At 71.8% G+C, this 56,992-nt stretch carries 50 protein-coding genes, 2 pseudogenes and 1 riboswitch (1 of these 53 only partly in view); of the genes and pseudogenes, 12 read left to right on the forward strand and 40 right to left on the reverse strand.

Annotated elements, in window-relative coordinates:
• Window positions 1-809 carry the 3' portion of a glycosyl hydrolase family 18 protein gene (locus tag ACFZDA_RS36400; protein ID WP_391089929.1) on the forward strand. 457 nt of this gene lie to the left of the window's left edge, so only the last 809 of its 1,266 coding nucleotides appear in the window; the start codon falls outside the window, past its left edge; its stop codon occupies window positions 807-809.
• A 48-nt stretch (window positions 810-857) separates the two neighbouring features.
• On the opposite strand, the gene ACFZDA_RS36405 is transcribed toward ACFZDA_RS36400, so the two are convergent.
• From ACFZDA_RS36405 to ACFZDA_RS36415, 3 genes are all read right to left on the reverse strand, one after another.
• Complete coding sequence (locus ACFZDA_RS36405) at window positions 858-1,514, reverse strand: TetR family transcriptional regulator (protein ID WP_391089931.1); 657 nt, start codon at window positions 1,512-1,514, stop codon at window positions 858-860.
• A 116-nt stretch (window positions 1,515-1,630) separates the two neighbouring features.
• Window positions 1,631-1,771 (reverse strand): SCO1431 family membrane protein, encoded by a 141-nt coding sequence (locus ACFZDA_RS36410; protein ID WP_391089933.1) that lies wholly within the window; start codon window positions 1,769-1,771, stop codon window positions 1,631-1,633.
• Between the two features lie 106 nt (window positions 1,772-1,877).
• Window positions 1,878-3,257: a C39 family peptidase gene (locus ACFZDA_RS36415; RefSeq protein WP_391089935.1), complete on the reverse strand. Its 1,380-nt coding sequence runs from the start codon at window positions 3,255-3,257 to the stop codon at window positions 1,878-1,880.
• 224 nt (window positions 3,258-3,481) lie between these two features.
• Between ACFZDA_RS36415 and ACFZDA_RS36420 the strand changes: the two genes are divergently transcribed.
• Entirely contained in the window at window positions 3,482-4,138 is a 657-nt protein-coding gene (locus ACFZDA_RS36420) for a uridine kinase (protein ID WP_391090059.1), read from the forward strand.
• Window positions 4,139-4,570: 432 nt separating this feature from the next.
• Window positions 4,571-6,433, forward strand: coding sequence for an AAA family ATPase (locus tag ACFZDA_RS36425; RefSeq protein ID WP_391090061.1), 1,863 nt, complete (start codon window positions 4,571-4,573; stop codon window positions 6,431-6,433).
• A gap of 141 nt (window positions 6,434-6,574) precedes the next feature.
• Here ACFZDA_RS36425 and ACFZDA_RS36430 read toward each other — a convergent pair whose 3' ends face one another.
• The 9 genes from ACFZDA_RS36430 to ACFZDA_RS36470 all read right to left on the reverse strand — a co-directional run bounded on the left by ACFZDA_RS36430 (window position 6,575) and on the right by ACFZDA_RS36470 (window position 13,930).
• Window positions 6,575-7,651, reverse strand: a complete 1,077-nt coding sequence (locus ACFZDA_RS36430) for a CNNM domain-containing protein (protein ID WP_391089938.1) — start codon at window positions 7,649-7,651, stop codon at window positions 6,575-6,577.
• The gene (locus tag ACFZDA_RS36435; RefSeq protein ID WP_391089939.1) at window positions 7,648-8,979 is read right to left on the reverse strand and encodes a CNNM domain-containing protein; all 1,332 of its coding nucleotides are present in this window, start codon (window positions 8,977-8,979) and stop codon (window positions 7,648-7,650) included. The genes ACFZDA_RS36430 and ACFZDA_RS36435 overlap by 4 nt, the downstream gene beginning before the upstream one ends.
• Before the next feature lie 238 nt (window positions 8,980-9,217).
• Window positions 9,218-9,673, reverse strand: a complete 456-nt coding sequence (locus ACFZDA_RS36440) for a PH domain-containing protein (RefSeq protein WP_391089941.1) — start codon at window positions 9,671-9,673, stop codon at window positions 9,218-9,220.
• Window positions 9,674-9,686: 13 nt separating this feature from the next.
• Window positions 9,687-10,535: an ATP phosphoribosyltransferase gene (gene hisG, locus ACFZDA_RS36445; RefSeq protein WP_391089943.1), complete on the reverse strand. Its 849-nt coding sequence runs from the start codon at window positions 10,533-10,535 to the stop codon at window positions 9,687-9,689.
• A 46-nt stretch (window positions 10,536-10,581) separates the two neighbouring features.
• On the reverse strand, window positions 10,582-10,854 hold the full coding sequence (locus ACFZDA_RS36450) for a phosphoribosyl-ATP diphosphatase (RefSeq protein WP_010046365.1): 273 nt from the start codon (window positions 10,852-10,854) through the stop codon (window positions 10,582-10,584).
• 34 nt (window positions 10,855-10,888) lie between these two features.
• A complete protein-coding gene (gene ribH / locus ACFZDA_RS36455; protein WP_391089946.1) occupies window positions 10,889-11,374 on the reverse strand; it encodes a 6,7-dimethyl-8-ribityllumazine synthase in 486 nt (161 codons plus the stop codon).
• Between the two features lie 20 nt (window positions 11,375-11,394).
• Window positions 11,395-12,684: a bifunctional 3,4-dihydroxy-2-butanone-4-phosphate synthase/GTP cyclohydrolase II gene (locus ACFZDA_RS36460; protein WP_391089948.1), complete on the reverse strand. Its 1,290-nt coding sequence runs from the start codon at window positions 12,682-12,684 to the stop codon at window positions 11,395-11,397.
• The gene (locus tag ACFZDA_RS36465) at window positions 12,681-13,325 is read right to left on the reverse strand and encodes a nicotinamide mononucleotide transporter (protein WP_391089950.1); all 645 of its coding nucleotides are present in this window, start codon (window positions 13,323-13,325) and stop codon (window positions 12,681-12,683) included. The genes ACFZDA_RS36460 and ACFZDA_RS36465 overlap by 4 nt, the downstream gene beginning before the upstream one ends.
• Complete coding sequence (locus tag ACFZDA_RS36470) at window positions 13,322-13,930, reverse strand: riboflavin synthase (protein ID WP_391089952.1); 609 nt, start codon at window positions 13,928-13,930, stop codon at window positions 13,322-13,324. Before ACFZDA_RS36470 ends, ACFZDA_RS36465 begins: the two co-directional genes overlap by 4 nt.
• 144 nt (window positions 13,931-14,074) lie before the next feature.
• Window positions 14,075-14,205: riboswitch (FMN riboswitch) on the reverse strand.
• 367 nt (window positions 14,206-14,572) lie between these two features.
• On the opposite strand from ACFZDA_RS36470, the gene ACFZDA_RS36475 reads away from it, so the two are divergent.
• A complete protein-coding gene (locus ACFZDA_RS36475) occupies window positions 14,573-15,349 on the forward strand; it encodes an NAD(P)H-binding protein (RefSeq protein ID WP_391089953.1) in 777 nt (258 codons plus the stop codon).
• A 13-nt stretch (window positions 15,350-15,362) separates the two neighbouring features.
• Here ACFZDA_RS36475 and ACFZDA_RS36480 read toward each other — a convergent pair whose 3' ends face one another.
• On the reverse strand, window positions 15,363-16,682 hold the full coding sequence (locus ACFZDA_RS36480) for an ROK family protein (protein WP_391089956.1): 1,320 nt from the start codon (window positions 16,680-16,682) through the stop codon (window positions 15,363-15,365).
• A 170-nt stretch (window positions 16,683-16,852) separates the two neighbouring features.
• Between ACFZDA_RS36480 and ACFZDA_RS36485 the strand changes: the two genes are divergently transcribed.
• Both ACFZDA_RS36485 and ACFZDA_RS36490 read left to right on the forward strand, forming a co-directional pair.
• A complete protein-coding gene (locus tag ACFZDA_RS36485) occupies window positions 16,853-18,058 on the forward strand; it encodes an MFS transporter (RefSeq protein WP_391089957.1) in 1,206 nt (401 codons plus the stop codon).
• 92 nt (window positions 18,059-18,150) lie between these two features.
• Entirely contained in the window at window positions 18,151-19,533 is a 1,383-nt protein-coding gene (locus ACFZDA_RS36490) for a solute carrier family 23 protein (protein ID WP_391089959.1), read from the forward strand.
• Here ACFZDA_RS36490 and ACFZDA_RS36495 read toward each other — a convergent pair.
• Window positions 19,512-20,645, reverse strand: coding sequence for a glycoside hydrolase family 6 protein (locus ACFZDA_RS36495; RefSeq protein ID WP_391090063.1), 1,134 nt, complete (start codon window positions 20,643-20,645; stop codon window positions 19,512-19,514). The two genes, ACFZDA_RS36490 and ACFZDA_RS36495, sit on opposite strands and share 22 nt — an antisense overlap.
• 175 nt (window positions 20,646-20,820) lie before the next feature.
• On the opposite strand from ACFZDA_RS36495, the gene ACFZDA_RS36500 reads away from it, so the two are divergent.
• Entirely contained in the window at window positions 20,821-21,537 is a 717-nt protein-coding gene (locus ACFZDA_RS36500) for a DUF5995 family protein (protein WP_391089961.1), read from the forward strand.
• On the opposite strand, the gene ACFZDA_RS36505 is transcribed toward ACFZDA_RS36500, so the two are convergent.
• Window positions 21,534-23,231 carry an FAD-dependent oxidoreductase gene (locus tag ACFZDA_RS36505; protein ID WP_391089963.1) on the reverse strand — a complete coding sequence of 566 codons (1,698 nt, stop codon included), beginning with the start codon at window positions 23,229-23,231 and terminating at the stop codon, window positions 21,534-21,536. The genes ACFZDA_RS36500 and ACFZDA_RS36505 overlap by 4 nt on opposite strands.
• A 57-nt stretch (window positions 23,232-23,288) precedes the next feature.
• The gene (locus tag ACFZDA_RS36510) at window positions 23,289-24,077 is read right to left on the reverse strand and encodes a nitrilase-related carbon-nitrogen hydrolase (RefSeq protein WP_391089965.1); all 789 of its coding nucleotides are present in this window, start codon (window positions 24,075-24,077) and stop codon (window positions 23,289-23,291) included.
• Window positions 24,078-24,376: 299 nt separating this feature from the next.
• Here ACFZDA_RS36510 and ACFZDA_RS36515 point away from each other — a divergent pair.
• A pseudogene (locus ACFZDA_RS36515) lies at window positions 24,377-24,917 on the forward strand (Repetin).
• On the opposite strand, the gene ACFZDA_RS36520 reads toward ACFZDA_RS36515, so the two are convergent.
• Window positions 24,886-26,082: an MFS transporter gene (locus ACFZDA_RS36520; RefSeq protein WP_391089967.1), complete on the reverse strand. Its 1,197-nt coding sequence runs from the start codon at window positions 26,080-26,082 to the stop codon at window positions 24,886-24,888. The pseudogene ACFZDA_RS36515 and the gene ACFZDA_RS36520 sit on opposite strands and share 32 nt — an antisense overlap.
• A 306-nt stretch (window positions 26,083-26,388) precedes the next feature.
• Between ACFZDA_RS36520 and ACFZDA_RS36525 the strand changes: the two genes are divergently transcribed.
• A complete protein-coding gene (locus ACFZDA_RS36525) occupies window positions 26,389-26,850 on the forward strand; it encodes a hypothetical protein (RefSeq protein ID WP_391089969.1) in 462 nt (153 codons plus the stop codon).
• A gap of 42 nt (window positions 26,851-26,892) precedes the next feature.
• Window positions 26,893-27,736, forward strand: a pseudogene (locus ACFZDA_RS36530) (helix-turn-helix domain-containing protein).
• A gap of 461 nt (window positions 27,737-28,197) precedes the next feature.
• On the opposite strand, the gene ACFZDA_RS36535 reads toward ACFZDA_RS36530, so the two are convergent.
• The 7 genes from ACFZDA_RS36535 to rpe form a co-directional block, all read right to left on the reverse strand.
• Window positions 28,198-28,650 carry an Lrp/AsnC family transcriptional regulator gene (locus tag ACFZDA_RS36535; protein ID WP_010046396.1) on the reverse strand — a complete coding sequence of 151 codons (453 nt, stop codon included), beginning with the start codon at window positions 28,648-28,650 and terminating at the stop codon, window positions 28,198-28,200.
• 10 nt (window positions 28,651-28,660) lie between these two features.
• Window positions 28,661-30,127: an amino acid transporter gene (locus ACFZDA_RS36540; protein WP_391089971.1), complete on the reverse strand. Its 1,467-nt coding sequence runs from the start codon at window positions 30,125-30,127 to the stop codon at window positions 28,661-28,663.
• Window positions 30,128-30,295: 168 nt separating this feature from the next.
• Entirely contained in the window at window positions 30,296-30,862 is a 567-nt protein-coding gene (locus tag ACFZDA_RS36545; RefSeq protein WP_391089972.1) for a GNAT family N-acetyltransferase, read from the reverse strand.
• 79 nt (window positions 30,863-30,941) lie between these two features.
• Entirely contained in the window at window positions 30,942-32,384 is a 1,443-nt protein-coding gene (locus ACFZDA_RS36550; RefSeq protein WP_391089974.1) for a GuaB1 family IMP dehydrogenase-related protein, read from the reverse strand.
• Window positions 32,385-32,493: 109 nt separating this feature from the next.
• On the reverse strand, window positions 32,494-32,847 hold the full coding sequence (locus ACFZDA_RS36555; RefSeq protein WP_391090065.1) for a barstar family protein: 354 nt from the start codon (window positions 32,845-32,847) through the stop codon (window positions 32,494-32,496).
• Window positions 32,848-32,871: 24 nt separating this feature from the next.
• Window positions 32,872-33,915 (reverse strand): sugar-binding domain-containing protein, encoded by a 1,044-nt coding sequence (locus tag ACFZDA_RS36560; protein ID WP_391089976.1) that lies wholly within the window; start codon window positions 33,913-33,915, stop codon window positions 32,872-32,874.
• Window positions 33,916-33,993: 78 nt separating this feature from the next.
• Window positions 33,994-34,680, reverse strand: a complete 687-nt coding sequence (gene rpe / locus ACFZDA_RS36565) for a ribulose-phosphate 3-epimerase (RefSeq protein ID WP_031138926.1) — start codon at window positions 34,678-34,680, stop codon at window positions 33,994-33,996.
• A 14-nt stretch (window positions 34,681-34,694) separates the two neighbouring features.
• Here rpe and ACFZDA_RS36570 point away from each other — a divergent pair, with 14 nt between their 5' ends.
• The gene (locus ACFZDA_RS36570; RefSeq protein WP_391089979.1) at window positions 34,695-36,887 is read left to right on the forward strand and encodes an MMPL family transporter; all 2,193 of its coding nucleotides are present in this window, start codon (window positions 34,695-34,697) and stop codon (window positions 36,885-36,887) included.
• Here ACFZDA_RS36570 and ACFZDA_RS36575 read toward each other — a convergent pair.
• Both ACFZDA_RS36575 and fmt read right to left on the reverse strand, forming a co-directional pair.
• Window positions 36,868-38,295: a transcription antitermination factor NusB gene (locus ACFZDA_RS36575; protein WP_391089981.1), complete on the reverse strand. Its 1,428-nt coding sequence runs from the start codon at window positions 38,293-38,295 to the stop codon at window positions 36,868-36,870. The two genes, ACFZDA_RS36570 and ACFZDA_RS36575, sit on opposite strands and share 20 nt — an antisense overlap.
• A gap of 69 nt (window positions 38,296-38,364) precedes the next feature.
• Window positions 38,365-39,297, reverse strand: a complete 933-nt coding sequence (gene fmt, locus ACFZDA_RS36580) for a methionyl-tRNA formyltransferase (protein WP_391089984.1) — start codon at window positions 39,295-39,297, stop codon at window positions 38,365-38,367.
• Between the two features lie 316 nt (window positions 39,298-39,613).
• On the opposite strand from fmt, the gene ACFZDA_RS36585 reads away from it, so the two are divergent.
• Window positions 39,614-40,159: a hypothetical protein gene (locus ACFZDA_RS36585; RefSeq protein WP_391089986.1), complete on the forward strand. Its 546-nt coding sequence runs from the start codon at window positions 39,614-39,616 to the stop codon at window positions 40,157-40,159.
• 125 nt (window positions 40,160-40,284) lie between these two features.
• On the opposite strand, the gene ACFZDA_RS36590 is transcribed toward ACFZDA_RS36585, so the two are convergent.
• From ACFZDA_RS36590 to pyrR, 14 genes are all read right to left on the reverse strand, one after another.
• Entirely contained in the window at window positions 40,285-42,432 is a 2,148-nt protein-coding gene (locus ACFZDA_RS36590) for a primosomal protein N' (RefSeq protein WP_391089988.1), read from the reverse strand.
• A gap of 172 nt (window positions 42,433-42,604) precedes the next feature.
• Window positions 42,605-43,813, reverse strand: a complete 1,209-nt coding sequence (gene metK / locus ACFZDA_RS36595) for a methionine adenosyltransferase (protein WP_391089990.1) — start codon at window positions 43,811-43,813, stop codon at window positions 42,605-42,607.
• A gap of 237 nt (window positions 43,814-44,050) precedes the next feature.
• Entirely contained in the window at window positions 44,051-45,253 is a 1,203-nt protein-coding gene (coaBC, locus tag ACFZDA_RS36600) for a bifunctional phosphopantothenoylcysteine decarboxylase/phosphopantothenate--cysteine ligase CoaBC (protein ID WP_391090067.1), read from the reverse strand.
• Between the two features lie 124 nt (window positions 45,254-45,377).
• Entirely contained in the window at window positions 45,378-45,650 is a 273-nt protein-coding gene (gene rpoZ, locus ACFZDA_RS36605; protein WP_003988945.1) for a DNA-directed RNA polymerase subunit omega, read from the reverse strand.
• Window positions 45,651-45,721: 71 nt separating this feature from the next.
• Window positions 45,722-46,315, reverse strand: coding sequence for a guanylate kinase (gene gmk, locus ACFZDA_RS36610; RefSeq protein ID WP_391089992.1), 594 nt, complete (start codon window positions 46,313-46,315; stop codon window positions 45,722-45,724).
• Window positions 46,316-46,373: 58 nt separating this feature from the next.
• Window positions 46,374-46,697 carry an integration host factor gene (locus tag ACFZDA_RS36615; protein WP_003977346.1) on the reverse strand — a complete coding sequence of 108 codons (324 nt, stop codon included), beginning with the start codon at window positions 46,695-46,697 and terminating at the stop codon, window positions 46,374-46,376.
• Between the two features lie 288 nt (window positions 46,698-46,985).
• Window positions 46,986-47,831 carry an orotidine-5'-phosphate decarboxylase gene (gene pyrF, locus ACFZDA_RS36620; protein WP_391089994.1) on the reverse strand — a complete coding sequence of 282 codons (846 nt, stop codon included), beginning with the start codon at window positions 47,829-47,831 and terminating at the stop codon, window positions 46,986-46,988.
• Window positions 47,828-48,934 carry a quinone-dependent dihydroorotate dehydrogenase gene (locus ACFZDA_RS36625; protein WP_391089996.1) on the reverse strand — a complete coding sequence of 369 codons (1,107 nt, stop codon included), beginning with the start codon at window positions 48,932-48,934 and terminating at the stop codon, window positions 47,828-47,830. The genes pyrF and ACFZDA_RS36625 overlap by 4 nt, the downstream gene beginning before the upstream one ends.
• 72 nt (window positions 48,935-49,006) lie before the next feature.
• The gene (carB, locus tag ACFZDA_RS36630; RefSeq protein ID WP_391089999.1) at window positions 49,007-52,315 is read right to left on the reverse strand and encodes a carbamoyl-phosphate synthase large subunit; all 3,309 of its coding nucleotides are present in this window, start codon (window positions 52,313-52,315) and stop codon (window positions 49,007-49,009) included.
• Entirely contained in the window at window positions 52,308-53,450 is a 1,143-nt protein-coding gene (carA, locus tag ACFZDA_RS36635; protein WP_391090000.1) for a glutamine-hydrolyzing carbamoyl-phosphate synthase small subunit, read from the reverse strand. Before carA ends, carB begins: the two co-directional genes overlap by 8 nt.
• On the reverse strand, window positions 53,447-54,016 hold the full coding sequence (locus tag ACFZDA_RS36640) for a hypothetical protein (protein WP_391090002.1): 570 nt from the start codon (window positions 54,014-54,016) through the stop codon (window positions 53,447-53,449). Before ACFZDA_RS36640 ends, carA begins: the two co-directional genes overlap by 4 nt.
• Window positions 54,013-55,299 (reverse strand): dihydroorotase, encoded by a 1,287-nt coding sequence (locus tag ACFZDA_RS36645; protein WP_391090004.1) that lies wholly within the window; start codon window positions 55,297-55,299, stop codon window positions 54,013-54,015. Before ACFZDA_RS36645 ends, ACFZDA_RS36640 begins: the two co-directional genes overlap by 4 nt.
• 5 nt (window positions 55,300-55,304) lie before the next feature.
• On the reverse strand, window positions 55,305-56,282 hold the full coding sequence (locus tag ACFZDA_RS36650) for an aspartate carbamoyltransferase catalytic subunit (protein ID WP_391090006.1): 978 nt from the start codon (window positions 56,280-56,282) through the stop codon (window positions 55,305-55,307).
• Between the two features lie 100 nt (window positions 56,283-56,382).
• Window positions 56,383-56,949 carry a bifunctional pyr operon transcriptional regulator/uracil phosphoribosyltransferase PyrR gene (gene pyrR / locus ACFZDA_RS36655; protein ID WP_059420843.1) on the reverse strand — a complete coding sequence of 189 codons (567 nt, stop codon included), beginning with the start codon at window positions 56,947-56,949 and terminating at the stop codon, window positions 56,383-56,385.
• Between the last annotated feature and the right edge of the window lie 43 nt (window positions 56,950-56,992).

A 56,992-nucleotide genomic window follows, 5' to 3' on the forward strand; every position in this document is an offset into this window, starting at 1 on the left:
GGTCCTTCGGCGGCTGGACCTGGTCGGGCGGCTTCGGCGAGGCCGCGAAGAACCCGGCCGCCTTCGCCCGGTCCTGCTACGACCTGGTCGAGAACTCCCGGTGGGCCGACGTCTTCGACGGCATCGACATCGACTGGGAGTACCCGAACTCCTGCGGCGCCACCTGCGACACCAGCGGCCAGGCGGCCTTCAGGAACCTGATGCGGGCGCTGCGCACCACGTTCGGCCCGAAGAACCTGGTCACCGCGGCGATCACCGCCGACGCCACCCCGGGCGGCAAGATCGACGCGGCGGACTACGCGGGCGCCGCCCCGTACGTCGACTGGTACAACCCGATGACGTACGACTACTTCGGCGCCTGGGACGCCGCCGGACCGACGGCCCCGCACTCCCCGCTGACCTCGTACTCCGGCATACCGAAGGCGGACAACCACAGCTCGGCGACCATCGCGAAGCTCAAGGGCCTCGGCATCCCCGCCTCGAAGCTGCTGCTCGGCATCGGCTTCTACGGCCGCGGCTGGACCGGCGTCACCCAGGCCGCCCCCGGCGGCGCCGCGACCGGCCCGGCGGCGGGCACGTACGAGCAGGGCATCGACGACTACAAGGTGCTCAAGACCAAGTGCCCGGCGACGGGGACGGTGGCCGGCACGGCGTACGCCAAGTGCGGGAGCGACTGGTGGAGTTACGACACCCCGGCGACCATCGCGACCAAGATGACCTACAAGAACCAGCAGGGACTGGGCGGCACGTTCTTCTGGGAGCTGAGCGGCGACACGGCGAACGGCGAGCTGATCAAGGCCATCAAGTAGGCCTGGCGGCGGGGGCGGAGGGACCGTGACGGATCCCTCCGCCCCCGCTCATGCGCCCTGGCGGACGGCCTGCGGAACCGGGTAGGCGGGGTCGAGGTCCTCGATCGCGCGCAGGGCGCCGCCGAGCCCCCTCACCAGCAGCTCGCACATGGTCTCGCGGGGCAGTTCGGGGCGGTCGATCCATTCGAGGGTGGTGCCCTCGACACCGCACACCCAGGCGAGCAGGCCCATACGCGCCAGCGGAGTGATGTCGGCGCGGCCGTACGCCCCCTCGGCGATGGTGGCGACGATGGCCTCGCGCACGCCGTCACGGATGGCGTGCACCTCGGTGTCGAAGCCGACGCCGCCGCTGACGATGGTGCGGTACGCGGCCTGATTGTGCTCGGCGTATCGCAGATAGCGGTCGATGGTGCGCTGAACGCGGTCGACCGGGGGCAGTTCGTGTCCGCTCGCCGCAAGGGTGACCAGGTCGGCGACCGAGTCCTGGATGATGGCCAGGTAGTAGCCGCGCTTGGACTGGAAGTAGTAGTAGATCAGCCCCTTGGCGACGTGCGCCTGCCGGGCGATGTCGTCCATCGACAGGGCGTCGTAGGACGTGTCGGCGAACAACCTCCGCCCGATCGCGATGAGTTCGGCACGGCGCGCCAGCGAGCGCTCGGTACCGCGGGCTCTGGGACGCGTGGCAGGCTGTTGACTGATATTCAATTTCGACCCTGGTTCCAACGGGCGGCGGCGGGACATCCGCAGTATGGCAGGCCGGAGAGCAGGGGCGTGGGTCAGGTCACAGCACGCCGCGCCGGGTCACAGCGGCCCGCGTCGGCTCACAGCAATCCGAGCTGGGTCACGAGCATCGCGACGACCACGACGAGGGTCCAGCCCGCCACCTGCTCGATGATCTTCGGGCCGTCGTCCTGGGGACCACCGGTGCGGACGCCGGCTGCGGTGACTGAGTGCGCGGTCATGGGTTCTCGCTGATTCGTGATGCGGACGGACTTCCCCCACGGGTCAGTCCACTTTGAGGGACATCCACTTTGCCATCGGGAGCGGCTTTCGCGGCCGAGAGCTTGGTCACAGGCGCACGCCCACGGCGGTCAGCGCCTTGCGCTGGGCCTCGGTCGGGCGGGCCGGGAAGTACAGGTAGCAGACGCCGCCGGTGCCGGAGACGACCTTGCCGGAGGCGTTGTACCGCTTGGTCCGCAGCCAGATGTTCTCCCATTCGCGCCGCCGGTAGACGCGTCGCACGGCCTCGTTGGTCTCCGAGAAGGGATCGTTGGCGATCACGTCGCCCCCGGCGGTGAAGCCGATGACGGTCATCAGGTGCCCGGCGGTGCCGTACCCGGCGCCCGTCAGCTCCTCCTTCAGGAAGGACTGGGAGGTGATGACCGGGATGCCCGCCGCGATGAGCCTCTCCAGGTCGGTGAGCGAGCCGAGCCGGGTGACCACGGCCTGGAGGTCCTTGAACGTGGCCGCGTAGGCGGCGTTGAAGGGCCAGTTGCCGCAGCCGGCGTACTGGTGGTCGTAGGTGAAGCGGGCCGCGTGGCACACCTGGGGATCGGCGTACGACGGATCCACCCAGGCCAGCTGCTCGGGGGTGAGCCGGCCACCCCAGTACTCGATGACCATCTGGGAGGAGGTCGGGCTGCACCAGGCCTCGCCGCCGTTGTCGTACTCGGGGTACTGGCCCTTGTGGATCTCCTGCGAGTACCGCGGGACGGCCAGCTCCCCGGCGAAGCCGGGCACGGACGCCGGGACGGTGAAGCGGTCGGGTACGTCGGAGCCCATCGCACCGAGCCGCCACACGGTGGGCGTGGCCTTGGTGCCGGGCTTGCGGAAGAGGGTGAGGCGCAGCCGGTACGAGGCGAGGCGCAGGCCCGTCGACGGATCGTCGATCGCCAGGGTGTCGGTCCAGACGGTGCTCTTGCCGTCGCTCTGGTCGTCGACCGAGGTGCGCCGGATGTCCTGGTCGCCGGCCGCCCAGCGGCCCATCACGTACCAGGGAGTGCCGGTGCCGTCGGTGTAGGTGGCCTTGATCTCCGCCTGGAGCCAGGTGCCGGCCGGGGTGTGCGCGTTCCAGGAGACGATCGCCTCCGTCGCGGGGACGGCGAGCCGGTGGGCCGGGGACGTCCAGGTGCCGTACTCCCAGCGGGCGGTGGTGCCGGTGTGCGGGTCCGTGTAGCCGGTGGTTCCGGCGGGCTTCGCGATCACCACGCCCGGGCGGGCGCCCGCGACGGCGCGGGTGCCATGGGCGGTGCCGCCGCGCCAGTCGCCGTACGAGGTCCAGGCCCGGTTGTCCACGGCCCGGGCCGGGACCGCGCGGGCGGGCTCCGCGGTGTCGGTCGTCATGGGCTCCTCGGTGTCGGCGGCCGCCGGGCCCGCGCCTGCCGTGACGGCGGCGGCGACCGCGGCGGCCAGGACGGCTCTGCGGGACGGCTGTTCGGCTCTGTGCATGGCGGGGACCCCCGGAAGTCGGAGTCGGACAGGGGCGAGGCAGGTCCGTTGCACGGTCGGTCGCACACGCGTGGACGCCCCATGGGGGCAGCACACATGTATGCGCCACATAGGAGCACAGCCCGCCGGGTCCCGCCAGCACTTCGGCCCGCGCCACGCCCACCAATATTGGCGTCGACCACTGGCAGGCGCCGCCGGACAGCGTCGTTAGAGTGCTGGACGAGATGAATCCGCCCTTCCGCCCCGCACCGGGACCCGCCGTCCGCGACCTGGCCTCCCGGATCCGCCGCCTTCCACCCTCCTGCGGCCCGGTCCGTCTCGTCGGCGTCGACGGGCACGCCGGCTCCGGAAAGACCACGTTCGCCGGGCAGTTGGCCGCGGCGCTGGGCAGCGCGCCGGTGCTGCGCCTCGACGACATCGCCACCCACGACGAACTGTTCGACTGGACCGGACGCCTGCTGGACCAGGTGATCGAGCCCCTGGCCCAGGGCCGGACCGCGCACTGCGCCCCCTACGACTGGCGAGCCCGCCGCTTCGGTACGCCGCGCCCCCTGCCGCCCGCCCCGGTCGTCCTCGTGGAGGGCGTCGGCGCGGGGCGCCGGGCGCTGCGGCCCCGGCTGGCCCTGCTGCTGTGGATGGAGTTGCCCCCTGAGGAGGCCTGGGCCCGGGGACGATCCCGGGACGGTGAGGAACAGCGGGAGTTCTGGGACACATGGGTACCGGCGGAACGCCGGCATTTCGCCGACGATCCCTCACGGCCGTTCGCCGACCTTCTGGTACTCCAGCGAGGGAAGGGGTATGAGGTGACTGCGGGACCTGCTGTGACTATTGGACCGGACCAGCCGCTCACGCACGGTGACGAACCGCCCGCAGTGTGCTGAACTTGTGAAGGGCCTTGCGGAACAAGTTGCCGGAGTGCTTCAACTCGGCTTGACCGGGGGCCCGTACAGGACTTACGTTCTCAATGTGCGGCCATTCACAGCCGCCCACAGACGCGAAGCCCCCGGTTGTTCCCCCGTGATCGGGGGCTTCGTTCTGTCTTCTTACCGTTTTCCGGGCGCCACGCGGCGCCGGATGCTCACCCTCGGTCACCGTGCGGGAGTGTGCCGCATCCGCTCCCACCTCGCCGAACGCCCTGTGCGGCACCCTACGGGGGCGCCGCCCGCGCAGGTACGATGCCCTCGTTGCGACCTACGGACGGTTGCTTCGCACACCTTGCAACTCCGGTCCGTGGCACAGCGGTTCGAGCAGGGCAGCCGACCGGGGGACGGCTCGTTGGCATACCGACGGGGGCACGGTTCGTGGGGGACGTGATGGACTTCGGCGCGCAGGGCCCGCAGGCCCCGGCCGACCTCGCCTGGCTGCGAGGCGTGGACGCCTACACCATGGGCGCCTATCCGCAGGCGGAGGAGGAGTTCCGCGCCGCCGTACGGATGGATTCCGGGATGGCCGACGCCTGGCTCGGGCTGCACGCGCTGCGCGTCGACACGGCGACCGCGCTGCTGAGGATGTTCCGCCACCGGGACCGCTTCGGCGAGCAGCGCACCCGCTACCGCCGCGCCCTCAACTCCTGGTACTGGCTGGGCTGGTGGGTACAGCCCGTGCTGGAGAGCCCCCGCGATCTGCTGCTCGCGCACGCCTCCCACTGGCTGGACGGCCGCCACGTCCCCGAGCTGGACCGCGCCCTCGCCGGGCTGCCGCCGGTGGACACCGACGCCCAGGTCCGCTTCCTGCACGCCTGCCGCGCCTATCTGGTCAAGGACTGGGAGCAGCTGGTCCGCCACACCGACCCGCTCCTCGACGATCCCATGCTCGGCATCGAGGCCGGCCTGTTCGGCGGCATGGCCCGGGTCCGCCTGGAGATGTACGGGCAGGCCGAACCCCTGCTGTCCGCCGCGCTGATGCGCTGCCGCAGCGAGCAGCCCCAGCGCAAGGAACTGCGCTACTGGCTGGCCCGGGCGCACGAGGGCACCGGCCGCAGCGCCGCCGCGCTCCCCCTGTACCGGGCCGTGCACCGCGTCGACCCGGCCTTCATGGACACCGCGGCCCGGCTCGCCGCCATAGCCGAGGGCGACGGCTACGACGAGTCCACCGACCTCGCGGCCCTCACCCTCACGGGCGCCGGCCAGGACGCCGTGGACGGACCGGACGGATACGACCCGCTCCTCGGCGCCGAGGGCCGTGACCTGAGACTGCCCGACGCCGAACCGCCCGCCTCCGCTCCCCTGCCGCCGGCGACCGACCCCGCGGTGCGCTCGCGGACCGGCCCGGCGCCGTCGCTGCCCGCGGGGCCCACCGACCCCGTGTTACTCGAGGAGGCGCTCGCCGAGCTTGAGCGCATGGTGGGTCTGGAGCCGGTGAAACGCCAGGTCAAGGCGTTGTCGGCGCAGCTGAACATGGCCCGGCTGCGGGCCGGGCAGGGCCTGCCGGTCCAGCCGCCGAAACGCCACTTCGTCTTCTCCGGCCCCTCGGGCACCGGCAAGACCACCGTCGCCCGCATCCTCGGCCGCGTCTTCTACGCCCTCGGCCTGCTCGGCGGCGACCATCTCGTGGAGGCGCAGCGTGCCGACCTGGTCGGCGAGTACCTCGGGCAGACCGCCGTGAAGGCGAACGAACTGATCGACTCGGCGCTGGGCGGCGTGCTCTTCGTCGACGAGGCGTACTCGCTGTCCAACTCGGGCTACGGCAAGGGGGACGCGTACGGCGACGAGGCGCTCCAGGTGCTGCTGAAGCGGGCGGAGGACAACCGCGACCATCTGGTGGTGATCCTGGCCGGCTACCCCGAGGGCATGGACCGCCTCCTCGCCGCCAACCCCGGGCTGTCCTCGCGCTTCACCACCCGCGTCGACTTCCCCTCCTACCGGCCCCTCGAACTCACCGAGATCGGCAAGGTGCTCGCCGCGGAGAACGGCGACCTGTGGGACGAGGAGGCCCTCGACGAGCTGCGGTCGATCGCCGGGCACGTGGTGGACCAGGGGTGGATCGACGAGCTGGGCAACGGGCGGTTCCTGCGGACGCTGTACGAGAAGAGCTGCGCGTACCGGGATCTGCGGTTGTCCGTCTGTCCCGGGGCGCTGGGCAGGGAGGACCTGGCGACGTTGCGGTTGCCGGATCTGATGCAGGCGTATGGAGAGGTGCTGTCCGGGCGGGGGCCGCAGGATCCGCCCGGACTGTGAGGTGACTGGCGTCGCGCTTGAGGCCGGGTGGGGCCGCAGCCCGGCGGAGCGGGGTGCCGCTGTGCCCACCCGTGCCGCCCTGGGGGCAGCTCCCAGGCCCTTGAGGCACCGGGGAGGCACGATGGCCCGCAGCTCAGGCGGCTACGTCGCCAGTACCTCCTCGCCCGACCTCGGCTCGGTCAGCCTCACCTCCCGCACCTCCCGGTGCGCGGGATCCCGCACCTCCCCCACCAGCAGCTCCAGCACGTCCTCCAGCGCGACCAGCCCGAGCACCTTCCCCGACCCGTCGGTCACCTGGGCCAGATGCGTGGCCGCCCGCCGCATCACCGTCAACGCGTCGTCCAACGGCAGCTCGGACCGCAGCGTCGTCATGGAGCGCCACAACTGCTGCGGTACGGCCCGGTCCGAGTGCTCCAGGTCGAGGACGTCCTTGACGTGCAGGTAGCCCATGAACGCACCGTTCTCCGCGACGACCGGGAACCTGGAGTACCCCGTGCGGGCGGTGAGCTCGACGATGCGGCCGGGGGTGACCGACGGGCTGACCGTCACCAGCGACTCGCGCTTGAGCAGGACGTCCGTCACCGGGCGGGAGCCCAGCTCCAGGGCGTCCTCCAGGCTTTCGGCCTCGTCGGGGTCGAGCAGACCGGCCTGGCCGGCGTCCTCCACGAGCCGGTTGAGCTGCTCACTGGTGAAGACGGCCTCGACCTCGTCCCTGGGCTCGACGTGGAAGAGCCGCAGGATGCCCTGGGAGACGGCGCCGAGCGCGGCGGTGATCGGCTTGCAGAAGCGGGCGAACCAGACCAGGCCGGGGCTGAGCCACAGCGCGGCCTTCTCGGGGGCCGCCATCGCCAGGTTCTTCGGGACCATCTCGCCGATGACGAGGTGGAAGAAGACCACGGCGGCGAGGGCGATGACGTAGGTGAGCGGATGGATGACGCCCTGCGGCAGGTGGACCCACTCGAAGACCGGCTCCAGGAGGTGCGCGACGGTCGGCTCGGCGACCGCCCCGAGGGTCAGGGAGCAGATCGTGATGCCGAACTGGGCCGCCGCCATCATCTGCGGCAGCCGCTCCAAGCCGTAGAGGACCTGGCGGGAACGGGCCGTGCCGAGGGGTTCGATCTGGCTGCGCCGTACGGAGACGAGCGCGAACTCGGCGCCGACGAAGAAGCCGTTGAGAAGTACCAGGAGTGCGGCGAAGGTCAGTTGGAGCAGGCTCATCGGGCGGCCTCCGTCACGGTGACAGGTGCCGTCCTGACCAGGCGGACCCGCTCGGCGCGGTAATGGCCGACCTGGCGTACCGACAGCCGCCAGCCGGGCAGTTCCGCCCTGTCGCCGACGGCCGGGATACGGCCCAGCAGGTCGGCGATCAATCCCGCGACGGTCTCGTACGGGCCTTCGGGCACGTCGAGGCCTATGCGCTGCAGGATGTCGACCCGGCAGCTGCCGTCGACGTCCCAGGCGGGCCTGCCGTCCTCCGGCGGCGCGGAGGCCAGCTCGGGCAGGTCGTGTCCGTCGTGCTCGTCGCGGACCTCGCCGACGATCTCCTCGACGATGTCCTCCAGCGTGACGACACCGGCCGTGCCGCCGTACTCGTCGACGACGACCGCGATGGGCTGCTCGCTGCGCAGACGGGCCAGCAGCGGCCGGACGGGCAGGGTCTCGGGGACGAGCAGCGCCGGGCGGGCGATGCGGCCGGCGGGGGTGCGCAGCCGGTCGCGCACGGGCACGGCCAGGGCGTCCTTGAGGTGGACCATCCCGACGACCTCGTCGATCCGCTCCCGGTAGACGGGGAAGCGGGACAGGCCGGTGGCGCGGGTCAGGTTGACCACGTCCTCGGCGGTGGCCGAGGACTGCAGGGCGCTGACCTTCACGCGCGGCGTCATCACGTGCTGTGCGGTCAGCTCGCCCAGCGACAGGGTCCTCACGAAGAGGTCGGCCGTGTCCTGCTCCAGGGCGCCGGCCCGGGCCGAGTGGCGGGCGAGGGAGACGAGCTCACCGGGGGTGCGGGCGGAGGCCAGCTCCTCGGCGGGCTCGATGCCCAGGGCGCGCACGAGCCGGTTCGCGACGGCGTTGAGGCCGGCGATGACCGGCCGGAACAGAGTTGCGAAGACGTGCTGCGGGCCGGCGACGAAGCGCGCGACCTGGAGCGGCCTGGACACCGCCCAGTTCTTGGGCAGGAGCTCGCCGATCACCATCTGTACGGCGGAGGCCAGCAGCATGCCGACGACGACCGTGACGCCGGAGACGGCTCCCTCGGGGACGCCGATCGCGGTGAAGGGGCCGCGCAGCAGCTCGGCGAGCGCCGGTTCGGCGAGCATGCCGACGACGAGGGAGGTGATGGTGATGCCCAGCTGGGTGCCGGAGAGCTGGAAGGACAGCTCCTTGAGCGACTCGACGACGCGGTGGGCGCGCCGGTCGCCCTCGGCGGCGGCCTTCTCGGCTTCCGGCCGCTCGACCGTCACGAGTCCGAACTCGGCCGCCACGAAGAATCCGTTGGCCAGAATCAGCAGGAACGCGGCTGCCAGAAGCAGCAGGGGGATGGTCATGATGCCGCCGCCTCCACACGGTCGCGGACACGGTCCGCGCTATGTCGGCAGGGGGCGGCGCAGGTACTGCAGGACGATCCGTCCATCGCCGGAGGGGGTCACTCCTCGGTTAGCAGGAGCCCCGGGCGCACCGGGCGGGGCGACAGGGGCGAAGGCGCATCCGTTCGCGCCTCCGCCAACAGATTAATCAAGACACGGCCCGGTGCGGCAGTGGCGGCCACCCGGAGGATCCCCCGAGTCAGCCCTGAGGCCGATCGGGGTCCGCCACGGAACGGGCCTCGGCGAGCGCCCGCAGGGCCCGGGCGTCGGCGATCGCGCGCTGCCGGGCGATGCCCGGCTGGATGCCCAGAGCGGGCAGGCTGGTGCCGTCGCTGAGGTTGAGGAACACCCAGGGGTCGCCGGGCCGGAGGGTCACCTGAAGGATCTCGGCCCATTCCAGCCGTCGCTTGTTCGTGAGGTTGACCACAGTGACGCCGGACTCGTCGGCGACGACCTTGGGCCGCGCCAGCAGAAGCAGCACCGCGTCCAGCAGCAGCGCCGTGACGATGAAGCTGAGGCGCTCGGCGGGGCTGAGCTGCTTGAGCAACAGGGCGACGGCCGTGATCACCACGAGGATCGCGACGGCGGCGCCGAGCAGCACCGCGCGGGTGCTGCCCGGCCGGAAGGTGACGGGCAGGGTGGGCAGCTCGGACATCGGTGCGCGCCCCTCACAGACGGCAGGCGTGGATGGCCGTGGTCAGGATGGCCCGGGCGCCGATGTCGTACAGGTCGTCCATGATCCGCTGCGCTTCCTTGGCCGGGACCATCGCGCGGACGGCGACCCAGCCCTCGTTGTGCAGCGGGGACACGGTCGGCGATTCCAGGCCGGGCGTGAGGGCGACGGCCTTCTCCAGCTGCTCGACGCGGCAGTCGTAGTCCATCATCACGTACGTCCGGGCGACCAGGACGCCCTGCAGGCGGCGCAGGAACTGCTGCACCTTGGGGTCGTCGCCGTCCGCGCCGGTGCGTCGGATGACCACGGCCTCGGACTGCATGATCGGATCGCCGACGACCTCCAGGCCCGCGTTGCGCAGCGAGGTGCCGGTCTCGACGACGTCCGCGATGACCTGGGCGACGCCGAGCTGGATGGCGGTCTCGACGGCGCCGTCGAGGTGGACGACGGAGGCGTCGATGCCGTGCTCGGCGAGGTGGGCCGCGACGATGCCCTCGTAGGAGGTGGCGACGGTCTTGCCCGTCAGGTCCGCCAGCCCGCTGATGGTGCCGGGCTTGCCGGCGTAGCGGAACGTGGAGCGGGCGAAGCCGAGGGCGAGGATCTCCTCGGCGTCGGCGCCGGAGTCGATGAGCAGGTCCCGGCCGGTGAGGCCGATGTCCAGCTGGCCGGAGGCGACGTAGATCGCGATGTCGCGGGGGCGGAGGTAGAAGAACTCGACCTCGTTGGTCGGGTCGACGATCCGCAGCTCCTTGGACTCCCGGCGCTGCTGGTAGCCGGCCTCATGCAGCATCTCCGCCGCAGGGCCTGACAGGGAACCCTTGTTGGGGACGGCGATGCGCAGCATGAGGTCGGCTTCCTTTGCGTGGGTGTGGTGCGGGGGACGGGGCGGCTTACAGGTGGGCGTAGACGTCGTCGAGGGAGATGCCGCGGGCGACCATCATCACCTGGACGTGGTACAGCAGCTGCGAGATCTCCTCGGCGGCCGCCTCCTTGCCCTCGTGCTCGGCGGCCATCCAGACCTCGGCGGCCTCTTCGACGACCTTCTTGCCGATGGCGTGGACGCCCTTCTCGACCAGTTCTGCGGTGCGGGAAGTGGCGGGGTCGCCGTGGGCGGCCTTGTGCTGGAGCTCGGTGAAGAGCTCCTCGAACGTCTTCTTGGACATGGTGACGCTCAGCCTATGCCACAGGTGCCGTTCGTCAGCGCCAGGGTTCGGATACTGAGCGGAGGGTGGCCGCGGTCGCCACCGCCGCCGTCACCGCTTCGTGTCCCTTGTCCTCCCGGGAGCCCTCCAGTCCGGCGCGGTCCAGGGCCTGTTCCTCCGTGTCGCAGGTCAGCACGCCGAAGCCGACGGGGACGCCGGTGTCGACGGAGACCTGGGTGAGGCCCTGGGTCACGCCCTGGCACACGTACTCGAAGTGGGGGGTGCCGCCGCGGATGACGACGCCGAGGGCGACGATCGCGTCGTAGCCGCGGCCCGCGAGGACCTTGGCGACGACCGGGAGCTCCCAGCTGCCGGGGACCCTGAGGAGGGTCGGCTCGTCGATTCCGAGGTCGTGCAGGGCGCGCAGGGCGCCGTCGACCAGACCGTCCATCACCTTCTCGTGCCACTGCGCCGCGATGACGGCGACCCTGAGGTCACCCACATTGCGTACGGACAGCTCCGGTGCACCCTTGCCGCTCACGTCTCTCCCTTTGTGCTCTGTTACTGGTTGCCGCAGGCCGGCACGGTGGTCGTGTCCAGCCAGGGCAGGTCGTGGCCCATCCGGTCCCGCTTGGTGCGCAGGTAGCGGAGGTTGTGCTCGCCGGCGCTCACGGGCATCGGTACACGCGCCTTCACCACGATGCCGTGGCGGGCGAGCGCGTCGGTCTTGTCGGGGTTGTTGGTCAGCAGGCGCACACCGCGCACGCCGAGGTCGGCGAGGATCCGGGCTCCGGCCGCGTAGTCGCGGGCGTCGGCGGGCAGGCCGAGTTCCAGGTTGGCGTCGAGGGTGTCGCGGCCGCGCTCCTGGAGTTCGTAGGCGCGCAGCTTGGACATCAGGCCGATGCCGCGGCCCTCGTGTCCGCGCAGGTAGACCACGACTCCCCGGCCCTCGGCCTGGATACGGGCCAGCGAGGCGTCCAGTTGGGGGCCGCAGTCGCAGCGGGCGGAGCCGAAGACATCGCCGGTGAGGCATTCGGAGTGGACGCGGACGAGGACGTCCTGACCGTCGCCGATCTCGCCGTGCACCAGGGCGACGTGCTCGACGCCGTCGACGGTGGAGCGGTAGCCGTAGGCCGTGAAGGTGCCGTGGGCGGTGGGCAGTTGGGTCCTGGCCTCGCGGCGGACGGTGGGTTCGCTGCCGCGGCGGTAGGCGATGAGGTCCTCGATGGAGATGATCGTCAGGCCGTGCTTGCGGGCGAAGGGGATCAGCTCGGGCAGGCGCAGCATCGTGCCGTCCTCACCGGCGATCTCGACGATCGCGCCGGCCGGGCGCAGGCCCGCGAGGCGGGCGAGGTCGACGGCGGCCTCGGTGTGGCCGTTGCGCGCCAGGACACCGCCGGGCCGGGCGCGCAGCGGGAAGATGTGGCCGGGGCGGACGAAGTCGTCGGGCTGGGCGGTGCCGTCGGCGAGCAGTTGGAGGGTGGTGGCGCGGTCGGCGGCCGAGATGCCGGTGCCCACGCCGTGCGCGGCGGAGGCGTCGACGGAGACCGTGAACGCGGTCTTCATCGACTCGGTGTTGTCCTCGACCATCTGCGGCAGGCGCAGCCGGTCGAGTTCGTCGCCCTCCATGGGGGCGCAGATCAGGCCGCGGCACTCGCTCATCATGAAGGCGACGATCTCGGGGGTCGCCTTCTCGGCGGCGATGACGAGGTCGCCCTCGTTCTCCCGGTCCTCGTCGTCGACGACCACGACCGGGCGGCCGGCCGCGATGTCGGCGATGGCCTGCTCGACCGGGTCGAGCGTGAGGTCCTCGAAGCCGTCGGTGCCGTACAGGATCGGTGCCGTGCTCATGCCGGCGCTCCTTCCAGGGTGGGCTGTGCTGCCGCGCGCGAGCGCAGCCACCAGTCGCGCAGGCCCCACAGGACGAGCGCGCCGTAGATGACGTAGACGAAGCCGGAGAAGGCGAAGCCGTTGGCGAAGTTCAGCGGGACGCCGACCAGGTCGACCAGCAGCCAGGCGAACCAGAACTCGACCATGCCGCGGGCCTGGGCGTACATCGCGACGATCGTGCCGACGAAGATGTACGCGTCCGGCCAGGGGTCCCAGGACAGGGTCGGGAAGGCCGTGAACAGGCCGCCGACCGCGAGGGTGCCGAGGGCGGCGGCGCCGGCCAGCACCCCGCGCTCGCGCCAGGTGGCGAACCGTACGGCGATGGAGCCGTCCTGGGCCTGCCGTCGGCCGCGGTTCCACTGCCAGAAGCCGTACGTGGCGACGAGCATCACGACGACCTGCTTGCCGGCGCTGCCGGAGAGGTGGGCGGTGGCGAAGGCGGCGAAGAGGATCAGGCCGGAGACGAACTGGGCGGGCCAGGTCCACAGCGAGCGGCGCCAGCCGAAGGCGAGGCCGATCAGACCGATCACGTTGCCGATCATGTCCGACCACTTGATGTGCTGGCCGAAGAGCGTGAACGCCTCGGAGTTGAGCCAGTTCACTCGGCCGCCCCCCGCACACGGTCGCCCAGCATCCGCTCGACGTACTTGGCGATGACGTCCACCTCGAGGTTGACCGGGTCGCCGGGCTGCTTGTGGCCGAGTGTGGTCAGGTCGAGGGTGGTGGGGATGAGGCTGACGGTGAAGTAGTCGGGGCCCGCGTCGACGACGGTGAGGCTGATGCCGTCGACGGTGATGGAGCCCTTCTCGACGACGTACCGGGTGAGGTCCGCGGGGAGGGAGATCTTCACGATCTCCCAGTTCTCGGAGGGCTTGCGCTCCAGGATCTCGCCCGTGCCGTCCACATGGCCCTGCACGATGTGCCCGCCGAGGCGCTCGCCGACGGCCATGGGGCGTTCGAGGTTGACGCGGGAGCCTGCCTTGAGCGCACCGAGGCTGGAGCGGTTGAGGGTCTCCGCCATCACGTCGGCGGTGAACTCGTCGCCCTCGTGGTCGACAACCGTGAGGCAGACGCCGTTGACGGCGATGGAATCGCCGTGTTTCGCGCCCTGGGTGACGACGGGGCCTCGCAGGCGGAAGCGACAGGCGTCGTCGAGGGTCTCGACGGCGGTGACCTCGCCCAGCTCTTCGACGATTCCGGTGAACACTTCCCGGGTCCTCCTGCCTCTTCGGGCACGGACTCCGGGGCTGTCGATGACGACAGATCTACGAGCGAGAACACCGGGAACGACGCCGGACGGAGTCCGCCCGGAGGACGGACTTCTTCGGCGGCGCGCATGGATGCCCGCTCGCCGCGCACTGCCTCCCATCCGGACTTTAACCGTCGGTCCAGGAATTTCACCTGGTCAACCGGCCGCTGGAGGCGACCGGGTCGCGGACTGTAACCGCCGGTTCGGACTTTCACCGACCCCGGAGTGCGCTGCTACTGATACATGGCTAGTGTGCCACGCCTGATCGAGGTCCAGACGGGCGAGTGGTGTGGGGTGCCTCACAGAACGTGTCGCCTCCCTTCCCGAGCGCGACAGGGCGACGCAACTCCCTGCGCGCCCAGCCTTGTTCGGCCCTTCGCCTTGGTACACACCTATTGACGCTGTGGTCTAGTCCTTTCTAGGGTCGTGCGCATCCCGCGCGGACCGGCCCGGCGGCGGTGACGACGGCCCTTGCCCGCCGTCGGGCCTTCCCGCCCGCAGGGCCGGGCGCGTATGTCACATCCGGCAAGGGCTGTTCGGTCTTATCCGGAGAGCGGCGCTCCGTCCGGGAGCGCCGGACGTCCGAAGGGACTGAACAGCATGACCACCATCCTGGTGACCGGCGGCACCGGAACGCTCGGCCGGCTCGTCGCCGAGCGGCTGAAGGCGGACGGGCACGACGTCCGGGTGCTCAGCCGGCACACCCAGCCGTACGCGGTCGACCTGCGGGAGGGCGGTGACGCGCTCGACGCGGCCGTCGCCGGTGCCGACACGATCGTGCACTGCGCGTCGTCGCCCAAGGGCGATGAGCGGGCGGCGGCGAACCTGATCAGGGCGGCGCGCGGGGCCGGGGTGCGGCACCTCGTCTACATCTCCATCGTCGGCGTCGACCGGGTGCCGTTCCGCTACTACAAGAGCAAGCTCGCGGTGGAGAGGCTGGTCGAGGAGTCGGGGCTCGACTGGACCGTGCTGCGGGCGACGCAGTTCCACGACCTGCTCGTCATGCTGTTCCAGGGGCTGTCGAAGCTGCCGGTCCTGTTCCTGCCGGCCGGTGTCCGGGACCAGCCGGTGGAGGTGGCCGAGGTCGCCGACCGGCTGGCCGGGCTCGCGGCGGGGGCGCCGGCGGGGCGGGTCGAGGACATGGGCGGGCCGCGGGTGCGGACGATCGAGTCCCTGGCCCGCGCGTATCTGAAGGCGACCGGGCGGCGCCGGGCGGTGGTGAACGTACCGCTGTGGGGCGCGGCGTACCGGGGCTTCCGCAACGGTGGTCACCTGACGCCGCGGCGGGCGACCGGCACGGGCACGTTCGAGGAGTACCTGGAGCGGCGGTACGGGGGCGAGCAGGCGCGGGCGGGCAGCGGGCGGTCCAGGGCATGAGCCCCGGAACGGCCTACCAGCGCTGAACCGGCCGCTGCCCTGGTGTGAAGAGTTCCTCCTGGGCGCGGTCGCGGGCCGTCAGGAGGGCACCGCGCAGGACCGCGCCGCCGCCGAGAGCGGTCGTCCGTACCTCCGTGGGCAGGGGGGTCATCCGGGCGATGCGCTCCCGCACACGGGCGGCGAGTTCGTCACCGCCCGCTCGGCCGACCTCGCCGCCGAGCACCACGCAACCGGGGTCCAGGATCGCGACGACGGAGGCGACGCCGACGGCGAGCCGGTCGGCGAGAGCGTCGAGGAAGCGGGCAGCGGGGACGGCGCCCGGGGGCGCGGACGCCTCGCTCCCGCTCACGGCGCGGAACTCCTCGCCGTCGCTCGCGGGGGGCACCTGGAGCACTCGCTGCTGGTGCGACTCCTGCACCTGACGCACCGCCGAGCGCACCAGACCCACCGCCGACCGCACCACCCCCACCACCGACGGCTCCTGCCCCGGCTCCGCCGGAACCCCGCACCGCGCCGCGAGGTCCACGACCGCGCCCGACGAGGCCAGCGAGTGGAAGCCGCCCTCGCAGTCCGTCGAGGACGGCAGCGCGGCCGGGCCCGGGACCGGGAGGAAGCCGATCTCGCCGGTGCCGCCGGAGGCGCCGCGCCGCAGCGCGCCGTCGAGGACCACCGCCGCGCCCGTCCCGTGGCCGAGCCACAGCAGGACGAAGGTGTCCCGGTCCCGGGCCGCCCCGTCACGCTGCTCCGCGAGCGCCGCGAGGTTGGTCTCGTTCTCCACGCTCACCCGGGCCTCGGGCAGCCGCTCCTGGAGGGTGGCGACGAGCCGGCGGTGCCACTCGGGCAACCCGGAGGAGTCGCGGAGTTCGCCGCTGGCCGGGTCGATCAGACCGGGCGCTCCGATCCCGACGGTGTGCAGCCGGTCGGCGCCGGCCTCCTTCACCACCCGTTCGACCAGTGCGACCGCCTGCTCCACGGCGGGGCCCGTCCCCATGTCGCCGCCGATGGGCACCGATTCCTCGGCCAGCACCCGTCCCACCAGGTCCGCGACGGCCACGGCGACGCCCTCGGTGCGTACGTCCAGCGCGGCGAGGTGCGCCCGGTCGGCGACGATGCCGTACACCTTGGCGTTGGGGCCGCGCCGCTGCTCCCCCGCCTCTCCGACGACCGCGATCAGCCCGGCGGCGGTGAGGCGTTCGACGAGGTCGGCGACCGTCGGCCGGGACAGGCCGGTCAGTTGCTTCAACTGCCCTGCCGTCAGCGGGCCCTCCTGCTGGAGCAGACGCAGGGCGAGCCGGTCGTTGATGGCCCGGGCGGTGCTCGGGGATGCGGGCATGCCGGGATCCTTCCAGAACACGGGGGTGCGCACCGCCGGATGCTCCGGTCGGCCGGTCGTCCCCTTATCTATCAGGCAGGGTTCCTGATAGTTTACGCGCGCCAGCGCTCGACATCGCGTGCTCACGGGCGCCGACGCGGAGAAGACCAGAAGAGGGCGGGGGCCGGAGAATGAGCAACGTGGTCTACGAAGAGCGCGAGGTGAAGCGGTCGCGGTACGCCGTGGCCGCCGTCTTCGCCGTACACGGCGCCGTGACCGGCTCGTTCGCCACCCGCGTGCCGTGGATCCAGGACCACGCGGGCGTCAGTGCCGGTCAGTTGGGGATCGCGCTCGCCTTCCCCGCGCTCGGCGCGTCCGTCGCGATGCCGCTCGCCGGCAGCGTCAGCCACCGTTTCGGCGCCCGCAACGCGCTGCGCGGACTGATCGCCCTGTGGACGCTGTCGCTGGTCCTGCCGTCCCTCGCCCCGAACCTGCTCACGCTCTGCCTGGCCCTGTTCACCTACGGCGCCACGGCGGGCATGGCGGACGTGGCGATGAACGCGCTGGGCGTCGAGGTCGAGAACCGCCTCGGCCGGTCGATCATGTCCGGACTGCACGGCATGTGGAGCGCGGGCGCCCTGGTCGGCTCGGCGGCCGGCACGCTCGCAGCGCACCTCGGTTCGGACGCCCGGCTGCACCACGTCCTGGCCGCCGCGGTCCTCACCCTCGTCGGCGTGCTGTCCTGCCAGTGGGTGCTCGACCTCCAGCCCGCCGAGGACGAGGAGCCGCCGCCGCGCTTCGCGCTGCCGCCCCGCTCAGCGCTGCTCATCGGCGCGATCGGCTTCTGCGCGGTGTTCGCCGAGGGCGCGAGCCTGGACTGGTCGGCGGTCTATCTGCGCGAGCAGTTGGAGACCTCGGCCGGTCTCGCGGCGGCCTGCACGACGGGCTTCACGCTCACCATGGCCATCGCCCGGATCGCCGGTGACAGGGTCGTGGACCGCTTCGGTGCCGTGCGGACCGTGCGGGCGAGCGGGGTGTTCGCCGTGCTCGGCGGGCTGCTGATCGTGGTGGCGGAGCACCCGGCGGTGGCGATGAGCGGATTCGCGCTGATGGGGCTGGGCATCGCGGTCGTCGTACCGCTGTGCTTCGCGGCGGCGGGCCGCAGCGGCTCCAACCCGAGCCTGGCCATCGCGGGCGTCGCGACCATCACGTACACCTCGGGTCTGATCGCGCCGAGCGCGATCGGCATGCTGGCGCAGGCGACCAGTCTGATGGTGTCGTTCGCTCTGGTGACGCTGCTGTCCTGCGGGCTGGTGGCGTTCGCGCGTGTGCTGCGCCCCGGCGACCGGGCCACGATCAGCCGGCCGGACGCGGCGGTCCCCGACCCGCGCCCCTGAACGGGCGTCCGACCGCCCTGGGTCATCACCACCACCGACGCACCCCGACAATGGTCCGGAACTCGCACGCACGACGAAAGCGACACCGCACCATGGATCTCGGCGTCCGCTGGAAACTGCACGGCGGCGACGGACGCACTCCGGCGCCCGGCGCCGTGGTCCGCCCCGACGAGCGGCTCTCCTGGCCCCGCACGGCCGGGCTCGGTGCCCAGCACGTGGTGGCCATGTTCGGGGCGTCCTTCGTGGCCCCGGTCCTGATGGGCCTGGACCCCAACCTCGCGATCATGATGTCGGGCGTCGCGACCGTCGTGTTCCTGCTCGCCACCCGGGGCCGCGTACCCAGTTATCTGGGCTGCTCGCTGTCCTTCGTCGGCGTGGCGGCGGTCATCCGGGCGCAGGGCGGCAGCAGCGCCACGGTCACCGGCGCGGTGTTCGTCGTCGGCGCCGCGCTGTTCCTGGTGGGGCTCGCCGTGCGGCGGTTCGGGGCGCGGATCATCCACGCCGCGATGCCGCCGGTCGTGACCGGCGCGGTGGTGATGCTGATCGGCTTCAACCTGGCGCCGGTGACGGCCTCGACGTACTGGCCGCAGGACCAGTGGACGGCGCTGCTGGTGATGCTGTTCACCGGGCTGGCGGTCGTCTGCCTGCGCGGTTTCTGGTCCCGGATCGCGATCTTCCTCGGGCTGTTGTTCGGGTACGGCATCTCGTGGGTCTTCGACCTGGTCTTCGGCAAGATCCACTCGGTGGACGCCAGTGGCAAGCTGACCGAGCACTGGCGGCTGGACCTCTCCGGCGTGGCCAAGGCCGACTGGATCGGGCTGCCGACGCTGCACGCCCCGTCGTTCGAGTGGTCGGCGATCCTGGTCGCCCTGCCGGTCGTCATCGCGCTGGTCGCGGAGAACGCCGGGCACGTCAAGGCGGTCGGCGAGATGACCGGCGACCCGCTGGACGACAAGCTCGGAACGGCGATCGCGGCCGACGGCGTCGGCTCCATGCTGTCCACCGCGGTCGGCGGCCCGCCCAACACCACGTACTCCGAGAACATCGGCGTGATGGCCGCGACCCGCGTCTACTCCACGGCCGCCTACTGGGCCGCCGCCGGCTTCGCCCTGCTCTTCGGCGTCTGCCCGAAGTTCGGCGCGGTCGTCGCCGCGATCCCGGGCGGCGTGCTCGGCGGCATCACCGTCATCCTGTACGGCATGATCGGCCTGCTCGGCGCGCAGATCTGGCTCAACGCCGGGGTGGACCTGCGCAATCCGCTGAACCTGGTCCCGGCGGCGGCCGGCATCATCATCGGCGTCGGCAACGTCTCCATGAAGATCACGGACACCTTCTCGCTGAGCGGCATCGCGCTCGGCACGCTCGTCGTCATCACCGGCTACCACGCGCTGCGGGCCTTCGCCCCGCCCCACCTGAAAACGCGGGCGCCGCTGCTGGACGAGGGCACCAGCTCCTACGACGAGGCCAAGTCGTAGGCGTACGACGCGGTGAACGTCCCGGGCCTGCCCTTGCAGCCGTCCGACTCCCCCGGCAGCTTGACCCACAGATAGGCGTCGATCCGCTCCTCGCCGGTGCTGAGGGTCGGGGTCCGGCCGAGCTTGCGGCCCGCCGGGTCGCACCACATGCCGTCGGGCGGGGCGCCGTTTCCGTTGCGGCTGGTGTCGATGACGGCGCCCAGGCCCGCCGGACCGCCCAGCGCGTCGAGGACCCGCCGGTCGTAGGCGACCTCGTCGGCCGTGGTGTGGAAGTTGGAGACGTTGCTGAAGATCCCGTCGGAGGAGGCGGGCGAGGCGGCACCGGCCTGGCGCAGCCACGCCGCCTGTGTGCCGGGCGCGTGCCAGCCCGAGTGCCCCGCGTCGAAGTACACCCGAGCCCGCGGGTTGGCCGCCTTCAGGACGCGCCCGGCCCGGGCCAGCGAGGCGAAGCGGTCCGCGCGCTCAGCGGGTGACAGGCACTCGGCCTGGGCGACCGAGTCCGGCTCCAGGACGACGATGACCTCGCCGGAGCCCAGTCCGTCGGCGAACCGGTCGATCCACGCGTCGTAGGCGTCCAGGTCGGGCGCCCCGCCCTGGGAGTGACCGCCGCAGTCCCGGCCGGGGATCGCGTACGGCACGAGGACGGGCACCCGGTCCAGTGCGGCACCGCCCGACGTCACCGCGGCGACCCGGGCGGCGAGCGTGTCCGGGGCGTAGTCGGCGAACCAGACGGCGGCCGGCTGGTCGGCGATGCGGGAGGCGATGACCGCCTGGCGGGGATCGCCGGCGTGGGCCCGGACCCAGTCGAGCACCTGGGAGTCTGGGTGACGGTAGAGCCGGGCGCTCACGGGGGCGGTCCGCTGCCTCCTCTCGGGGGCTCTCGACGGCGACGGCGTGGGGCTCGGTGGCACGGGCGCGGCGGTGACGGGCGCCGGGGAATCCGACCCGGTCACCGACGGGGACGCCGACGGCAGGGCCGGCAGGGGCGCCAGTCGGGGCGACGCGGACACCGCCGGGCGCTGGGCCTGGTCCGTGCCGCGCCGGTCGTCGAACGCGGACAGCACCCCGGCGACCGCCCCGGCCGCGACCACGACGCAGGCCGCCACGACCATCGCGCCACGCCGGACGGCGCGCCTGCGCCCGGCCCTGCGGGCGGCCAGGCGCTGGGTGCGTAAGCCTGACACGGTGCCGGTCCCCCTCCCCCTGCGGCGGGCGGCGTTCCCCCGTTTCGGGGAAGCGCCGGGCCTGCCGGTCCTCCCGGCAGCCTAGAGCTGGGACTCTGCCCGCATGCCGCGATGCGAACAAGTCCCCCCAGCCGTGGACACTCCGGTCGACGGGGTCATCTCCCGTATGCGCGCCCTCGACGCGACGCTGCACCCCCGGGACGGGGTGGCCGTCTTCAACCGCGTCTACCTCGCCGTGACGGAAGCGGTGGACCGGCACGTCGACATCGGGCGGTTCGCGGACCCGCACGCCGCGATCACGCTGGACGTACGGTTCGCGCAGCGGTACCTGGATGCCGTCGAGGCGGTGGCCGGCGAGCGCCGCCCGCCGGCCTGCTGGCGGCCCCTGTTCCAGTTCCGGCGCCATCCCGGGGTACGTCCGCTGCAGTTCGCGCTCGCGGGCATCAACGCGCACATCGGGCACGATCTCGCGCTGGCGGTCGTGGACACCTGCCGTACGCTCGACTGCGCACCCGCCGAGTTGGAGGACGAGTTCGACGCGGTGGGCGATCTCCTCGTCTCGCTGGAGGAGCGCATCCGCGAAGATCTGATGCCGGGCCCCGACCTCCTCCAGATCGCCGACCCGCTGACCCATCTGCTCGGCTCCTGGAGCCTGGAGCGCGCCCGCGACGCCACCTGGACGGCGGCCCGGGCGCTGTGGGCGCTGCGCCAACTCCCCGATGTCGCCGAGGAGTTCACCGAACGCCTGGACACGGCGGTGGGCTTCGCGGGGCGCATGCTGCTCACGCCCCTGCCCGAACCGCGGCTCCCGTCCCGCTAGTCCTCGGGCAGCTCGACCGGTGCGATCTCGTCGTAGACGTCGCCGGGCCCCGGGTTGGCAGGGTCGGTCGTGCCGCCGAAGTGGTGCATGACGCCCCAGACCGCGTTGAGGGCGGTCTGGACGGCGCCCTCGGCCCAGCCGGCCGTCCAGGAGATGTCGTCGCCGGCGAGGAAGATGCCGCGCTTGTCCGCGGGCAGCCGGTCCTGCATGAAGTGCGTGAACAGGCGCCGCTGGTAGCGGTAGTGGCCGGGCAGGTTGGCCTTGAACGCGCCCATGAAGTAGGGCTCGTTCTCCCAGGAGACGGTCACCGGGTTGCCGATGATGTGCTTGCGGATGTCCACCTTGGGATAGATCTCGCCGAGCGACTTCAGCATGACCTCCATCCGCTCGTTCGCCGACAGCGGCAGCCACTTGAGGCTGTCGTCGCACCAGGTGTACGAGAGGCAGATGACGGCGGGCTGGTCCGGGCCGTTGTCGAGGAGGTAGGTCCCGCGCGTCATGCGGTCGGTGAGCGTCATCGACATGACGTCCCGCCCGGTCTCCTCGTCCTTGTCGAGCCAGAACGGCCGGTCGACCGGGACGAAGAGCTTCGAGGACTCCATGTAGTGCGTGCGCTCGATCGCCGTCCAGTGGTCGATCGGGAAGAGCGAGTCGTCGCAGTCGATCTTCGACAGCAGCATCCAGGACTGGGCGGTGAAGATCGCCGCCGGGTAGGTGCGGATGTCGCCGTGCGCGTCGGTCACCGTGATGCGGTTGCCGGCGGTGCGGTGCAGCCGGGTGACGGCCGGGCGGGGCGCACGGTGGTCGTGGAGGCTCGCGAGGGAGGTCCCGTAGGGCCAATGGACGATCTTCTCCGGCTCGCGCTCCCACAGGCGCAGCGGCAGTTGCTGGGAGCCGCCGACGATGCCGCGGTGGTGGTCGTCGGCCTCGGTGTAGACGACGCGAAGGATCTCCAGGATGGAGTTGGGGAAGTCGGTGTCCCAGCCGCCCGTGCCGAAGCCGACCTGGCCGAAGATCTCGCGGTGCCGGAACGACCTGAACGCCTCGGAGTCGCAGAGGAAGCCGTAGAACGTCTGGTTGTCGAGCTTCTCGACGAGCCGGGACCAGATCTCGCGGATGCGCGGGACGTCCCGCTCGCGCAGCGCCCGGTTCATGTCGGAGAAGTCGGCGCCCTCCTCCAGGCACCGGTTCCAGGCCTCGGCGACGTCCCGGTAGACCTGGGGCAGGTCGGCGATCGTCTCGGCGTAGTGCGACTCGCCCTTGAGGTCGACGACGGTCGAGGGGGTGGCCTCCGCCAGGGGGTTGGGGAAGGGCCGCGTCCGAAGGCCGACGAGGTCGATGTAGTGCTGGAGGGCGGTGGAGGACGGCGGGAAGCGCATCGCGCCCATCTCGGCCGTGAGGGAGTCGTCGCAGCCGTCGAAGCCGACCGTGCGCAGCCGCCCGCCGATCCGGTCGGCCTCGTAGACGACCGGCTTGAGGCCCATCTTCATCAGCTCGTACGCGGCGACGATGCCGGACAGGCCACCGCCGATGACCGCGACCTCCGTGCCGTGCTCGGTCGCGGGTATCTGCCCGAGACCCGCCGGGTGGGCGAGGAAGTCGTCGTAGGCGTACGGGAAGTCCGGGCCGAACATGGTGATCGGCGGCTGCTGCGCGTCTGCGTGCTCGACGGCGTTGGGCACGGTGGACGTCATGGGGTGCGGACTCCTTGCACAGATACGAACAGGCGTGGAACGGGGTGGAAGCGGGTGTCAGACGAGCGGCCCGTACAGGCCGGGGCGCCGGTCCCGCAGATACGGGTTGGCCCCGCGCGACGCGGCGAGGAGGACGGGGTCGACGTCGGCGAGGACGAGCTCCTCGGCGCGCCCGGCCCGGGTCCGGGCGACCCCGTCGGGTCCGGCCAGCGTGGACAGCCCCACGAACTCGAACTCGCCCTCGTGGCCTGCCCGGTTGACGTACGCGACGTACATCTGGTTCTCGAAGGCACGCACCGGGATCATCGACTCGGCGACGAACTGGAACGGATGCATCTGCGCGGTCGGGACGACCAGCAGGTCGGTGCCGGCGAGGGCGTGGGCGCGGACGTTCTCCGGGAACTCGACGTCGTAGCAGATCAGGATCCCGACGCGCAGACCGTCGAGCTCCGTCTGGACGACCGCTTGGTTCCCGGGCGTGAAGTGGTCGCGCTCGAAGCAGCCGAAGAGGTGGGTCTTGCGGTAGTTGGCGAGACGGGTGCCGTCGGCCGAGACCAGCTGGGCGGAGTTGAACACGGTCTCGCCGGCCCGCTCGGGGTAGCCGTAGGCGATCGCCAGTCCGTGCCGGGTCGCGGTCTCGGCGATGGCGTCCGCGCACGTGCCGTCGGCGGGCTCGGCGAGCCGGCCGATGTCGTCGCCGATCGCGTACCCGGTCAGGAACATCTCCGGCGCGACCAGCAGCCCGGCGCCCGCGGCGGCGGCCCGGCCTGCCGCCTCGTCGAGGACCTTGAGGTTCTCGGCGGTGGAGCCGGGTCGGCCGGAGCTCTGGAGCAGGGCGGTGCGCATGCGTGTTCCTCACCGGTACGCGGGGATTTCGGGGGGCCTGATAGACGGTACGGTCGGCGGCTCGGGCCGGACAAGGAGCAGCCGTTGCGCGTCCGTGAGCGGATCATTGCGTCCGGCGCCGCGTCCGCGGCGATTCGTTGCGGGCCCTGAGCGGTCCTCCCCTGGGCGCATGCCCGGACCGCCTGTCCCCGCCGGGCGGCGGAGGCCGGGTCCCGTCCCGGGTGCGATGTGGCCCGGGCGCCGGGCCGGGACAGTGGTGAGCGTCCAGTCGACGTGCGTCACCTGCGGAAAGGACCGCCATGAACCGCCGTACGAGGACCGCCTTACTCGGCTCCGCGCTGCTGCTCACCGTCGCCGCCGCGGTCGGCTCCGCCGGAGCGTCCGCCCACCACGGAAGCGGGCGTGAGGCCGCCGCGCTCACCGGCAAGGCCAAGCTGTACCGCTCGGCCGGAGACGACATCACCTTCTCCTTCGACGCGCACCTGGCCGCGAAGGACACGGCCGACCCGATGAAGGCCACCGGCACCTTCGAGTGGAGCCACTACCTCAACGGCGAGGGCGGCTGGGCGAAGGCGAGGGTCGACTGCCTGGTCACCGGTGGCGAGGTGGCCGTCGTCTCCGGGGTCGTCACCGACACGGACCTGCCCGGCGCGAAGGGCACGCGGGTCGGCATCACCGTGCACGACCTCGGCCGCCACGACCGGCTCGGTTACAGCTGGGCGACGACCGAGGACCTCGGTTCCGAAGGACCTGCCCACGTGCGTGGGCTCCGCCCCCTTCGAGAAGGTCGCGAAGGGGACGGGCGACTTCACCGTCGTGCCCTGGCAGCCCGAGCTCTGACCAGCGCCAGGGCCGTCACCAGGTAGGGCACCGCCAGCACCGCGAAGACGCCGCCGTGCGCCATGTCCGTGCCGAGCAGCGCGTACACGCCGAACGTGGCGACCGTGACCAGCTCGGTGCCCAGACTCGCCACGGAGGTGAGTGTGGCGCGGCGGGACTCGTCGATGCGGTGCTGGAGTCGGACGTCGGCCAGCACCTCGGCCAGCTGGAATCCGGCGAAGGCGAGGCTCACGAGAGCGATACCGGCCAGTGAGCGGGACAGGCCGCCGGCGGCCAGGGCGAGGGCGGCGCCCGCGAGCAGGGCCGCGAGCCCGCCCGTGCCGAGGCGTTCGGCCGGTCCCGCCAGGAGGCTGCCGACGGTGACGCCCGCCCAGATCAGCATGATCAGGTAGGGCACCGTCGCCTCCGCGACGCCGATCTCCCGGACCATCAGCGGGGTGTACTCGTCGAGCGCGCCCCACACCGCGGCCACGGCCGGGACCAGCAGCAGGGCGCCGCGCACGGAACGGTCCCCGCGGACCTCGGCGAGTCCGGTCCGCAGCGTCGTCGCCCAGCCGGCGTCGGCGGTCTCGGGGCGCACCCGGTGCTCGGGGAACCGGGTCGCGGTGAGGGCGGTCAGCACACAGGCCAGGAAGCTGGCGGCGCCGACGGCCGCGTAGCCGCCCTCGGCGAAGACGGGCCCCGCGAAGCCGAGGGAGGCCACGGTGCCCGCCAGCCGCGCGGCCCGGGCCCGCCCCATGACCCGCGCGTAGCGGTGGGCGGCGCCGAGGTGGTCCAGCTCGTCGTAGACGAGGGCCTCCAGGGCTCCGGAGCCGAGCGCTCCGCCCGCGCCCCACAGGACGAAGCCGGCCGCGAAGGCCCCGTACGACGGGACCGACACCCACAGCGCGAATCCGGCGGCGGTGAGCAGCGGGCCGATCCACAGCAGCCGGCGGCGCGACACGGCGTCGGCCCAGGCACCGGAGGGCACTTCGAGTACCACCCCGGTGATCGACCACAGGGCGAAGAGGGAGGAGATCTGCCAGAGCGACAGGCCGGTGTCGGCGAACAGCAGCGCGTACACCGGGTAGAGCAGGACGAAGTCGTCAAGGAACGCGTAGCCGTACAGCGTGCGCGTCAGCCGCCGGACGCCGGTGGCGGGCACGCGTGCGGGTGAGAGTGTCATGAGGCCTTCCCGTAAGGACCGATCGGACGCCGGAGATACGGCGGCCGAGGCGGTCCTCGGGAGGCGCTGCTGGTGGATCAATGTCGCCAGGTCATGACACCGATGCTAGGCCCTGTCGTCGCATTCCCGTCCGCCCGGAGCACAGCGAGATTCCCAGGAGGGCGTCCTCCGCCGGGAGGAGGGCGGGCGCCGCCCGTCTCCGCCGTGCGGCGAGGGATGTCCGCCCGCCGGAGGAGGCCCCGCACGGCCGGGCGCGCGAGACTGGCCGGGCAAGCCGAACCCGACCGGTCGGCGAAGGGGGTCTCCATGGACGCCGCCGCACTGCTCTCCCTGCCGTACGTCGACGAGCACACGACGGTCGTCGGGGCGGACGCCGAGGTCGTGTGGGGCGCGCTCGGCGCGGTTCTGGAACGCTCCTTCGGAAGTGGCCGAGCGGTCATGTACGCACGTCTGGTCGGTTGCGCCGACCGCACGGCCTCCGGGCCCCATCCCTTGCAGGAGGGCTCGACGATTCCCGGTTTCCGGGTGGCTTCCGCGGTTCCGGGGGCGGAGCTCGTCCTGGTCGGGCGCCACCACTTCTCGACGTACGCCCTGCTCTTCCACCTGGACGAGGCCGCCCCAGGACGCACTCGGCTGCGTGCCGAGACCCGGGCGAGGTTCCCCGGCCCGGCCGGCGCCCTCTACGGACGTCTCCTCATGACCACGGGCGGCCACGCACTCGGCGTTCGGCGCCTGTTGACGGAGGTGCGCAGGGCCGGCGACACCTAGTGCCGTGACCGTGAAGGTTCGCCGGGTCGGCGGTGGGAGCGGTTGGCGGGCAGTACCAACTCGGTGCGCTACCGGCGGGCGATGATGCTGCTGGCGTCCTCCGACGGAAACCGCGTCTCGGTGATCACGCAGTCGGTCCAGGCCGACCAGGACACTGTGCGGGACGTGATCCGTCGGTTCAACGAGATCGGGCCGGCCTGCCTGGACCCTCGGTGGGCGGGAGGCCGTCCCCGCCTGCTCAAGCCTGACGACGAGGACTTCGCCGTGGCGACGGCCACCACCCGCCCGACCAAGCTCGGCCAGCCCTTCACCCGCTGGTCCATCCGTAAACTCGCCGCCTGCCTGCGGAAAGTGCACAGCCGCGTGATCAGGATCGGACGTGAGGCGTTACGGTGCCTGCTCGCCCGTCGCGGGGTCACCTTCCAGCGGACCAAGACGTGGAAGGAGTCGCCCGACCCGCAGCGCTCGGGATCCGGCCCACCGCCGGATCGTGCTGGGCCGAGCAGGGTCGGCCCCAGCGGCATCCCGCGGCCTACCACCGCGCCCACGGGGTGCGCTACTTCCACGGCTGCTACTCGTTCGGCGACGACACTCCGTGGGGCGTCAACCACTGGAAGAAGGGCGCCGCGAACACCCTGGCCGCGCTGAGGTCGATCCGCGCGGCCCGCCCGGACGGCGCCCCGATCTACGTGATTCTGGACAACCTGTCCGCCCACAAGGGCGACACCATCAGGGCGCTGGGCGAAGAAAAACCCCGCACCGCTACCTGCGCTGGCGCAACGCCAACGCCCGCCACCCCGACGTACTCGCCGCCCAGCGCAAGGAGCGTGGCCGCGTCCGCAGCGAGAAGGGCGTCCGCTGGGGCGGACGCCCCCTCGTAGCCTGACCAGACCCGGCGCTACGGCCGGTTGATTTCGCCGTGACCGCTCAATTGTTTGGGCCTACTGCCGCGCCGTCTACCTGCTGCGACTCCACCGCCCTCCCCCGCACCAAGACGGCAAGAGTGCTGCGCGCTTCACGCCGCAGCGTGCGGCGCCGAGCAAAGGTCGCAGTCAGAGCGAGGACCGAGACCGTGCCCCCGTAGAACACAGCGGCAATCGTGGAGAGGAGCCCGATCGTCATCGGGCACGCACCTTTCTTCCCCCGTTCGGCCGCCCGGCTCACAGCCCGGGGCGGGCGTTGATGCGTTTCCCCTCCACCATACGCGCGCCGTCAACTCCCCCTGTTTTCAAGGTCGTCGCTGTTTGAAAAGCTACCTATGACTACGGCCGCGTATTGCCTCTCGCTGTCCACTTTGCCACTTACGTCGGCCCCTGACCGACCCGGCGAACCTTCACGGTCACGGCACTAGGTCGGCGAACCCGACGAGAAGCGCCGCAGCAGCGGCGACAGCACGAGTACGGACTTGGTCCGCTCGACGAACGGCTCCCCGGCGATCCGCTCCAGGACCCGTTCGAAGTGCCGCATGTCGGAGGCGAAGACCTGGGCGATCGCGTCCGCGTCGCCGGTGACGGTGGACGCGGCCACGACCTCCTGGTAGCGCTCCAGGCCCCGCTGGATGGTCTCCGGGGAGGTGTTGCCCCGGCAGTAGATCTCGACGAACCCCTCGGTCTGCCAGCCGAGGGCGCCCGGGTCGACCCGTACGGTGAAGCCGGTGATGGCTCCGGTGGCCCGCAGCCGGTCCACGCGCCGTTTCACGGCGGGCGCCGACAGGCCGACGATGTGGCCGATGTCGGCGTAGGAGCGGCGGGCGTCCTCGGCGAGGGCGTGCACGATGCGTTCGTCGAGATCGTTCAGCACAGTGGGTCGGTCACTTTTCGGATGGTACGAGTCGGGAACGGCGATAGCCGTACAGGAAGTAGAACATGAGCCCGGCGGCCATCCAGACACCGAAGACGACCCAGGTCACGGTCGACAGGCTGCCCATCATCCAGAGGCAGAGGGCGAAGCCCAGCGCGGGCAGGACCGGGGAGAACGGCACCCGGAAGGTGCGGGGCATGTCCGGCCGGGTCCGGCGCAGCACCACGACGGCCACGTTGACCAGGGCGAAGGCGAACAGGGTGCCGATGCTGGTGGCGTCGGCGAGCTGCCCGAGCGGGATCGCGGCGGCCAGCACACCGCAGAACAGGGAGACGATCAGGGTGTTGGCGCGGGGCGTGCCGGTCTTCGGGTGGACCTTGGCGAACACCTTCGGCACGAGACCGTCGCGGGACATGGCGAACAGGATGCGGGTCTGGCCGTAGAGCACGGTCAGCACCACGCTCGCGATGGCGATGACGGCGCAGAAGGCCAGCAGCGTGCCCCAGAAGGTCTGCCCGGTGACCTCGCGCATGATCTGGGCGAGGGCGGCCTCGGAGTCGGTGAAGTCCTTCCAGGGCTTGGCGCCCACCGCGACGGCGGCGACGAGGACGTACAGCGCCGTGACGATGACCAGCGACAGCATGATCGCGCGCGGCAGGTCGCGCTGGGCGTTCTTGGCCTCCTCGCCGGCGGTGGAGGCGGCGTCGAAGCCGATGTAGGAGAAGAACAGCGTCGCCCCGGCGGCGCTGACGCCCGCCATGCCCAGCGGCATGAAGTTCTCGTAGTTGCCGGAGCGGAAGCCCTGGACGCCGATGGCGCAGAACAGCACCAGCGCGGCGATCTTCACGATGACCATGACGGTGTTGGCGCGGGCGGACTCGCGGGCGCCGCCCAGCAGGAACGCCATCGCGAGCAGGACGACGATCAGCGCCGGCAGGTTGAACACGCCGCCGTCGCCGGGCGGGGCGGACAGGGCGGCCGGGAGGGTGACGCCGATGGTCCCGTCGAGCAGTTCGTTGAGGTACTCGCCCCAGCCGACCGCGACGGCGGCAACGGACACGCCGTACTCCAGGACCAGGCACCAGCCGCATATCCAGGCGATCAGTTCGCCCATCGTTGCGTACGCATACGAGTACGAGGAGCCGGAGACGGGGATGGTGCCCGCCAGCTCGGCGTAGGACAGGGCCGAGAACAGGGCGGTCAGTCCGGCGATGACGAAGGAGACCGTGACGGCCGGTCCCGCCTTGGGGACGGCCTCGCCGAGCACGACGAAGATGCCGGTGCCGAGGGTGGCACCGATGCTGATCATGGTGAGCTGCCACAGGCCGAGGGAGCGCCGCAGCGAGCCTCCCTCGCCCTGGCCACCCTCCGCGACCAGGTTCTCCACCGGTTTGCGACGCATGAGGCGCGCGCCGACGCCCGGGGACGGCGGGGCGGTCTGACTACTGCTGTGCGGGGGTGCGCCTTGGTCGAGCACGCGCTGACTCCTTCGTCACTGCCGGTCTTGGGCGGCGGGGACCGGCAGCGCCCCGCCCGACAGCCGGGACCCACCGAGCGGGGTCCCCGCCACGCCACGTACGAGGCGACAGCCTACGAGCAGCGGCGTTGCCCGTGTAATGCAGCAACCTTGCGCGTGCCCGCAAGATCATTGCGTTCCTCGCGACGGGCCGGAGGTTCGTTGCACATCGGCGTTCGTCCGTTGCACAGGACTTGCCCGGACCAGCTCTTTCACCAGGAACGTGAGCTCCTCGACACACTCACGCGTGACGCCGTCGTGGCCCTGGTAGGACCAGCGGCCGTGGTAGGGGACGAGGGGCACATAGCCGAGCCGGGCGTAGAGGGCGGCGGCGCGCGGGTTGTCGTCGGCGACGCCGAGGCCGATGGCCGTGCGGCCGCGCTCCCGGGCGCGTTCCTCGGCGGCCCGGACCAGGGCGCTGCCGATGCCGCGCGAGCGCAGCGTCGGGGGCCACACGGCCAGCGCGTTGATCTCCGGGCATCCGGGCCGTGCAGCCCGTACGGCCGCGTCGTCGCAGCCGCCCCAGCGCAGCTCCGTGTGCCCCACGGGCCGTCCGCCGAGCCAGGCGACGAGGTACGTGCTCGTGCCCTGCTCCTGACGCTCGAAGCGGCGCGCGTGGAACGAGGTGGCGCCCGGGGAGCCGATGTACTGGTCGAGCAGGGGCACGTCGGCGGCCCGGCAGACGGTGATCTCCATGCCGTACGACGGTAGGGCCCCCGCACGCACGAGGCCCCCGATTTTTCGCCGGGGGCCTGGGACGAGGGTGTGCGGGCCGTCAGCTCCAGCTGGCGTGCAGCGGCTTGCCCTCGGCGTAGCCGGCTGCGCTCTGGATGCCGACGATGGCCTTTTCGGCGAACTCCTCCAGGGAGGCGGCCCCGGCGTACGTGCAGGAGGAGCGGATGCCCGCGATGATCGAGTCGATCAGGTCCTCGACGCCGGGGCGGGCCGGGTCGAGGAACATCCGGGAGGTGGAGATGCCCTCCTCGAACAGCGCCTTGCGGGCCCGGTCGTACGCCGACTCCTCCGATGTGCGGTTGCGCACGGCACGGGCGGAGGCCATGCCGAAGGACTCCTTGTAGGCGCGTCCCTGGGCGTCGTGCTGGAGGTCGCCCGGGGACTCGTAGGTGCCCGCGAACCAGGAGCCGACCATCACGTTGGACGCACCGGCGGCGAGGGCCATGGCCACGTCGCGTGGGTGGCGGATCCCGCCGTCGGCCCACACGTGCTTGCCGTACTTCCTGGCCTCGGCGGCGCACTCCAGGACGGCGGAGAACTGCGGCCGGCCGACGCCGGTCATCATGCGCGTGGTGCACATGGCGCCGGGTCCGACACCGACCTTGACGATGTCCGCGCCCGCCTCGATCAGGTCGCGCACGCCCGCGGCGGCCACCACGTTGCCCGCGACGATCGGCACCTGGGGGTCGAGGTCGCGGACCAGCTTCAGGGCGCTGATCATCGACTCCTGGTGGCCGTGCGCGGTGTCGATGACGAGCGCGTCGACGCCCGCGTCCAGCAGTTGCTTGGCCTTGCCCGCGACGTCGCCGTTGATGCCGACGGCGGCGGCGATCCGCAGCCGCCCCCGCGCGTCCGTGGCCGGCGTGTAGAGCGTGGCGCGCAGGGCGCCCTTGCGGGTGAGGATGCCGGCGAGCGTGCCGTCCTTGTGGACCGCGGGGGCGTAGCGGCGGTTGGCGTGGTCGAGGGTGTCGAAGGCCTCGCCCGGGTCCATGTCCGCGTCGATGAGCAGCAGGTCCCGGGACATCACCTCGCCCAGCTGTGTGAAGCGGTCCACGCCGGACAGATCCGAGTCGGTGACCACACCGACCGGCCGGTGGTTGTCGTCGACGACGACTCCGGCGTTGTGTGCGCGCTTGGGCAGCAGCGCCAGCGCGTCCGCGACCGTCTGGTGGGGCACCAGCATGATCGGCGTGTCCAGGACCAGATGGCGGCTCTTCACCCAGGAGACGACGTCCGTGACCACGTCGATCGGGATGTCCTGGGGTATGACGACGAGGCCGCCGCGACGGGCCACGGTCTCGGCCATGCGGCGCCCGGCGATGGCGGTCATGTTGGCGACGACGAGCGGGATGGTGGTGCCCGTGCCGTCCGGAGAGCTGAGGTCGACCGCCTGCCGCGAGCCCACCGAGGAGCGGCTCGGCACCATGAAGACGTCGTCGTACGTCAGGTCGTACCCGGGCTGAATGTCATTGAGGAAACGCACGTGCCGCACATCCCAGTCGATCAGAGGTGACCCCCGGACCGGCCGGCCAGGGGGAAAAGAGCACGTACTTCATTCTCCCATGACGGGCCCGCGGACCACCCCCAGCAGATCATCCAGGCTGGTCAGGGCCTCGTTCGGAGGATGCTCCAAGCCCGAGGGTCACGAAGAGACCCGGGCCCCGGTCCGTCGCCTCGGCGAAGATCTCCTCCGCGACCTGCCACTCCTCGGGCCGCTTCTCGGCGTACGCCCGCCAGCCCCGGACGACGACCAGCAGCCCCCGCTCCTTCGACCCCTCGGGCCACAGGCCGGGGTCGGCCAGGCAGTCGGCGAGGGCGTCCCAGTTGCGGCCGAACCACTCGGGCAGGGCCAGGTCACGGGCGCAGCGGTCCATGAGGCCCGCCTTGTCCGTGACCCCGTCGAGGTCCAGCACGAGCACGATCCGGCCGGCCGGGTCGTCCGGCACTCCCTGCGACTGGCTGACCATGTATCAGACTCCGTCCGGGTCGGTCCTGTTGAGCGCGGGCTTGGGTGCCGGGCCCGCCGTCATCAGATAGTCAGCGGCCGAGGTGTCCGTCACCAGGCTGGTGACGAGCCCGGACCGCAGCACCGCGTCGATCGCGGGCCCCTTGCGCTGCCCGCCGGCGATCGCGACGACCTCGGGGATACGGCGGAGCTGGTCGGCCTTGACGGTGATGCACCGCTCGCCCAGGTCCCGGCCGACCCGGCGGCCCTCGGAGTCGAAGAGGTGCGCGGACATCTCGGCGGCGACGCCGAGGGAGGCGTAGTGCGCGCGCTCCTCGTCACTGAGCATGTCGTGCACCGTGGAGATGCCCGGCTCCCAGGAGCCGATGGAGACACAGGCGACGGTGACCTTGTCGAAGTGCTCGAAGGCCCGGGCGATCCCCGTCTGGTTGCGCAGTGCCGTGGCCGTGGCCGCGTCGGGCAGCAGCATCGGCGCGTAGATGGGGTGCGCGTCGCCGCCGGACACCTGGGCGGCACGGCGTACCGCCTCGACCGAGCCGCGCTCGGCGGTCCCGGCGTCGTACACGCCCGTCAGCTGCACCACCGTGCACGGCGGCAGCCGGTCGAGCGCCGCCGCCATGTGGATGGTGGAGCGGCCCCAGGCCAGGCCCAGCACATCACCTTCGTTGACCAGTTCGCCGAGCAGGTCGGCGGCCACCTCTCCCAGGTTCTCGGGGTCGGGCGACTCCTCGGCATCGGCCGGGGACTCGACCACGACGGCGTGCCTGAGGCCGTAGCGGGCGCGGAGCGCGTCCGAGCGCTCGGCGTCCAGCTCCGCAGGCACACGGATCTCGATACGCACGAGATCCCGTTCGAGGGCGGTCTCCAGGACCCGGGCCACCTTGAAGCGGCTGACGCCGAACTCCTCCGCGATCTGGATCTTGGACTTGCCCTCGAGGTAGAAGCGGCGGGCCATGGCCGCCGCCTGCACCAGCTCAGCGGGTCCCATCCGCATGGCTGACCGGCCCGCCGACATACCCGACACGGCGATCTCCTCACTGCTGTTCACACTCTGGATTCGCCGTTCATCCTTGCAGATCCGGCGCGGATGATCAGCCCTGATGAGAGCCGTTCACTTTGCTGTGGCTCAGTGGTCGCAGGCCCAGGAGGCCTTGGCGGTCGCCGCCTCCGCCTGCGTGCGTAGTGCACGTACCGCCTCTGCCGGGTCGTTTGCCCCGTAGACCGCCGATCCGGCCACGAAGACGTCGGCTCCGGCGTCCGCGCACCGCTCGATCGTGGAAGCGGACACTCCGCCGTCGACCTGGAGCCAGAGCTCCAGACCGTGCTTGCTGATCAGCTCGCGAGTGCGGCGAATCTTCGGAAGCATGATGTCAAGGAAGGCCTGTCCCCCGAAGCCCGGTTCGACCGTCATGATCAGCAGCATGTCGAGCTCGGGGAGCAGGTCCTCGTACGGCTCGATCGGGGTCGCGGGCTTCAGCGCCATGGAGGCGCGGGCGCCCTTGGCACGGATCTCCCGGGCGAGCCGGACCGGGGCGGCGGCCGCCTCGACATGGAAGGTGACGGAACCGGCCCCCGCCTCGACGTACTGGGGCGCCCACCGATCGGGGGCCTCGATCATCAGATGGCAGTCCAGCGGTGTGTCCGTCGCACGGGCTAGCGACTCTACGACCGGCACGCCGAGCGTGAGGTTGGGGACGAAATGGTTGTCCATGACGTCGACGTGGAGCCAGTCGGCTCCCTCCACGGCCTTCGCCTCGTCCGCGAGGCGGGCGAAATCGGCGGACAGGATGCTGGGGTTGATCTGCGCGGCCATGTCCTAAGACTGCCATGCCCTCCAGGGGGCGTGGGCATCGGTCCCGGGTCGCAGAGGGGGTTGCCGTGAAACAGGGCGTTGCCCATCTCGTCTGCGGGCGGCGGGCCAAGTGGCTGGTGCTGGGGTTGTGGGTGGTGGTGCTGTTCGCGACGGCGCCGCTCGCGATGAAGCTCACCGACGCGCAGGACAACGACGCGTCGTCCTGGCTGCCGGGGTCCGCGGAGTCGACGCAGGTGCTGGAGATCTCCGAGGACTTCCGGCCGGAGCAGATCCCCGCGGTGGTGATCTACGCCCGGGACGGTGGGCTGACGGCGCGGGACCGGGCGGAGATCGCCCGGGACGTGCGGCAGCTGAAGGAGCTGACCGACCACGGCATCCGAGGTGCGCAGACCCGGGGGCCGGTGTTCGACCGGCAGACGGATCCGCGGGCGGCTCAGGTGTTCGTGCCGATCACGATGAACGAGAAGGGCTGGGAGCGGATCGCGCCCGCCGTCGACTCCATCCGGGACGACGTCGGCAAGGGCGGCGGCGGCCTGGCCGTGCACATCACAGGCCCGGGCGGCACATCGGCGGACTTCGCGAAGGCCTTCGAGGGCATCGACTCGACGCTGCTGTTCGCCGCGATGACCGTCGTCATCGTCATGCTGCTCATCACCTACCGCAGCCTGACCCTGCTGCTGGTCCCCCTGGTCTCGGTGGTCTGTGCGCTGTTCACCGCCCAGGCGCTGATCTACCTGCTGGCCGAGCACGCGGGGCTGACGGTGAACGGCCAGAGCGCCGGCATCCTCACGGTGCTGGTCTTCGGCGCGGGGACGGACTACGCCCTGTTGCTGGTCGCCCGCTACCGGGAGGAGCTGCGCCGGCACGAGGACCGGCACGAGGCGATGGCCCTGGCGCTGCACCGCGCGGGCCCCGCCGTGCTGGCCTCCGGCGCGACGGTCGTGCTGAGCATGCTGGTGCTGCTGGCCGCCGAGATGAACTCGACCAGCGGCCTGGGCCCGGTCGCCGCGATCGGCGTCGCCGTCGCCCTGCTGGCGATGATGACCCTGTTCCCGGCGCTGCTGGTGATCGTCGGACGGTGGATCTTCTGGCCGGCGATCCCGCACTACGGCACACCCGACCCGACCGAGCACGGCATCTGGGCGCGCGCGGGCCGCCGTATCGCCCGCCGGCCGCGTACGACCTGGGCCGTCACGGCACTGGTCCTGGCGGTCTGTTCACTGGGCCTGATCCAGCTGCGCGCGGAGGGCATCGGCAACGCGGACGCGTTCACCGGGAAACCGGACTCGGTCACCGGCCAGGAGGTGTCGGCGCGCTACTTCCCGGCCGGCAGCGGAGATCCGCTGGTCATCGTGAGCAACCAGGCGCAGGCCGTGCGGGTGGGCCGCGCGGTCGCCGCGACACCGGGCGTCGTGCCGCAGTCCCTCGGGCTGCCGCCCGGCACGAAACCGGTCTTCGAGGGCAAGGTCCTCTTCGAGGCGACCATGACCGCCCCCGCGGACAGCGAGGCGGCCAAGCAGACGGTGGAGCGGGTCCGGGACGCCGTGCACGCGGTGCCGGACGCCGACGCCCAGGTGGGTGGCGGTACGGCGGCCCTGCTGGACATGGACGAGGCGACCACGCACGACAACGTGCTGATCATCCCACTGGTGCTGGCGGTCGTCCTGCTGATCCTGTGCGCCCTGCTGCGCGCCCTGATCGCCCCGCTGCTGCTGATCGGGACGGTGATCCTGTCGTTCACGGCGGCCCTCGGCATCAGCGCGCTGGCGTTCCGGTACGTCTTCGACTACGCCGGCGAGGCGACCGACTTCCCGCTGTTCGTCTTCGTGTTCCTGGTCGCCCTGGGCATCGACTACAACATCTTCCTGACCACCCGCATCCGCGAGGAGGCGGCCCGCCAGGGCACCAGACCGGGCGTGGTCACGGGTCTCGCCGCCACCGGCGCGGTCATCACCTCCGCCGGCCTGGTGCTGGCCGGCACCTTCGCCGCCCTCGGCACCCTCCCGATGGTCGCCTTCGCCGAGATCGGCTTCGCGGTCGCCCTCGGCGTCCTCATCGACACGTTCATCGTGCGCTCGGTCCTGGTGACGTCGCTGTTCCTGGACGTCGGCCCGAAGGTGTGGTGGCCGCACCGGCTGGCCGGGGAGGACGGCGGTGCTGCGGACCGGAAGAACGTCGGAGCGGGGGTCAGCCGGTCCGGCGGATGAGCGCCAGGTACATCGCGTCCGTCCCGTGCAGATGCGGCCAGAGCTGCACGTCGGGCCCTTCCCCGAGGTCCGGTACGCCGGGCAGCAGCGGCCGGGCGTCGAGAAGCTCGGTGTCCGGGTGCTGCTTGAGGACGTCGCCGACGACGGCCCTGGTCTCGGCGAGGTGCGGCGAGCAGGTCGCGTAGCCGACGACGCCGCCGACCCGCACCGACTCCAGAGCGGTGCGCAGCAGGCCGCGCTGCAACGGCGCGAACCCCTCCAGGTCCTCCGGCCGGCGCCGCCAGCGCGCCTCGGGACGGCGCCGCAGAGCCCCGAGCCCGGTGCACGGCACGTCGACCAGCACGCGGTCGAAACTGCCGGGCCGCCACGCCGGACGCGTCCCGTCCGCGGCGATCACCTGGTACGGCCCGGGGTTGCCCTCCAGCGCCCTGGCCACGAGCCCGGCACGATGGGTCTGCTTCTCCGAGGCGACGAGCAGCGCGCCCCGCTGGGCCGCGAGGGCACCGAGCAGCGCGGCCTTGCCGCCGGGCCCCGCACACCCGTCCAGCCACCGCCGGTCGGGCCCGTCCAGCGGCGCGGCCGCCAGGGCGAGCGCCACGAGCTGGCTGCCCTCGTCCTGCACGCCCGCGCGTCCGTCCCGCACGGCCGCGACGGCGCCCGGCTCACCGCCCTCGGTCAGCCGCACGGCATACGGCGACCAGTGGCCCGGCACGGCGGCGTCCTCTTCGAGCAGTTCCTCGGCGGTGGCCCGCCCGGGCCGCGCGACCAGAGTCACCTCGGGCCGCTCGTTGTCGGCGCGCAGCAGGTCCTCGATGCCGGCGCGACCGCCGCCGAGGGAGTCCCACAGCGCCGAGACGACCCACCGCGGATGCGAGTGGACGACGGCGAGATGGTCCTCGGGGTCGTCGTCGTAGGGCGGCGCGACCCGCTCCAGCCAGCCCTCCAGATCGTGCTGGGCGACCTTCCGCAGCACCGCGTTGACGAACTTGGCGCGCCCGTCGCCGAGCACGACCCGGGCGAGTTCGACGGTGGCGGACACGGCCGCGTGCGTCGGGATCCGCGTCCCGAGCAGCTGGTGCGCGCCGAGGCTGAGCACGTCCAGCACCGGCGGGTCGACCTCCCGCAGCGGCCGGTCCACGCAGGCCGACAGGACCGCGTCGTACGTCCCCTGCCGCCGCAGCGTGCCGTACACCAGCTCGGTGGCGAGCGCCGCGTCACGGGCGTCGAACGTCTCGGGTCCCTCCTTCTCCCGCGCCTTGCGCAGCAGGGGCGGGAGAACGAGGTTGGCGTAGGCGTCCCGCTCGTCCACGGCCCTCAGCGCCTCGAAGGCGAGGATGCGGACGGGGTCCTTCCTGGGCCGCCGGTAGGGCTTGGCGGACGTACGGGGCCGACGGGGCTGGTCGCTCACGAAAAAGGTGCTCCGGGTGTGAGAAGAAGTGCGCCGTCCAGCCTACGCCGCCCCGGACGTGCCGCCGTGTCAGCCCCCGAGCCGCTCGCCCTCGGCGATCCGCACCCCGCGTGCCCAGTCCGCCGCGCGCATCGGCTTCTTGCCCTGGGCCTGCACCCACACCAGCTCGACGGCGTACGAGCCGGTGCCGACGTACACGTTGTTCTTCCCGGCGGAGATCTGCCCCGGGGCGAGGTCCGTCCGGTCCGGCACGGGGGCGACCTGGATGAGCTTGAGCCGCTCACCGCGGAACGTGGTCCAGGCGCCGGGCGCGGGAGTGCAGCCCCGCACCATCCGGTCGACGCGCAGCGCGGGCGCGCTCCAGTCGATGTGGGCGTCCTCGACGTTGACCTTCGGGGCCAGGCTGATCCCCTCGGCCGGCTGCGGTACGGCCTTCACCGTGCCGTCCTCGATCCCGTCCATGGTCGCCGCGAGCAGCCCGGCACCGGCGAAGGCCAGCCGCGTCAGCAGATCCCCGCTCGTGTCGGTGGGCCGGATCTCCTCGGTGACCGTCCCGTACACCGGCCCGGAGTCGAGCCCCTCCTCGATCAGGAAGGTGGAAGCCCCGGTGATCTCGTCCCCGGCCATGATGGCGTGCTGCACGGGCGCGGCACCGCGCCAGGCCGGCAGCAGGGAGAAGTGCAGATTGACCCAGCCGTGCGCGGGGACGTCGAGGGCGACCCGGGGCAGCAGCGCGCCGTAGGCGACGACGGGACAGCAGTCCGGGCCGATCTCCCGCAGCCGCTCCAGGAACTCGGGGTCCTTCGGCTTCGCGGGCTTCAGCACCTCGATCCCGGCCTCCTCGGCCCGCTCGGCGACGGGCGACGCGACGAGCCTGCGCCCCCGCCCGGCCGGCGCGTCGGGCCGCGTGACGACAGCGGCCACCTCGTGCCGCTCGGAGGCGAGGAGAGCGTCCAGAGCGGGGACGGCGACCTCGGGTGTACCGGCGAAGACGAGCTTCATGGGGTGGTGGGGGCCTCTCGGGTGGGGACGACGACGGGCGACGCCCAAGTCTATGAGCCGGACGCGGAAAGCCGCCGACGGCGCCCGGCCACCCACGGGAGAGCCGGGCCACGGCGGAGAGTTACCGGTGGTGCGCGGGTGGGAGACAGAGGCCGAACGCCGAGGCGCACACCCCGCGCAAACGGGCGCACGAATATGCCCCCACGCCCCCACACCGTGACCCGCGGAGCGAATCCGCGTTGGTCAAGACAGAGTTGACCACACCGGGCCGCGATCGCGGCCTCTTCCTTTCAACGCCGGTTCGAGAGGCTTGTTCATGGCCGACCACGCAACCCACGACGCCCAGGCTCGGGCCAGCCTGCACTTGCTGGTGCGGGACATCGAGCGGGTCCGCCGGCAGGTGGACGCACTGCGCACACTCACCGCCCAGCTGGGCAATGTCTACCGCCCGCGCCGCTCCGGCCCCTCCACGGGCTTCGTCGTCTACGGACGAGCCCCCGCACCGACGGTACGTCTCGCCCAGGAGCTGCGGGACAGTGTCGAGACCCTGGTGACGGCGGCCGTGGACTTCGACCGCTCACTCGGCTTCTCGTGGGACGCGGTGGGCTCCGCGCTCGGAGTCACCAAACAGGCGGTCCACCGCCGGTACGGCGCACGCCGGGCCGCGGCCCAGCCGGCCGCGGCCGAGGCGGAGCGCACACCGGAGCCGTCGGGCTCCCGCACGGTCAGTGTGAACACCGGCCTCCCCACGGTCCCGACGGTCCCCGCGGCCCGCTCCATGCCCACCCAGCCGACGGCGGGCAGCCCGGCCCTGCGCGACGAGGCGAGGCCGACGGCCTTCCCCGGCCCGCGCAACGGCTGAGTCGCACCCCGCCCCGCCAGGCCGCTGCCCTCCCGATACGTCCGGGAGAGCGGCGGCCTTGTACACGGAACGCACAGCGGCAGGGGCTCGGGCAAGGACCGCAGCCACCGCCCCGCCCCACCGGCTCACCCGATATCAGCCGGATCGATCCGCACCCACACAGGCTCCGCACTCCCCCGGGCCATCCGCGCGGCCTGCGCCGCCTTCAGCGCGGCGGCCAGCGCGGCGCCCTTCCCCGGCGGCACCCTGACCAACGCCCGCTCCCACTGCTCCCCGGGCGGCGGCGCCCCCGCCCGCCGCGGTCGCCCCGCCGCGGGGACGGGCAACGGCACCGGCCCCAGCACCTCGGCCTGCGGCGGCAGTTCGGCGGCACGGAGGAACCCGGCCACCTCCTGGGCCGGCCCCGACACGGCCGCCATCCGCGACACCGGCGGAAACCCCAGCTCGGCCCGCTCGGCGAGTTCCCGCACCGCATGGCCGACGGGGTCCCACCGTACGAGCGCCTGGACGGGCCGCAGCGTCGGCTCGGCCACGACCACCACCGTGCCGCCGGCCGGCTGTGGCCGGACGAGCGAGCCGGCCGCGATCCACCGCCGCAACGCGTCCTCCCCGGCCCGCAGGTCGGGCCGCCCGAGCATGGCCCACCCGTCCAGCAGCAGCGCGGCCGCGTACCCGCCCTCGGCGACGGGCTCGGCCCCCGGCGTACTCACGACCAGCGCGGGCGCCCCCGGCACCGTGTCGAGCACGTGTTCACGACCCGAGGTCCGCACCGGAACGGCGGGGAAGGCCCGGCCGAGTTCCTCGGCGGTCCGCCGGGCGCCCACCACCGACGCGCGCAGCCGGAAGGCGCCGCACTCCGGGCAGTGCCAGCCGCTCTCCTCACGGCCGCACCACCCGCAGCACAACGCACCGCCGTCCCGCGTCTCCAGCGGGCCGGAGCAGTGCCGGCAGCGCGCGGGCGCCCGGCAGCCGGCGCACGCCATGCGTGGCACGTATCCCCGCCGGGGCACCTGCACGAGCACCGGGCCGTGCCGCAGGCCCTCCCTGACGACCTGCCAGGCGAGGGTCGGCAGCCGGGCGGCCCGGGCGGCCTCGTCCCGTGCGAGGTCCCCGTCCCCGACGGTGCGGACGAGCGGGGCGGTGGCGCGCACCTGGTCACGCCCGGCGACCAGCGGGCGCGCCCATCCGCTCTCGACGAGCTGCGCGGCCTCCACCGTGCAGCCCCAGCTGCCCAGCAGGAAGCCGCACTTGTCCTGGGCGGCCCGCAGCAGCAGCACCTCACGCGCGTGGGGCTGCGGGGCGTGCTGCTCGCTGTGGCTGTCGTCCCCGTCGTCCCAGATGGCGACCAGCCCGAGGTCCTGGACGGGTGCGAACATCGCGGCACGGGTCCCGATCACGGCCCGGACGGAGCCCCGCCGGACCGCGAGCCACTGCGCGTACCGCTTCTCGGGCCCCGCGTCGGCGGTGAGCACCGCGTGCCGCCCCTCCCCCAGCAGGGCGGTCAGGGCGGCGTCGACCCGCGCGACCGCCCGCCCGTCGGGCAGGACCACGAGCGCCCCGCGGCCGGAGGCCAGCGTCGCCCCCACGGCCCGGGCCAGCTCCTGGCTCCACTCCGGGCCGGGCAGCGTGTTCCACACGGCCCGTGGCGCACCGCCCGAGGCCAGCGACTCCAGGAAGGCCGGCCCCTGCTCGTACCGCTGCCAGGAACCCGGCTCGGGCGCCGGGGGCGGCGGCAGCGGTGCGGGCGAGGGGCGCTGCTCGGCCCGGGCGTTGCGCGGCGGCACCGCGAGTTGCAGGACGTCGGCGAGGCTGCCCGCGTACCGGTCGGCGACCGCCCGGGCCAGCCCCAGCAGTTCCTCGCTCAGGACCCGCTCGGGCGACACGACCTGGGCGAGGGCGGCCAGCGGCCCGGAGTAGTCGGACTCGGCCAGCCGCTCGACGAGGAATCCGTCGATCAGTCCGCCGCCCTCGCGCCGCCCGTCCCGCACCCGGTGCCGCCCGGCCCCGAACCGCACCCGCACCCGCACGCCCGGCTGGGCCTGCTCGTCCAGCTCCTCGGGCACCGCGTAGTCGAAGTACCGGTCGAGATGGAGCACGCCCTTGTCGACGAGCACCCGCGCGACGGGCCGGTCCTTGGCGAGCGCGGCCCCCCGCCAGGTCCGCGGCTTGGCGCGGGGTGTCTTGGCCTTGCGCACACTCTCCCGGATGAGCGCGAGCTGCTCGGGCGGCGCACCCTCCGCGCCACCGTCCGCCTGTTCGTTCTCGCTGCTCACGCTTGCATTCTTACCAAACGCCACTGACATCCGGCGGGTCCCGAGTACCCCGCCGCCCGCGCTCCGGACGCACACCGCACGCACGACGAGGCCCGGCGCCCCGAAGGGTGCCGGGCCTCGCGAGGTGCCGCGACGGCGGCGGGCCCGCGCGGGCCCGCCGTCGTGCCGGGACTTACAGACCCACGGCCTTGCGCAGCGCGTCCACGCGGTCCGTCCGCTCCCAGGTGAACTCGGGAAGCTCGCGGCCGAAGTGGCCGTAGGCCGCCGTCTGGGAGTAGATCGGGCGGAGCAGGTCGAGGTCGCGGATGATGGCGGCCGGGCGAAGGTCGAAGACGTCGTCGATCGCCTTCTCGATCTTCTCCGTGTCGACCTTGGCGGTGCCGAAGGTCTCGACGAACAGTCCGACCGGCTCGGCCTTGCCGATGGCGTACGCCACCTGGACCTCGCAGCGGGTCGCGAGACCCGCTGCGACCACGTTCTTGGCGACCCAGCGCATCGCGTACGCCGCGGAGCGGTCGACCTTGGACGGGTCCTTGCCGGAGAAGGCGCCGCCGCCGTGGCGGGCCATGCCTCCGTAGGTGTCGATGATGATCTTGCGGCCGGTCAGGCCGGCGTCACCCATGGGTCCGCCGATCTCGAAGCGGCCGGTGGGGTTGACCAGGAGGCGGTAGTCCTCCGTGTCGATCTTGATGCCCTCGTCGAGCAGCGCCTTGAGCTCCGGGTCGACGACGAACTCCTTGATGTCCGGAGCCAGGAGCGAGTCCAGGTCGATGTCGGAGGCGTGCTGCGAGGAGACCACGACGGTGTCCAGACGGACCGCCTTGTCGCCGTCGTACTCGATGGTGACCTGCGTCTTGCCGTCCGGGCGCAGGTAGGGGATCGTGCCGTTCTTGCGGACGTCGGACAGGCGCTTCGACAGGCGGTGGGCCAGGAAGATCGGCAGCGGCATCAGCGTCGGCGTCTCGTCCGTCGCGTAGCCGAACATCAGGCCCTGGTCGCCCGCGCCCTGCTTGTCGAGCTCGTCCTCGTCGCCCTCGACACGGGACTCGTACGCCGTGTCCACGCCCTGGGCGATGTCCGGGGACTGCGCGCCGATCGACACCGAGACACCGCAGGAGGCGCCGTCGAAGCCCTTCTTGGAGGAGTCGTAGCCGATTTCGAGGATCTTGCTCCGGACCAGCGTCGCGATGTCCGCGTACGTCTTGGTGGTGACCTCACCGGCCACATGCACCAGGCCGGTCGTGATCAAGGTCTCGACGGCGACCCGGGAGGTCGGGTCCTCGCGGAGCAGCGCGTCGAGAATGGTGTCGCTGATCTGGTCAGCGATCTTGTCGGGGTGACCCTCGGTCACGGACTCCGAGGTGAACAGACGACGGGACACAACGCTCCCTGGGGTTGCAGCGGCTGCTGGCTGATCATTGGCGGACGGCGGGGGCTGCACCCGGCGCCGTCCGTGGAACAGTTTATCGGTCACGCTTCGGCCACGGCCCTCCTGTCTCGCCACTCGGAAGTGCTGTGACCTGCGGCACAGGCATTCTGCCCAATGCCGAGCCGCGTTGGCCAGAGGCGCCACGCCCCGATCGGCCGGGTTTCACGGTGTCGCAGGGTGACTGAAACATCAGCGGAGGCGCTCGACCACCAGGTCCCATACGGTTTCGGCCAGGGCTTCCTTGGGGCCGTGGGGCACCGCGGTCTCACTGCCGTCGGTGCCGAGGACGACGGCCTCGTTCTCCTCGGAACCGAAGGTTCTGCTCTCCCCGACCTCGTTCACCACCAGCAGATCACAGCCCTTGCGCTTCAGTTTCGCGCGGCCGTTGGCGAGCACGTCGTCGGTCTCCGCCGCGAAGCCGACGATCACCTGTCCGGGGCGGGCGCGCGCGGCGGAGATCTCCGCGAGGATGTCCGGATTCCGTACCAGGGTGATCGGCTCCGGCTCCCGGTCGTCCTTCTTCTTGATCTTCCCGGCCGCGTAGGCCGCCGGGCGGAAGTCCGCCACCGCCGCCGCCATGACCACCGCGTCGGCGTCGGCGGAGGCCCGCAGCACCGCCTCGCGCAGCTGCACGGCGGTGCCCACGGGCACGACGTCCACGCCGGCCGGGTCGGGCAGGGCGCTGTTGGCCGCGATCAGCGTGACGCGGGCGCCACGGGCCGCCGCGGTGCGGGCGAGGGCGTAGCCCTGCTTGCCGGAGGAGCGGTTGCCGAGGAACCGGACGGGGTCCAGGGGCTCGCGGGTGCCGCCGGCACTGACCACGACATGCCGGCCCTTCAGGTCGGGCTCGGTCACTCCGCGGGCCAGCACCCGGCGGCAGACCTCGAAGATCTCGCCGGGGTCGGGCAGCCGGCCCTTGCCGGTGTCGACGCCGGTGAGGCGGCCCACGGCCGGTTCGATGACGAGTGCGCCGCGGCGGCGCAGCGTCGCCACGTTCTCCCGGGTGGCCGGGTGCTCCCACATCTCCATGTGCATGGCGGGGGCGAAGACGACCGGGCAGCGGGCGGTGAGCAGGGTGTTGGTGAGCAGGTCGTCGGCGAGGCCGTGGGCCGCCCTGGCGAGCAGGTCGGCGGTGGCGGGGGCGACGACGACCAGGTCGGCGTGCTGCCCGATGCGGACGTGCGGGACCTCGTGCACCTCGTCCCACACCTCGGTGGAGACCGGGTTTCCGGAGAGGGCGGACCACGTGGCGGCGCCGACGAAGTGCAACGCGGAGGCGGTGGGCACCACGCGCACGTCATGGCCCGACTCCGTCAGCCGCCGCAGCAGCTCACAGGCCTTGTACGCGGCGATGCCGCCGCTGACCCCCAGCACGACCTTCGGCTTGTCCACGTCTCTCCCCGTCTCTCCCCGGACCTCGGCGACCGGCCCACCGTACGACTCCATGACACACCACAGGCCCGGCAGTCGGCCTGCCGGGCCTGTGGAAAAGTCAGCGTCACGCTGTAAACAGCACTTACTGCGCCGGGCCCTCGACGGCCTCGGACGTCAGCAGCCCCGCGTTGATCTCGCGAAGGGCGATCGAGAGCGGCTTCTCGTGGACGTGGGTGTCGACGAGAGGACCGACGTACTCGAGGAGACCCTCGCCGAGCTGCGAGTAGTACGCGTTGATCTGGCGGGCCCGCTTGGCCGCGTAGATCACGAGGCTGTACTTCGAGTCGGTGGCCTCGAGGAGCTCGTCGATCGGCGGGTTGATGATGCCCTCGGGCGCGGAGATGGAAGAGGACACGCTCTACCTTCCGATGGATGGGAAAGATTCTGTCGGGATGATCAGCGAGACCCGGAAACGATCAGCGATGGTCACACCACGTCCATCAAGGCTAGCAGCTCGCGAGCCACGTCCTCGACGGAGGTGTTGACCAGGGTCGTATCGAACTCGGGCTCGGCGGCCAGTTCGATCTTCGCCGCGGCGAGCCGGCGCTCGATGACCTCGGGCGGTTCGGTGCCCCGCCCGGTGAGTCTGCGCACCAGCTCCTCCCAGGAGGGGGGAGCCAGGAACACCAGCTGGGCCTCGGGCATCGACTCCCGGACCAGCCGGGCGCCCTGGAGGTCGATCTCGAGGAGTACGGGCTCGCCCTTCTCCAGGCGCTCCTGTACGGCCGCACGCGGTGTGCCGTAGCGGTTGCCCGCGAACTCGGCCCACTCCAGCAGTTCGCCGTTGGCGATCAGCTTGTCCATCTCGTCGTCGGTGACGAAGAAGTAGTGGACTCCGGGCTTCTCGCCGGGGCGGGGCTTGCGGGTCGTCGCCGACACCGAGAGCCAGACCTCGGGATGTTCCTTGCGCATATGGGCGACGACCGTGCTCTTGCCGACCCCGGAGGGGCCGGAGAGCACGGTCAGCCGCGGACGTACGTCCGGGGGCACGGGGGTGGTCCCCCGGGGTGTTGCAGCCATGCAGCGATTATCCAGCAAACCCGGAGTGCCCGGGACTCGCTCCCCCGGACTTCCCGGTTCAGGAACCGGTGCTGCCGAACTCACGCTCGAGGGAGGCGATCTGGTTGGAACCGAGACCCCGCACGCGGCGGCTCTCGGAGATACCGAGTCGCTCCATGATCTGCTTGGCGCGGACCTTGCCCACGCCCGGCAGGGACTCGAGGAGGGCGGAGACCTTCATCTTGCCGATGACGTCGTTCTCCTGGCCCTGCTTGATGACCTCGTGAAGAGAGGCGCCGGAGTGCTTGAGTCGATTCTTGACCTCGGCCCGCTCCCGGCGAGCCGCGGCGGCCTTTTCGAGCGCGGCTGCGCGCTGTTCAGGGGTAAGGGGCGGAAGAGCCACGCCTACGTCACCTCGGATGTCGAACTGTCGGATACGGACCGGTGAGGAACCTAGTCGCCCCACACCTGGGGAGCCACGAGCAACACGCTTGCCCGTTCACTCTCGTCGGAGACTAGCGGGCAAGTCCGCCAGAGTCAGCGAGAACAGCGGAAAAGTCCTGGTCAGCCTTCATCTGAACGGACATTTAGGACATACTGCCCCGGATTTGAGGATGTATTCAGACTCAAGCGCGCTTCGGACCACTCATCGGAGGACTCCGGAAGAGGCCAGGAGGCGGTCAGGAGGAGGTCAGGCGGACGTCACGGCGTGCCGGATCTCCTCCGCGAAGCGTTCCGCGGCGTCACGCAGCGCGACCGCGTCGGGACCGTGGCGCAGCACTCCCCGGCTGACGTTCGGCACGACGTTGCGCACCGCCGCACCGAAGACCTGGGGAAGATCGGCCGGCGTCGCCCCCTGGGCGCCGATGCCGGGCGCGAGGAGCGGGCCGTTGATGTCCAGGTCGTACGACGACAGATCGCCGAGGGTGGCGCCGACGACGGCGCCGAAGGAGCCCAGGGGCTCCTCCCCCGCGTTCTCGGCGGCCAGGTGCGCGAGCATGGTCGCTCCGACGTTCCGGCCGTCGGAGCGCACGGCGTGCTGGACCTCGCCGCCCTCCGGGTTGGAGGTCAGGGCCAGCACGAACAGCCCGGCGCCGTTCTCCCGGGCCAGCGCGACGGCCGGGCTCAGCGAGCCGTAGCCCAGGTAGGGCGAGACGGTCAGCGCGTCGGAGAACAGCGGGGCGTCCTTGTGCAGGAAGGACTCGGCGTACGCGGCCATCGTCGAGCCGATGTCGCCGCGCTTGGCGTCCATCACGACCAGCGCGCCCGCCGCCCGCGCCTCGGCCACCGACTTCTCCAGGACGGCGAGGCCGCGCGAGCCGAACCGCTCGAAGAACGCGCTCTGCGGCTTGAGCACGGCGACCCGGTCGGCCACCGCCTCCACGACCGTGCGGCTGAACCGCTCCAGGCCCGTCACGTCGTCGTCGAGGCCCCACTCCGCGAGCAGGGAGGCGTGCGGGTCGATGCCGACGCAGAGCGGGCCGCGCTCGTCCATGGCACGGCGCAGCCGGACGCCGAAGGGTTCGAGACCACTCATGCCGTCTTCCTCACGTCGGCGCCCACCGCGTCGGCGAGCGTGGCGTACGGGCTCGTGCGCAGGCGCGCGGCGAGCCCCTTGTGAAGGGCGCGGGCGTAGAAGGGCCCCTCGTAGATGAAGGCGCTGTACCCCTGGACCAGCGTGGCACCGGCCAGGATGCGCTGCCAGGCGTCCTCGGCGTTCTCGACGCCGCCGACGCCCACCAGGGTGATCCGGTCGCCCACGCGCGCGTAGAGGCGGCGCAGGACCTCCAGGGAGCGTTCCTTCAGGGGTGCGCCGGACAGGCCGCCGGTCTCCTTGACCAGGGCGGGGTCGGACCTCAGGCCGAGTCCCTCGCGCGCGATGGTGGTGTTCGTGGCGATGATGCCGTCCAGGCCGAGTTCCACGGCGAGGTCGGCGACGGCGTCGATGTCGTCGTCGGCGAGGTCCGGCGCGATCTTGACCAGGAGCGGGACGCGCCGCGCGGCCACCGCGCGGTCGGCGGCCTCGCGTACGGCGCTCAGCAGGGGGCGCAGCGCCTGTGCGGCCTGGAGGTTGCGCAGGCCGGGGGTGTTCGGGGAGGAGACGTTGACCACGAGGTAGTCGGCGTAGGGCGCGAGCCGCTCGGCGGACTTCACGTAGTCCGCGACGGCCTCCTGTTCGGGTACGACCTTGGTCTTGCCGATGTTGACGCCGACGACGGTCTTGAAGACGGGCGTCCGGGAGGCCAGACGGGCGGCGACGCGGAGCGAGCCGTCGTTGTTGAAGCCCATGCGGTTGATCAGCGCCCGGTCCTTGACCAGGCGGAACAGCCGCTGCTTGGGGTTGCCGGGCTGTGGTTCGCCGGTGACCGTGCCGATCTCGACGTGGTCGAAGCCGAGCATCGCCATGCCGTCGATGCCGACCGCGTTCTTGTCGAAGCCCGCGGCGAGCCCGAAGGGGCCGTGCATGCGCAGCCCGAAGGCCTCCGTGCGCAGTTCCTTGTGGCGGGGCGCGAGGGCGGCCGCGAGGAAGGTGCGCAGCACGGGCACGCGGGCGGCCACGCGGATCCAGCGGAAGGCGAGGTGGTGGGCCTGCTCCGGGTCCATCCGCTTGAAGAGCAGACTGAAGAAGATCTTGTACATGGTGTCCTCACGAAGACATGGGCGTCCTCACGAAGAGGGGGACACCGTTGCCGGTGTCCCCCTCTTCGGCTGCTAGTCGCGGGCCGCGGTCAGGTGTTCCGCGTGTTCCTGGAGCGAGCGGACGCCCACGTCGCCGCGGTTGAGGGCGTCGATGCCCTGCACCGCCGCCGCGAGCGCCTGGACCGTCGTCAGGCAGGGCACGGAGCGTGCCACGGCCGCCGTGCGGATGTCGTAGCCGTCGAGGCGGCCACCGGTGCCGTACGGGGTGTTGACGATGAGGTCGACCTCGCCGTCGTGGATGAGCTGGACGATGGTCTTCTCGCCGTTCGGGCCGGTGCCCTCGGACTGCTTGCGCACGATGGTGGCGTTGATGCCGTTGCGCTTGAGAACCTCGGCTGTGCCGGAGGTGGCGAGCAGCTCGAAGCCGTGCGCGACCAGCTCTCGGGCCGGGAAGATCATCGAGCGCTTGTCGCGGTTGGCGACCGAGATGAAGGCGCGTCCCTTCGTGGGCAGCGGGCCGTAGGCGCCCGCCTGCGACTTGGCGTACGCCGTGCCGAAGACGGAGTCGATGCCCATGACCTCGCCGGTGGAGCGCATCTCCGGGCCGAGGACCGTGTCGACGCCGCGGCCGTGGATGTCGCGGAAGCGCGACCACGGCATGACGGCCTCCTTCACGGAGATCGGCGCGTCGAACGGCAGCTCGCCGCCGTCGCCGCCGGCCGGCAGCAGGCCCTCGGCGCGCAGCTCGGCGATGGTCGCGCCGAGCGAGATGCGGGCGGCGGCCTTCGCCAGCGGCACCGCGGTCGCCTTGGAGGTGAAGGGGACGGTGCGGGAGGCGCGCGGGTTGGCCTCCAGGACGTAGAGGATGTCGCCCGCCAGCGCGAACTGGATGTTGATCAGGCCGCGCACCCCGACGCCCTTCGCGATGCCCTCCGTGGAGGCGCGCAGGCGCTTGATGTCGAAGCCGCCGAGCGTGATCGGGGGCAGGGCGCACGCCGAGTCGCCGGAGTGGATGCCGGCCTCCTCGATGTGCTCCATGACGCCGCCGAGGTACAGCTCCTGACCGTCGTAGAGCGCGTCGACGTCGATCTCGATCGCGTCGTCCAGGAACCGGTCGACCAGGACCGGACGGGACGGGCTGATCTCCGTCGACTCGGCGATGTACGCCTCCAGGCGCGTCTCGTCGTAGACGATCTCCATGCCGCGCCCGCCGAGGACGTACGAGGGGCGCACCAGGACCGGGTAGCCGATCTCGTCGGCGATGGCCTTGGCCTCGGCGAAGGTGGTGGCGGTGCCGTGCTTGGGGGCCGGGAGGCCGGCCTCCTTCAGGACCCGGCCGAAGGCGCCCCGGTCCTCGGCGGCGTGGATGGCCTCCGGGGGCGTGCCGACGATCGGCACGCCGTTGTCCTTCAGCGCCTGCGACAGGCCCAGCGGGGTCTGGCCGCCGAGTTGGACGACGACACCCGCGACCGGGCCGGCCTGCTGCTCGGCGTGGACGATCTCCAGCACGTCTTCCAGCGTCAGCGGCTCGAAGTACAGGCGGTCGGAGGTGTCGTAGTCCGTGGAGACGGTCTCGGGGTTGCAGTTGACCATCACCGTCTCGTAGCCCGCGTCGCTCAGCGCGAAGGAGGCGTGGACGCAGGAGTAGTCGAACTCGATGCCCTGCCCGATGCGGTTCGGGCCGGAGCCCAGGATGATGACGGCCGGCTTCTCGCGGGGCGCGACCTCGGTCTCCTCGTCGTAGGAGGAGTAGAAGTACGGCGTCTTCGCGGCGAACTCGGCGGCGCAGGTGTCGACCGTCTTGTAGACCGGGCGGACGCCGAGCGCGTGCCGGACCTCGCGGACGACGTCCTCGCGCAGGCCTCGGATCTCGCCGATCTGCGTGTCGGAGAAGCCGTGCCGCTTGGCCTCGGCGAGGAGGTCGGGGGTGAGCTCGGGCGCCTCGGCCAGCTCGTCCGCGATCTCCTTGATCAGGAAGAGCTGATCGACGAACCAGGGGTCGATCTTCGTGTACGCGAAGACCTCCTCGGGCGTGGCGCCCGCGCGGATGGCCTGCATGACCGTGTTGATCCGGCCGTCGGTGGGGCGCACCGCCTCGCGGAGCAGCTCGTCCTTGTCGCCGGGGTCGCCGACGAAGGTGAACTGGCTGCCCTTCTTCTCCAGCGAGCGCAGGGCCTTCTGGAAGGCCTCGGTGAAGTTGCGGCCGATGGCCATGGCCTCGCCGACCGACTTCATGGTGGTGGTGAGGGTGGAGTCCGCGCTCGGGAACTTCTCGAAGGCGAAGCGCGGGGCCTTGACGACCACGTAGTCGAGCGTGGGCTCGAAGGAGGCGGGGGTCTCCTGCGTGATGTCGTTCGGGATCTCGTCCAGCGTGTAGCCGACGGCGAGCTTGGCGGCGATCTTGGCGATCGGGAAGCCGGTGGCCTTGGAGGCGAGCGCCGAGGAACGCGACACACGCGGGTTCATCTCGATGACGATGACCCGGCCGTCCTCGGGGTTCACCGCGAACTGGATGTTGCAGCCGCCGGTGTCGACGCCGACTTCGCGGATGACGGCGATGCCGATGTCCCGCAGGGTCTGGTACTCGCGGTCGGTGAGCGTCATCGCCGGGGCGACGGTGATCGAGTCACCGGTGTGCACGCCCATCGGGTCGAAGTTCTCGATGGAGCAGACGACCACGACGTTGTCGTGCTTGTCGCGCATCAGCTCCAGCTCGTACTCCTTCCAGCCGAGGATGGACTCCTCCAGGAGCACCTCGGTGGTCGGCGAGAGCGTGAGGCCGGTGCCCGCGATGCGGCGCAGCTCCTCCTCGTCGTGGGCGAAGCCGGAGCCGGCGCCGCCCATGGTGAAGGACGGGCGGACGACGACCGGGTAGCCGCCGAGCTCCTCGACGCCCCTGAGGACGTCGTCCATGGAGTGGCAGATGTAGGACCGGGCGGACTCGCCGTGGCCGATCTTCTTGCGGACCTCCTCCACGACCTCCTTGAACTGGTCGCGGTCCTCGCCCTTGTGGATGGCCTCGACGTTGGCGCCGATCAGCTCGACGCCGTACTTGTCGAGCGTCCCCGCCTCGTGCAGCGAGATCGCGGTGTTGAGGGCCGTCTGGCCGCCCAGGGTGGGCAGCAGCGCGTCCGGGCGCTCCTTGGCGATGATCTTCTCGACGAACTCGGGGGTGATGGGCTCGACGTAGGTGGCGTCGGCGATCTCCGGGTCGGTCATGATCGTCGCCGGGTTGGAGTTCACCAGGACGACCCTGAGGCCCTCGGCCTTCAGGACGCGGCACGCCTGCGTGCCGGAGTAGTCGAACTCGGCGGCCTGGCCGATGACGATCGGGCCGGAGCCGATGACCAGGACGGACTGGATATCGGTGCGCTTAGGCACGCTGGCCCTCCATCAGGGAAACGAAGCGGTCGAACAGGTAGGCGGCGTCGTGCGGGCCGGCTGCCGCTTCGGGGTGGTACTGGACGCTGAAGGCGGGGCGGTCGAGGAGCTGGAGCCCCTCCACCACGTTGTCGTTCAGGCAGACGTGGGACACCTCGGCGCGGCCGAAGGGGGTCTCGGAGACCTTCTCCAGCGGGGCGTCGACGGCGAAGCCGTGGTTGTGCGCGGTGACCTCGACCTTGCCGGTCGTGCGGTCCTGCACGGGCTGGTTGATGCCGCGGTGGCCGTACTTCAGCTTGTAGGTGCCGAAGCCGAGCGCGCGTCCCAGGATCTGGTTGCCGAAGCAGATGCCGAACAGCGGGGTGCCGCGCTCCAGGACGCCCCGCATCACGGAGACGGGGTGGTCGGCGGTGGCGGGGTCGCCGGGGCCGTTGGAGAAGAAGACGCCGTCCGGGTTCACCGCGTAGACGTCCTCGACGGTCGCGGTCGCCGGGAGCACGTGCACCTCGATGCCGCGCTCGGCCATGCGGTGCGGGGTCATGCCCTTGATGCCGAGGTCGACGGCGGCGACGGTGAACTTCTTCTCGCCGATCGCCGGGACGACGTACGGCTCGGTGGTGGCGACCTCGGCGGAGAGGTTCGCGCCCTTCATCTGCGGGGCTTCCCGCACGCGCGCGAGGAGTGCGCTGTCGTCCCGGACGGCATCGCCGCTGAAGATGCCCACGCGCATCGCGCCGCGCTCACGCAGGTGGCGGGTGAGGGCGCGGGTGTCGATGCCGGAGATGCCGACGACGCCCTGCGCCGCCAGCTCCTCGTCCAGCGAGCGCCGCGAGCGCCAGTTGGACGGCACGCGCGCGGGGTCGCGCACGACGTACCCGGAGACCCAGATGCGCTTGGACTCGGGGTCCTCGTCATTGACGCCGGTGTTGCCGACGTGCGGGGCGGTCATCACCACGACCTGGCGGTGGTAAGAGGGGTCGGTGAGGGTCTCCTGGTAGCCGGTCATGCCGGTGGAGAACACCGCTTCGCCGAAGGTCTCCCCCACGGCCCCGTAGGCACGGCCGCGGAAGACCCGGCCGTCCTCCAGGACGAGTACGGCGGGAGTTCTGGCGGCTCCCCTGGTGGAGGTGGTCATCGTTCGGCGCCTTCCCTGCTGTTCGTTTCGATCATGGAGTTGATGGTGTCGGCCCACGCGTTGTGCTCGGCCGCGTGGTCGGAGCGGAAGCCGGAGTCGATCAGCCGGTCGCCGTGCTCCCAGGTGACGACGAGCAGGCCGCCCTCGGTGAGCACCTTGCCGGCGATGCCCTTGTCGAGCCGGGCCTCGCGCAGCTGTGCGGCCGGGACGAAGAAGTCGCTCGCCCCCGGGCGTACGACGTCCAGTCCGGCGTCCGTCAGCGTCAGCTCGGCGCGGCTGCGGGTGCCCAGGCCGTGCGCGACGATGCGGTCGAGCCACTGCCCGGCGGTGGTGGAGCCGTGGTAGCGGCCGCTCATCGTCAGGCGCTCCGGGCCCGTCTCGTCCGGGGTGACGGGCAGCTCGGGCAGGTCGCCCTGGAGCGTGCCGCGCCACTTCCAGCCCTCGCGCATCAGCCAGTAGACGAGCGCGACGAAGAGGGCCAGGCCGACGACCCAGCCGATGCGGGCGGCCCAGTCGGTCACTTGCGCCGATTCCTTCTCGGCGGCCAGCAGCAGTACAGGTGTCACGTGAGCTTCCCGTCGACGAGCGTGGCCTTGCCCCGCAGCCACGTGTGCGTCACACGGCCCGGCAGCTCACGCCCCTCGTAGGGGGTGTTGCGGCTGCGCGAGGCGAAGCCCGCGGGTTCCACGAGCCCACGGTATGCCGTGTCGACGAGGGTGAGGTTGGCGGGCTCACCTGCCGAGACGGGACGGCCGTGGCCCGTGGCCTGTCCGATCTGCGCGGGCTTGACGGACATCCGGTCGGCGACGCCGGCCCAGTCCAGCAGGCCCGTGTCGACCATGGTCTCCTGCACCACTGACAACGCGGTCTCCAGGCCCACCATGCCCATGGCGGCCGCGGCCCACTCGCAGTCCTTGTCCTCGTGGGGGTGCGGGGCGTGGTCGGTGGCGACGATGTCGATCGTGCCGTCGGCGAGCGCCTCGCGCAGGGCCATCACGTCGCGCTCGGTGCGCAGCGGCGGGTTGACCTTGTAGACGGGGTTGTACGTGCGGACCAGCTCGTCGGTGAGGAGCAGGTGGTGCGGGGTGACCTCGGCGGTGACGGCGATGCCGCGGGACTTGGCCCAGCGGACGATCTCGACGGACCCGGCGGTCGACAGGTGGCAGATGTGGACGCGGGAGCCGACGTGGTCGGCGAGCAGGACATCCCGGGCGATGATCGATTCTTCGGCCACCGCGGGCCAGCCCCCAAGGCCCAGCTCGGCGGAGACGACGCCCTCGTTCATCTCGGCGCCCTCGGTCAGCCGCGGCTCCTGCGCGTGCTGCGCGACGACACCGCCGAAGGCCTTCACGTACTCCAGGGCGCGGCGCATGATCACGGCGTCGTGGACGCACTTGCCGTCGTCGGAGAAGACGGTGACCCCGGCGGCCGACTCGTACATGGCGCCCAGCTCGGCGAGCTTGCGGCCCTCCAGTCCGACGGTGACGGCACCGATGGGCTGGACGTCGCAGTAGCCGTGCTCCTTGCCGAGCCGCCAGACCTGCTCGACGACACCGGCGGTGTCGGCGACCGGGAAGGTGTTGGCCATGGCGAAGACGGTGGTGTAGCCGCCGGAGGCCGCGGCGCGCGTACCGGTGAGGACGGTCTCGGAGTCCTCGCGGCCCGGCTCACGCAGATGCGTGTGCAGGTCGACCAGGCCCGGCAGGAGCACCTTGCCCTCGGCCTCGACGACCTCGGCGCCCTCGGCGCTGAGACCGGCGCCCACCTCGGCGATGGTCCCGCCGTCGATCAGCACGTCCTGCGGCTCGCCGCCCAGCACCTTCGCACCACGGATCAGGATCTTGCTCATCGGTCTTACTTCTCCTCGGTACGGGTCTGGGTGACGGCGGGTTCGTTCCCGCCCAGCAGCAGGTACAGGACGGCCATCCGGATGGAGACTCCGTTCGCCACCTGCTCGACGACGGTGCAGCGGTCGGAGTCGGCGACCTCGGCGGTGATCTCCATGCCGCGGACCATCGGGCCGGGGTGCATCACGACGGCGTGCTCGGGCATCCGCGCCATGCGGTCGCCGTCGAGGCCGTAGCGCCGGGAGTACTCGCGCTCGGTCGGGAAGAAGGCGGCGTTCATGCGCTCGCGCTGCACGCGCAGCATCATCACCGCGTCGGACTTGGGCAGCGTGCTGTCGAGGTCGTACGACACCTCGCAGGGCCAGGTCTCGATGCCGACCGGCAGCAGGGTCGGCGGGGCGACGAGGGTGACCTCGGCGCCGAGGGTGTGCAGCAGGTCGACGTTGGAGCGGGCGACCCGGCTGTGCAGGACGTCGCCGACGATCGTGATGCGCTTGCCGGCGAGGTCCTGGCCGATGCCGGCGTCCGGGCCGATCAGGCGGCGGCGCATGGTGAAGGCGTCCAGCAGGGCCTGGGTGGGGTGCTGGTGGGTGCCGTCGCCGGCGTTGACGACGACCGCGTCGATCCAGCCGGAGTTCGCCAGCCGGTACGGGGCTCCCGAGGAGCCGTGCCGGATGACCACGGCGTCGACGCCCATGGCCTCCAGCGTCTGGGCGGTGTCCTTCAGGGACTCGCCCTTGGAGACGCTCGAACCCTTGGCGGAGAAGTTGATGACGTCCGCGGAGAGCCGCTTCTCGGCGGCCTCGAAGGAGATCCGGGTCCGGGTGGAGTCCTCGAAGAAGAGGTTCACGATCGTGCGGCCGCGCAGGGTCGGCAGCTTCTTGATCGGCCGGTCGGCGACCCGGGCCATCTCCTCGGCGGTGTCGAGGATCAGGACGGCGTCGTCGCGGGTGAGGTCGGCGGCCGAGATGAGATGACGCTGCATCTGTCAGGCTCCGTAAGGCAGTTCAAACAGGAGAAAGGGGGCAGACGGGTGCGCGAGCGGGCACTGAGCCGGCATACGACAGCGGCGTACGCCTGGAGCGCTACTGGGCGGTCTGCTTGGCACCGAGCAGCACGGTGTCGCGACCGTCCTCCTCGGCGAGCTGGACCTTGACCGTCTCCCGCAACGACGTGGGGAGGTTCTTGCCGACGTAGTCGGCGCGGATGGGCAGTTCGCGGTGACCGCGGTCGACGAGGACGGCGAGCTGCACCGCGCGCGGGCGCCCGATGTCGTTCAGGGCGTCGAGGGCGGCGCGGATGGTGCGGCCGGAGAAGAGGACGTCGTCGACGAGGACGACCAGCTTGCCGTCGATGCCGTCACCGGGGATCTCGGTGCGGGCCAGCGCACGCGGCGGGTGCATGCGCAGGTCGTCGCGGTACATGGTGATGTCGAGCGAGCCGCACGGAACCTTGCGCTCGGTGATCTGCTCGAGCTTGTCGGCGATCCGCCGGGCGAGGAAGACGCCCCGGGTCGGAATGCCGAGGAGCACCACGTCGTCGGCGCCTTTCGCGCGTTCGACGATCTCGTGGGCGATGCGGGTCAGTACCCGTGCGATGTCGGGCCCTTCGAGAACGGGCCGGGCATCGGACTGCGAGTCGTGCGTGTCCATACGAAACGGACCTCCTTCTCCGCCTCACGGGACGGACCTTAAA

The organism is Streptomyces sp. NPDC007991 (assembly GCF_042958445.1).
Classification (GTDB): Bacteria; Actinomycetota; Actinomycetes; order Streptomycetales; family Streptomycetaceae; genus Streptomyces.

Bases quoted from the DNA above. Each gene is read 5' to 3' on its own strand.
- ACFZDA_RS36410 (WP_391089933.1), bottom strand. From the start codon at position 1,771: ATGACCGCGCACTCAGTCACCGCAGCCGGCGTCCGCACCGGTGGTCCC.
- ACFZDA_RS36415 (WP_391089935.1), bottom strand. From the start codon at position 3,257: ATGCACAGAGCCGAACAGCCGTCCCGCAGAGCCGTCCTGGCCGCCGCG.
- ACFZDA_RS36420 (WP_391090059.1), top strand. From the start codon at position 3,482: ATGAATCCGCCCTTCCGCCCCGCACCGGGACCCGCCGTCCGCGACCTG.
- ACFZDA_RS36425 (WP_391090061.1), top strand. From the start codon at position 4,571: ATGGACTTCGGCGCGCAGGGCCCGCAGGCCCCGGCCGACCTCGCCTGG.
- ACFZDA_RS36430 (WP_391089938.1), bottom strand. From the start codon at position 7,651: ATGAGCCTGCTCCAACTGACCTTCGCCGCACTCCTGGTACTTCTCAAC.
- ACFZDA_RS36435 (WP_391089939.1), bottom strand. From the start codon at position 8,979: ATGACCATCCCCCTGCTGCTTCTGGCAGCCGCGTTCCTGCTGATTCTG.
- ACFZDA_RS36440 (WP_391089941.1), bottom strand. From the start codon at position 9,673: ATGTCCGAGCTGCCCACCCTGCCCGTCACCTTCCGGCCGGGCAGCACC.
- hisG (WP_391089943.1), bottom strand. From the start codon at position 10,535: ATGCTGCGCATCGCCGTCCCCAACAAGGGTTCCCTGTCAGGCCCTGCG.
- ACFZDA_RS36450 (WP_010046365.1), bottom strand. From the start codon at position 10,854: ATGTCCAAGAAGACGTTCGAGGAGCTCTTCACCGAGCTCCAGCACAAG.
- ACFZDA_RS36460 (WP_391089948.1), bottom strand. From the start codon at position 12,684: ATGAGCACGGCACCGATCCTGTACGGCACCGACGGCTTCGAGGACCTC.
- ACFZDA_RS36475 (WP_391089953.1), top strand. From the start codon at position 14,573: ATGACCACCATCCTGGTGACCGGCGGCACCGGAACGCTCGGCCGGCTC.
- ACFZDA_RS36480 (WP_391089956.1), bottom strand. From the start codon at position 16,682: ATGCCCGCATCCCCGAGCACCGCCCGGGCCATCAACGACCGGCTCGCC.
- ACFZDA_RS36485 (WP_391089957.1), top strand. From the start codon at position 16,853: ATGAGCAACGTGGTCTACGAAGAGCGCGAGGTGAAGCGGTCGCGGTAC.
- ACFZDA_RS36490 (WP_391089959.1), top strand. From the start codon at position 18,151: ATGGATCTCGGCGTCCGCTGGAAACTGCACGGCGGCGACGGACGCACT.
- ACFZDA_RS36495 (WP_391090063.1), bottom strand. From the start codon at position 20,645: ATGGTCGTGGCGGCCTGCGTCGTGGTCGCGGCCGGGGCGGTCGCCGGG.
- ACFZDA_RS36500 (WP_391089961.1), top strand. From the start codon at position 20,821: ATGCCGCGATGCGAACAAGTCCCCCCAGCCGTGGACACTCCGGTCGAC.
- ACFZDA_RS36505 (WP_391089963.1), bottom strand. From the start codon at position 23,231: ATGACGTCCACCGTGCCCAACGCCGTCGAGCACGCAGACGCGCAGCAG.
- ACFZDA_RS36510 (WP_391089965.1), bottom strand. From the start codon at position 24,077: ATGCGCACCGCCCTGCTCCAGAGCTCCGGCCGACCCGGCTCCACCGCC.
- ACFZDA_RS36520 (WP_391089967.1), bottom strand. From the start codon at position 26,082: ATGACACTCTCACCCGCACGCGTGCCCGCCACCGGCGTCCGGCGGCTG.
- ACFZDA_RS36525 (WP_391089969.1), top strand. From the start codon at position 26,389: ATGGACGCCGCCGCACTGCTCTCCCTGCCGTACGTCGACGAGCACACG.
- ACFZDA_RS36545 (WP_391089972.1), bottom strand. From the start codon at position 30,862: ATGGAGATCACCGTCTGCCGGGCCGCCGACGTGCCCCTGCTCGACCAG.
- rpe (WP_031138926.1), bottom strand. From the start codon at position 34,680: ATGGCCGCGCAGATCAACCCCAGCATCCTGTCCGCCGATTTCGCCCGC.
- ACFZDA_RS36570 (WP_391089979.1), top strand. From the start codon at position 34,695: ATGCCCTCCAGGGGGCGTGGGCATCGGTCCCGGGTCGCAGAGGGGGTT.
- fmt (WP_391089984.1), bottom strand. From the start codon at position 39,297: ATGAAGCTCGTCTTCGCCGGTACACCCGAGGTCGCCGTCCCCGCTCTG.
- ACFZDA_RS36585 (WP_391089986.1), top strand. From the start codon at position 39,614: ATGGCCGACCACGCAACCCACGACGCCCAGGCTCGGGCCAGCCTGCAC.
- gmk (WP_391089992.1), bottom strand. From the start codon at position 46,315: ATGGCTGCAACACCCCGGGGGACCACCCCCGTGCCCCCGGACGTACGT.
- pyrF (WP_391089994.1), bottom strand. From the start codon at position 47,831: ATGAGTGGTCTCGAACCCTTCGGCGTCCGGCTGCGCCGTGCCATGGAC.
- ACFZDA_RS36625 (WP_391089996.1), bottom strand. From the start codon at position 48,934: ATGTACAAGATCTTCTTCAGTCTGCTCTTCAAGCGGATGGACCCGGAG.
- carA (WP_391090000.1), bottom strand. From the start codon at position 53,450: ATGACCACCTCCACCAGGGGAGCCGCCAGAACTCCCGCCGTACTCGTC.
- ACFZDA_RS36645 (WP_391090004.1), bottom strand. From the start codon at position 55,299: ATGAGCAAGATCCTGATCCGTGGTGCGAAGGTGCTGGGCGGCGAGCCG.
- ACFZDA_RS36650 (WP_391090006.1), bottom strand. From the start codon at position 56,282: ATGCAGCGTCATCTCATCTCGGCCGCCGACCTCACCCGCGACGACGCC.
- pyrR (WP_059420843.1), bottom strand. From the start codon at position 56,949: ATGGACACGCACGACTCGCAGTCCGATGCCCGGCCCGTTCTCGAAGGG.